This is a genomic window from Ectothiorhodospira sp. 9100 (assembly GCF_022227565.1).
GTDB lineage: Bacteria > Pseudomonadota > Gammaproteobacteria > Ectothiorhodospirales > Ectothiorhodospiraceae > Ectothiorhodospira > Ectothiorhodospira marina.
This window is the reverse complement of the sequence record NZ_JAJNAN010000010.1, coordinates 1-57,671: the sequence shown is the minus strand read 5'-3', so window position 1 is coordinate 57,671 and position 57,671 is coordinate 1. Positions and strand designations below refer to the sequence as shown.

The 57,671-nt window shown below is 61.7% G+C and carries 49 protein-coding genes and 3 pseudogenes (1 of these 52 running past the window's edge); 25 read left to right on the top strand and 27 right to left on the bottom strand.

All coding sequences use genetic code 11. From position 1 onward, the window contains the following. Positions 1-89, bottom strand: partial view of an alpha/beta hydrolase gene (locus LPW29_RS05125; protein WP_238627142.1) — the beginning only. The gene continues 1,564 nt to the left of window position 1, outside the view; only the first 89 of its 1,653 coding nucleotides appear in the window; its start codon is at positions 87-89; its stop codon lies off the left edge, out of view. A 37-nt stretch (positions 90-126) separates the two neighbouring features. Continuing rightward, positions 127-1,275 (bottom strand): FAD-dependent oxidoreductase, encoded by a 1,149-nt coding sequence (locus LPW29_RS05120; protein WP_238627141.1) that lies wholly within the window; start codon positions 1,273-1,275, stop codon positions 127-129. A gap of 177 nt (positions 1,276-1,452) precedes the next feature. On the opposite strand from LPW29_RS05120, the gene LPW29_RS05115 reads away from it, so the two are divergent. The 3 genes from LPW29_RS05115 to LPW29_RS05105 all read left to right on the top strand — a co-directional run bounded on the left by LPW29_RS05115 (position 1,453) and on the right by LPW29_RS05105 (position 4,102). Next, positions 1,453-2,526 (top strand): alkene reductase, encoded by a 1,074-nt coding sequence (locus tag LPW29_RS05115; protein WP_238627140.1) that lies wholly within the window; start codon positions 1,453-1,455, stop codon positions 2,524-2,526. A gap of 191 nt (positions 2,527-2,717) precedes the next feature. Then, positions 2,718-3,752 (top strand): alkaline phosphatase family protein, encoded by a 1,035-nt coding sequence (locus LPW29_RS05110; protein WP_238627139.1) that lies wholly within the window; start codon positions 2,718-2,720, stop codon positions 3,750-3,752. Positions 3,753-3,802: 50 nt separating this feature from the next. Then, on the top strand, positions 3,803-4,102 hold the full coding sequence (locus LPW29_RS05105) for a hypothetical protein (protein WP_238627138.1): 300 nt from the start codon (positions 3,803-3,805) through the stop codon (positions 4,100-4,102). A gap of 4 nt (positions 4,103-4,106) precedes the next feature. Here the strand turns inward: LPW29_RS05105 and LPW29_RS05100 are convergent, their stop codons facing one another. The 3 genes from LPW29_RS05100 to LPW29_RS05090 are packed head-to-tail and all read right to left on the bottom strand — an operon-like array spanning position 4,107 to position 6,406. Continuing rightward, a complete protein-coding gene (locus tag LPW29_RS05100) occupies positions 4,107-5,387 on the bottom strand; it encodes an ATP-binding protein (RefSeq protein WP_238627137.1) in 1,281 nt (426 codons plus the stop codon). After that, on the bottom strand, positions 5,384-6,070 hold the full coding sequence (locus LPW29_RS05095) for a response regulator transcription factor (protein WP_090251752.1): 687 nt from the start codon (positions 6,068-6,070) through the stop codon (positions 5,384-5,386). Before LPW29_RS05095 ends, LPW29_RS05100 begins: the two co-directional genes overlap by 4 nt. 3 nt (positions 6,071-6,073) lie before the next feature. After that, the gene (locus LPW29_RS05090; RefSeq protein ID WP_090251748.1) at positions 6,074-6,406 is read right to left on the bottom strand and encodes a PepSY domain-containing protein; all 333 of its coding nucleotides are present in this window, start codon (positions 6,404-6,406) and stop codon (positions 6,074-6,076) included. Between the two features lie 245 nt (positions 6,407-6,651). On the opposite strand from LPW29_RS05090, the gene LPW29_RS05085 reads away from it, so the two are divergent. The 5 genes from LPW29_RS05085 (at position 6,652) to LPW29_RS05065 (ending at position 9,356) form a co-directional block, all read left to right on the top strand. Next, complete coding sequence (locus LPW29_RS05085) at positions 6,652-7,047, top strand: thioredoxin family protein (RefSeq protein ID WP_090251746.1); 396 nt, start codon at positions 6,652-6,654, stop codon at positions 7,045-7,047. Positions 7,048-7,055: 8 nt separating this feature from the next. Then, positions 7,056-7,370 carry a DUF2288 domain-containing protein gene (locus tag LPW29_RS05080; RefSeq protein ID WP_090251743.1) on the top strand — a complete coding sequence of 105 codons (315 nt, stop codon included), beginning with the start codon at positions 7,056-7,058 and terminating at the stop codon, positions 7,368-7,370. Between the two features lie 94 nt (positions 7,371-7,464). Next, a complete protein-coding gene (locus LPW29_RS05075; protein ID WP_090251741.1) occupies positions 7,465-7,854 on the top strand; it encodes a DUF3775 domain-containing protein in 390 nt (129 codons plus the stop codon). 12 nt (positions 7,855-7,866) lie between these two features. Continuing rightward, entirely contained in the window at positions 7,867-8,370 is a 504-nt protein-coding gene (locus LPW29_RS05070) for a DinB family protein (protein ID WP_238627136.1), read from the top strand. Between the two features lie 20 nt (positions 8,371-8,390). After that, positions 8,391-9,356: a succinylglutamate desuccinylase/aspartoacylase domain-containing protein gene (locus LPW29_RS05065; protein ID WP_238627135.1), complete on the top strand. Its 966-nt coding sequence runs from the start codon at positions 8,391-8,393 to the stop codon at positions 9,354-9,356. Between the two features lie 9 nt (positions 9,357-9,365). Here the strand turns inward: LPW29_RS05065 and LPW29_RS05060 are convergent, their stop codons facing one another. Both LPW29_RS05060 and LPW29_RS05055 read right to left on the bottom strand, forming a co-directional pair. After that, positions 9,366-9,848 carry a F0F1 ATP synthase subunit epsilon gene (locus LPW29_RS05060; RefSeq protein ID WP_238627134.1) on the bottom strand — a complete coding sequence of 161 codons (483 nt, stop codon included), beginning with the start codon at positions 9,846-9,848 and terminating at the stop codon, positions 9,366-9,368. Next, the gene (locus LPW29_RS05055) at positions 9,845-10,579 is read right to left on the bottom strand and encodes a cytidylate kinase-like family protein (protein WP_238627133.1); all 735 of its coding nucleotides are present in this window, start codon (positions 10,577-10,579) and stop codon (positions 9,845-9,847) included. The genes LPW29_RS05060 and LPW29_RS05055 overlap by 4 nt, the downstream gene beginning before the upstream one ends. Positions 10,580-10,624: 45 nt before the next feature. Between LPW29_RS05055 and LPW29_RS05050 the strand changes: the two genes are divergently transcribed. Together LPW29_RS05050 and LPW29_RS05045 are read left to right on the top strand one after the other, a co-directional pair. After that, a complete protein-coding gene (locus tag LPW29_RS05050; RefSeq protein WP_338018677.1) occupies positions 10,625-12,124 on the top strand; it encodes a putative nucleotidyltransferase substrate binding domain-containing protein in 1,500 nt (499 codons plus the stop codon). Between the two features lie 32 nt (positions 12,125-12,156). Further along, positions 12,157-13,143: a DUF1028 domain-containing protein gene (locus LPW29_RS05045; protein ID WP_238627131.1), complete on the top strand. Its 987-nt coding sequence runs from the start codon at positions 12,157-12,159 to the stop codon at positions 13,141-13,143. Positions 13,144-13,263: 120 nt separating this feature from the next. On the opposite strand, the gene LPW29_RS05040 is transcribed toward LPW29_RS05045, so the two are convergent. From LPW29_RS05040 to hrpB, 13 genes and pseudogenes are all read right to left on the bottom strand, one after another. Next, on the bottom strand, positions 13,264-13,728 hold the full coding sequence (locus LPW29_RS05040) for a phasin family protein (RefSeq protein WP_238627130.1): 465 nt from the start codon (positions 13,726-13,728) through the stop codon (positions 13,264-13,266). 358 nt (positions 13,729-14,086) lie between these two features. Beyond that, positions 14,087-16,126: a type VI secretion system Vgr family protein gene (locus LPW29_RS05035; protein ID WP_238627129.1), complete on the bottom strand. Its 2,040-nt coding sequence runs from the start codon at positions 16,124-16,126 to the stop codon at positions 14,087-14,089. Continuing rightward, positions 16,089-17,006 (bottom strand): type VI secretion system baseplate subunit TssG, encoded by a 918-nt coding sequence (locus tag LPW29_RS05030; protein ID WP_255705571.1) that lies wholly within the window; start codon positions 17,004-17,006, stop codon positions 16,089-16,091. The genes LPW29_RS05035 and LPW29_RS05030 overlap by 38 nt, the downstream gene beginning before the upstream one ends. A 77-nt stretch (positions 17,007-17,083) precedes the next feature. After that, positions 17,084-18,871 (bottom strand): annotated as a pseudogene (gene tssF, locus LPW29_RS05025) (type VI secretion system baseplate subunit TssF). An 80-nt stretch (positions 18,872-18,951) separates the two neighbouring features. Then, entirely contained in the window at positions 18,952-19,437 is a 486-nt protein-coding gene (locus LPW29_RS05020) for an Hcp family type VI secretion system effector (RefSeq protein WP_090251716.1), read from the bottom strand. 78 nt (positions 19,438-19,515) lie between these two features. Next, positions 19,516-21,105, bottom strand: coding sequence for a type VI secretion system contractile sheath large subunit (tssC, locus tag LPW29_RS05015; RefSeq protein ID WP_238627127.1), 1,590 nt, complete (start codon positions 21,103-21,105; stop codon positions 19,516-19,518). After that, entirely contained in the window at positions 21,089-21,613 is a 525-nt protein-coding gene (gene tssB / locus LPW29_RS05010; RefSeq protein ID WP_238627126.1) for a type VI secretion system contractile sheath small subunit, read from the bottom strand. Before tssB ends, tssC begins: the two co-directional genes overlap by 17 nt. 11 nt (positions 21,614-21,624) lie before the next feature. Continuing rightward, a complete protein-coding gene (locus LPW29_RS05005; protein ID WP_238627125.1) occupies positions 21,625-23,232 on the bottom strand; it encodes a TssA family type VI secretion system protein in 1,608 nt (535 codons plus the stop codon). Further along, complete coding sequence (locus LPW29_RS05000; RefSeq protein ID WP_238627124.1) at positions 23,229-26,648, bottom strand: ImcF-related family protein; 3,420 nt, start codon at positions 26,646-26,648, stop codon at positions 23,229-23,231. The genes LPW29_RS05005 and LPW29_RS05000 overlap by 4 nt, the downstream gene beginning before the upstream one ends. 65 nt (positions 26,649-26,713) lie before the next feature. Beyond that, a complete protein-coding gene (gene icmH, locus LPW29_RS04995) occupies positions 26,714-27,436 on the bottom strand; it encodes a type IVB secretion system protein IcmH/DotU (protein ID WP_238627123.1) in 723 nt (240 codons plus the stop codon). Beyond that, positions 27,433-28,767 carry a type VI secretion system baseplate subunit TssK gene (gene tssK, locus LPW29_RS04990; protein ID WP_238627122.1) on the bottom strand — a complete coding sequence of 445 codons (1,335 nt, stop codon included), beginning with the start codon at positions 28,765-28,767 and terminating at the stop codon, positions 27,433-27,435. Before tssK ends, icmH begins: the two co-directional genes overlap by 4 nt. Before the next feature lie 31 nt (positions 28,768-28,798). Next, a complete protein-coding gene (gene tssJ / locus LPW29_RS04985) occupies positions 28,799-29,320 on the bottom strand; it encodes a type VI secretion system lipoprotein TssJ (RefSeq protein ID WP_090251700.1) in 522 nt (173 codons plus the stop codon). Between the two features lie 413 nt (positions 29,321-29,733). Next, entirely contained in the window at positions 29,734-32,247 is a 2,514-nt protein-coding gene (gene hrpB, locus LPW29_RS04980) for an ATP-dependent helicase HrpB (RefSeq protein ID WP_238627121.1), read from the bottom strand. A 120-nt stretch (positions 32,248-32,367) separates the two neighbouring features. On the opposite strand from hrpB, the gene LPW29_RS04975 reads away from it, so the two are divergent. Continuing rightward, positions 32,368-33,510 carry an XRE family transcriptional regulator gene (locus LPW29_RS04975; RefSeq protein ID WP_238627120.1) on the top strand — a complete coding sequence of 381 codons (1,143 nt, stop codon included), beginning with the start codon at positions 32,368-32,370 and terminating at the stop codon, positions 33,508-33,510. Beyond that, positions 33,510-33,998 (top strand): DUF4411 family protein, encoded by a 489-nt coding sequence (locus LPW29_RS04970; protein WP_238627119.1) that lies wholly within the window; start codon positions 33,510-33,512, stop codon positions 33,996-33,998. Before LPW29_RS04975 ends, LPW29_RS04970 begins: the two co-directional genes overlap by 1 nt. A gap of 307 nt (positions 33,999-34,305) precedes the next feature. Here LPW29_RS04970 and mnmE read toward each other — a convergent pair whose 3' ends face one another. The 5 genes and pseudogenes from mnmE to rpmH all read right to left on the bottom strand — a co-directional run bounded on the left by mnmE (position 34,306) and on the right by rpmH (position 38,374). Continuing rightward, positions 34,306-35,649 (bottom strand): tRNA uridine-5-carboxymethylaminomethyl(34) synthesis GTPase MnmE, encoded by a 1,344-nt coding sequence (gene mnmE, locus LPW29_RS04965; RefSeq protein ID WP_238627118.1) that lies wholly within the window; start codon positions 35,647-35,649, stop codon positions 34,306-34,308. Between the two features lie 297 nt (positions 35,650-35,946). Then, positions 35,947-37,617, bottom strand: a pseudogene (gene yidC, locus LPW29_RS04960) (membrane protein insertase YidC); the annotation flags it as partial. Then, complete coding sequence (yidD, locus tag LPW29_RS04955) at positions 37,610-37,861, bottom strand: membrane protein insertion efficiency factor YidD (RefSeq protein ID WP_090255005.1); 252 nt, start codon at positions 37,859-37,861, stop codon at positions 37,610-37,612. The gene yidD and the pseudogene yidC, both read right to left, overlap by 8 nt. Continuing rightward, positions 37,837-38,301: a ribonuclease P protein component gene (gene rnpA / locus LPW29_RS04950; RefSeq protein WP_238627117.1), complete on the bottom strand. Its 465-nt coding sequence runs from the start codon at positions 38,299-38,301 to the stop codon at positions 37,837-37,839. Before rnpA ends, yidD begins: the two co-directional genes overlap by 25 nt. Next, positions 38,240-38,374 (bottom strand): 50S ribosomal protein L34, encoded by a 135-nt coding sequence (gene rpmH / locus LPW29_RS04945; protein WP_082829751.1) that lies wholly within the window; start codon positions 38,372-38,374, stop codon positions 38,240-38,242. The genes rnpA and rpmH overlap by 62 nt, the downstream gene beginning before the upstream one ends. A gap of 198 nt (positions 38,375-38,572) precedes the next feature. Between rpmH and dnaA the strand changes: the two genes are divergently transcribed. The 13 genes from dnaA to LPW29_RS04880 all read left to right on the top strand — a co-directional run bounded on the left by dnaA (position 38,573) and on the right by LPW29_RS04880 (position 56,536). Further along, positions 38,573-39,991 (top strand): chromosomal replication initiator protein DnaA, encoded by a 1,419-nt coding sequence (dnaA, locus tag LPW29_RS04940; RefSeq protein ID WP_238627116.1) that lies wholly within the window; start codon positions 38,573-38,575, stop codon positions 39,989-39,991. A gap of 277 nt (positions 39,992-40,268) precedes the next feature. Further along, the gene (gene dnaN, locus LPW29_RS04935; protein ID WP_238627115.1) at positions 40,269-41,369 is read left to right on the top strand and encodes a DNA polymerase III subunit beta; all 1,101 of its coding nucleotides are present in this window, start codon (positions 40,269-40,271) and stop codon (positions 41,367-41,369) included. 2 nt (positions 41,370-41,371) lie between these two features. Further along, the gene (recF, locus tag LPW29_RS04930) at positions 41,372-42,451 is read left to right on the top strand and encodes a DNA replication/repair protein RecF (RefSeq protein WP_090255000.1); all 1,080 of its coding nucleotides are present in this window, start codon (positions 41,372-41,374) and stop codon (positions 42,449-42,451) included. 118 nt (positions 42,452-42,569) lie between these two features. Further along, on the top strand, positions 42,570-44,993 hold the full coding sequence (gene gyrB / locus LPW29_RS04925) for a DNA topoisomerase (ATP-hydrolyzing) subunit B (protein ID WP_238627114.1): 2,424 nt from the start codon (positions 42,570-42,572) through the stop codon (positions 44,991-44,993). Positions 44,994-45,122: 129 nt separating this feature from the next. Continuing rightward, on the top strand, positions 45,123-45,695 hold the full coding sequence (locus LPW29_RS04920; RefSeq protein WP_238627113.1) for a LemA family protein: 573 nt from the start codon (positions 45,123-45,125) through the stop codon (positions 45,693-45,695). Between the two features lie 18 nt (positions 45,696-45,713). Further along, complete coding sequence (locus tag LPW29_RS04915) at positions 45,714-46,610, top strand: E3 ubiquitin ligase family protein (RefSeq protein ID WP_238627112.1); 897 nt, start codon at positions 45,714-45,716, stop codon at positions 46,608-46,610. A gap of 158 nt (positions 46,611-46,768) precedes the next feature. Continuing rightward, positions 46,769-48,811 (top strand): oligopeptidase A, encoded by a 2,043-nt coding sequence (gene prlC, locus LPW29_RS04910; protein ID WP_238627111.1) that lies wholly within the window; start codon positions 46,769-46,771, stop codon positions 48,809-48,811. Next, positions 48,808-49,575, top strand: coding sequence for an exodeoxyribonuclease III (gene xth / locus LPW29_RS04905; RefSeq protein WP_238627110.1), 768 nt, complete (start codon positions 48,808-48,810; stop codon positions 49,573-49,575). Before prlC ends, xth begins: the two co-directional genes overlap by 4 nt. A gap of 11 nt (positions 49,576-49,586) precedes the next feature. Next, positions 49,587-51,050: a 4-hydroxy-3-polyprenylbenzoate decarboxylase gene (gene ubiD / locus LPW29_RS04900; protein WP_090254989.1), complete on the top strand. Its 1,464-nt coding sequence runs from the start codon at positions 49,587-49,589 to the stop codon at positions 51,048-51,050. A gap of 156 nt (positions 51,051-51,206) precedes the next feature. Continuing rightward, entirely contained in the window at positions 51,207-52,838 is a 1,632-nt protein-coding gene (locus LPW29_RS04895) for a methyl-accepting chemotaxis protein (protein ID WP_238627109.1), read from the top strand. 34 nt (positions 52,839-52,872) lie between these two features. Next, positions 52,873-54,363 carry a sensor histidine kinase gene (locus LPW29_RS04890; RefSeq protein WP_238627108.1) on the top strand — a complete coding sequence of 497 codons (1,491 nt, stop codon included), beginning with the start codon at positions 52,873-52,875 and terminating at the stop codon, positions 54,361-54,363. Then, on the top strand, positions 54,344-55,777 hold the full coding sequence (locus LPW29_RS04885) for a sigma-54-dependent transcriptional regulator (protein ID WP_238627107.1): 1,434 nt from the start codon (positions 54,344-54,346) through the stop codon (positions 55,775-55,777). Before LPW29_RS04890 ends, LPW29_RS04885 begins: the two co-directional genes overlap by 20 nt. A gap of 348 nt (positions 55,778-56,125) precedes the next feature. After that, positions 56,126-56,536 (top strand): DUF4168 domain-containing protein, encoded by a 411-nt coding sequence (locus tag LPW29_RS04880; protein ID WP_238627106.1) that lies wholly within the window; start codon positions 56,126-56,128, stop codon positions 56,534-56,536. Between the two features lie 57 nt (positions 56,537-56,593). On the opposite strand, the gene LPW29_RS04875 is transcribed toward LPW29_RS04880, so the two are convergent. Together LPW29_RS04875 and LPW29_RS04870 are read right to left on the bottom strand one after the other, a co-directional pair. Beyond that, positions 56,594-57,154: a carbonate dehydratase gene (locus LPW29_RS04875; protein WP_090254979.1), complete on the bottom strand. Its 561-nt coding sequence runs from the start codon at positions 57,152-57,154 to the stop codon at positions 56,594-56,596. Positions 57,155-57,234: 80 nt separating this feature from the next. Further along, positions 57,235-57,671, bottom strand: a pseudogene (locus tag LPW29_RS04870) (SDR family NAD(P)-dependent oxidoreductase); the annotation flags it as partial.

Here is a 57,671-nt window from a genome sequence, read left to right as displayed (position 1 = left end):
GAGAAGGCAAAGAACAGCGTCCCCACCAACAGACCGACAACAGAGAACTGGCGCCACCACAGGGCCAGTCGATTGGTATACACAGCCATAAAAGCCAAACCCAAAAAAAATCGTGCACCGAGGAGTCTACAGGATCGTGGGAAGCTGCCGGCTCAGTGCCTGATGATCGCGAGTGGCCTCCTGACCGGTGAGGGCAAAACCCAACAGCCTGCCCTGATCGTCATGGAACAGGGCCTTGACCCCTTCCCCGACCTCGTCCACCGACCACCGTCCCTTGGCGCTTGGAGAGACCGGCGAGACCATCACCGGGTGGCTCGGGGTCTTCACCCGCACCGGCATCGCCGGATAGGACACCGCGGTGGGCTCACCCGCCAGGGTACGACCCAGAGCGGGCGCCGCCCGCAGGATGGGCATCACGTAGGGCAGTACCTGCCCCTCCACCTCGGCACAATCGCCCAGGGCATGGACCCCGTCCACTGATGTCGTCAGGTAACGATCCACCACGATACCCCGGTTCACCTCCAGGCCCGCCGCTTCGGCCAGAGCCGTGCGCGGGCGCAACCCGATGGCGGAGAGAACAACACCAGCCCGCACCTGGCCGCCATTCTTCAGGTGTAGACAATAGCCCTCGCCCTCGCGATCGATCCGGGTGACCACCGTTTCCAGGTGAAAATGAATGCCAGAAGATTCCAGTCCCCGTTGTAACGCACGACCCGCGGCTTCCGGTACCAATCGGCCCAGGGGATAGGCATCCGGACCGATTACCTCCACAGAACGCCCGCTGCCGGCCATATCATCGGCAAACTCACAGCCGATCAAGCCTGGACCGATCAACGCAACCCGGTCAATGCCCTGGAGCGCCTCCCGGAAACGGGCGTAATCTGCCAGGGAATTCACGGTCATGATGTCGCTGGCCCCATCGCCTTCATAGGTGAACTCGATCGGACTGGCCCCAATGGCCAATACCAGACGATCAAAAGCCAGAGATTCACCCGATTCAAGGCACACCTGGCGGGCCCCGGTATCCAGGGACGCGACCGTGGCCCGGGTGCGGATCCGCGCATCCAGTTCCCGCCCCATGGCCTCCGCCGACTGCTGTACCAAGGCGTCGGCGGTCTTGCCCTGGCTCAGGGCATTGGAGAGCATCGGCTTGGTGTAGTAAGCACCATCATCCAGCGTGACAAGGGTCAGCGGCGTGGATGCATCATGCTTGCGAAGTTCCCGTGCCACGGTGTAACCGGCCAGACCGGTACCCAGAATGAGAATGCCTGCCATGGTGATCCCTTGCGTGGGTGGGTGGAGGCTCATGATAGCCCCTTCCCCCCATCTCGAGCACGTGGGTCGTGGACTTGCCGTTCCGGGCGGAGTGCATGCCACGCCGACGAATCCTGCTAGACTTCCGATCTGGATTTCATCCCCGAGTGATCAACCCCATCCTGGCAGGAAGGCATCATGCCCAAGAAAGACATCGATCTGTTTTCCCGACTGTATGCTGGCGCCCTGGATCTGAAAAACCGCATCGTCATGGCCCCCATGACCCGCTCACGGGCGGAAGATGACGGTATGCCAACGGAATTGATGGCGGAGTACTATGCCCAGCGCGCGGGAGCGGGCCTGATCATCAGTGAGGGCACCTGGCCTTGCCCCATGGGCAAGGGCTATATCCGCACGCCCGGTATCTACACCGAAGAACAGGTGGACGCCTGGGGCAGGGTCACCGAGGCAGTCCACGCTGCCGGCGGCTCCATCGTGATGCAATTGATGCATGCCGGACGCATCTCCGATCCCTCGTTCCTGCCCGATGGCGCCACACCGGTATCCGCCTCGGCGGTACGCCCCAAGGGCCAGTCCTACACCGCAGAAGGTCTCAAGCCGCACATCACGCCCCGGGCGCTGGAAGTGGACGAGATCGAGGAAATCGTCGAGGACTATCGCATTGCCACCGCCATGGCCTTTCAGGCGGGATTTGATGGGGTGGAATTGCATGCAGCCTCCGGTTATTTACCGGAACAATTCCTGTGTTCAAGCACCAATCAGCGTACCGACGATTATGGTGGCAGCGTCGAGAACCGGGCCCGCTTCATCCTGGAGTTGCTGGACGCCATGACCTCCGTGCGCAGCGGCGACTACATCGGCATCAAGATCGCACCGGAGATGGGTTTCAATGATCTTCATGATGACAACCCTCAGGAAACCTATGGTTATCTGGTGGATCAACTGGGAGATTTCCGGCTGGCCTACCTGCACGTGGCCCTGTTCGGCACCGAGGTGGACTACCACAGCCTGCTCAAACCGCGGTTCCGCGGCGATGCCTACCTGGTCGGCGGCGGCCTCACCCGGGAGAGCGGCGAGGCCCTGATCCAGTCGGGGCTTGCGGATGCCGCCGTCTATGGCACACCCTTCATTGCCAACCCCGATCTGCCTGAGCGGTTCCGGCGCAACGCACCGCTGGCTGAAGCGGACAAGGACACATTCTATGCGCCCGGCCCCAAGGGTTACGTGGACTATCCGAAGAGGGATGAGTAAACCAGGACAATGGGCGTGACGCCCCCGCCCGGGGGCGTTAACATCCGCTGATGTCCTCCGCTCATCGCGACCTTCCCTCACCGCCCGACTATCAGGGTGGCAGTCTTGCCAACCTGATGAGTTCCCTCATCATCGGGCTGGGTGGAACGCCCTCACCCTTACCCCCGCTCCGCCTCCTCCCCCCCCATGAAGTGTCAGCCCACCGGCACGTGGTCCTGGTGGTGGTGGATGGCCTGGGCGATGAGTTCCTCAAGAGCCAGCCGGCGCCCTTTCTGAATGCGCATCGCCAGGGGGCCATTCATTCCGTGTTTCCCACCACCACCGCCACCGGCGTGACCACGGTGCTGACCGGCGATGCGCCGGCCCAGCATGGATTGAGCGGCTGGTATGTGCATTTCCGGGAACTGGGTGCCGTACTGGCAGTGCTGCCGGGCATTCCCCGTCATGGGGGTGTCGGCTATGACCGGGTGACCTTCGACCTCAAGGGAATCCTCAAACACCAGGCCATCTTCGATCGCATCCCCGGGGCCAGCGCCATGGCAGCACCGGAAAAGATCGCGCGAACGCCCTACAACAGGCTCCACCTGGGCAAGGCCGGCCTGCTGCCCTTCAAGCGCCTTGAAGACATGGTGGAGCGGGTGAACAAGGCGATCCGCGGCCGCACCGGGGCCCGTTATGTGTATGCCTACTGGTCGGAACTGGACGCCCTGGGCCACCAATACGGCCCGGACTCATCCCGGACACGGGATCACCTGGCACGGGTGGACCAGGCCCTGTCCACACTGGCGGAACGCCTGGCGGGCACCGATACCCTGCTGGTGGTCACCGCTGACCATGGCATGGTGGACGTCCGCCAGCGCCTGGACCTCAGCGTCCACCCCCAGATCAGCCGTTGTCTGGCCCTGCCCCTGTGCGGCGAGCCTCGGGTGGCGTGGGCCTATGTGCGCCAGGGTTATCACGATATCTTCCGACAACGCGTCGAGGCAGAACTGGGCCATGCCTGCACCCTGCTGCCCAGCCGCCAGTTGCTGGAACAAGGCTGGTTCGGCCCTGGGGAACCCCACCCGGAGCTGGAGGCCCGCATTGGCGACTATGCGCTGCTGATGCATCCTGGCTGGATCATCCACGACCGCATTCCGGGGCAGAACCCTCATGACATGGTGGGCGTGCACGGCGGGCTTGATCCCCGGGAAATACACATTCCCCTGGCCCGAACAGCGTGTTGAAACGAGCGTGTTATCATGAGGCGCTCACCCATATGGAACAGGACACCGCCATGAAAGACGCCCACACCCTGTTCGACAGCGCCGCCAGCCAGACAGTGGAACTGGCCAACACCCTCACCGACAAGGACCCCCAGGCCGACCTGTGGGAGATTGCCGACGGCATGCTGGCCGGCGCAGTGCATTACTGGCTGTACACCCGCCAGCCCTGCGGCGACCCCCGCTGCGAGGAATGCGCGGCCATCAGTACCGCCGAAGAGCGCCTGGCCCAGTTGCTCAAGGATCTGGAACAGTACGCCCGGGAAAGCGACTACTTCCACTCCCCCACCGATCTCAATGTGGGTCGCGCCTGAACCGTCAGCCAGGCAGACAGACCACCAGCGCTGCCCCACCCAGCGCCGAATCCTCCACCAATAGGTCACCCCCATAGGCCGTGACAATCTCGCTGACCACCGCAAGACCAATGCCCTGCCCGGGCACCCCTTCATCCAGCCGCCCCCCTCGCGCCAGGATGGCCGGCACCCGATCGGCGGGGATGCCCGGGCCATCATCCTCCACGCGGATCTCGAGCATTCGCCCCCGGTGGCCAGCCACGGCCCTCACCTGGTGGCGAGAGAACTTCCAGGCATTGTCCAGGAGGTTGCCCAACACCTCCATGAGATCCCCCTCATTACCCCGAAAGTGACTGCCGGGCTGCACCTGCATGGAATACTCCACCTCCTTGCCCCGATAGACCTTGTTCAAGGTGTCCGCCAGACGCCGCATGACCGGGGCCACATCCAGCGGCGCCGCCAGGGCGCTGCGCCCTGAAGTGGCAGCCCGCTGCAGTTGATAGGCAACAATCCGATCCATCCGCTCCAGTTGTTCCAGCGCCTGCCGGCTGTCGGTATCGGCCCGCTGCTCCAGGCTGCCACGCAATACCGCCAGCGGCGTCTTGAGACTGTGGGCCAGGTCAGCCAGACCATCCCGGTAACGGGCCAACTGGGCACGTTCCTGCTGAATAAGCGTGTTGAGGTTGTCGGTGAGGGGCTGGAGTTCCACCGGATAGCGGCCGGTGATCTGGCCCTGATCGCCCTGCTCCATGGCCCGTAGCTCGCGGGCCACCCGGCGCAACGGGATCAACCCTAGATACAGGGCCAGAGACTGGGCCGCCAGCAGCAGCACCGCCAGGACCGCCATCCACCCCCACAGGCTGCGGCGGTATTCACTCAACTGGGCATCAAGACCGGTGCGGTCCTCCACCAGTGTGAAGGTGAGCGGCACCAGCCCCTCCGCGGTCTCCCAGTCCACGGTCATGCGGGCCGTGAACGGGCGCGAATCCCGGCTCTCCACCGGTAACCCCAGGGCCGAGGGCGAGCGCCACAGGATATGCCCCCGGGCATCGGTGATGCGGGCATGAAGACCGGATTCCGGCAGGGTAAGACGCGCCTCCGGGAGGCGCTCGGGGACACTGATATCGCCATTGGCGTTCACCTCCACCGCCCCCATGAGCAGGAAGAGCTGTGCCTGCAGGCGCTCCTCCACCGCGTGGGTGGCGCTGTCACGGAAGGCGCGCTCCAGGGCCAGGGCGGTAAGCCCGGCAAAAACCGCCACAACGAGGGCAGCAATCAGGCCCACGCGCAGTGTGAGGGAATTCATGCGCGGTCGACAGGCGAAAGGGTCAGGCGATAACCCCGACCCCGCAGGGTCTCGATGGGGGTATGGCGGCCATCCGGATCCAGCTTGCGTCGCAGGCGACCAATGAGCACCTCCAGCACATTGCTGTCCCGGTCCTCGTCATGGGGATAGAGATAATCGGTGAGGGCCTGCTTGGACAGCACCTGCCCGGAGTGTCGAGCCAGATGCTCCAGTAGACGGTATTCAAAGGTGGTGAGGATCACGGCATCGCCCTCCATGGAGACCTGCTGGGCATGGGTATCCAGCACCAGCGGCCCCAGGGTGAGACAGCCGTCGGTGCTGCCCACAGCCCGGCGGGCCAGGGCCTTGAGACGGGCCACCAGTTCCTCCATGTGGAAGGGCTTCACCAGGTAATCATCGGCGCCCGCCTCGAGCCCCTGTACCTTTTCCTGCCACTGACCGCGGGCGGTAAGGATGAGAATGGGCAGCCGTCTCCCCTGAGCCCGGGCGCGGCGGATGACCTCCAGACCTGGCAACTCCGGCAGTCCCAGGTCCACCACGGCCACATCGGCCGGATATTCCATTAACTGGTAGAGACCGTCCCGGCCGTCGCTGCTAGTGTCCACCATCCAGCCCTCACCCTCAAGACGCTGGCGAAGCTGTGCCAGCAAGGAGGGTTCATCCTCGATGACCACCACACGCATGGCCTACTGCCATTCTCCCGTCGCCACATCCACCAGGATGTGCCGCACCCGCTGCTCCTCGATCAGCACCCGGATGCGATGCACCCGCCGCCCCTCATGCTCCTGGGTCTCGGCGGACAGCACCCGCCCCCCCGTCTGCTCTTGGACTTGGGCCACCGCCTCGTCCAGGCTGATGGTATCGTTCTGCGCCACCATCAGGGTATCGCTGTCGTTGCAGCCCGCACCGGCAGAGGCCGTGCTGGCCTGCACTCCCCCCCAGGCCACCAGGCACACACAGAGCATGCCGAAAACCGGAGTGACCTTGCCAGGCAGCGAATGGGGGATGCGGTGGATCATGACCCTGAGTTTACCAGTACCCGGACGAAAGGGGCATCAACCGGTCTCGGCCGGGTCAGTGATGATGTGGGTAGTGCAGTAACGATGGCATGGCGAAGTTCTCCCATGACGAAAGGTCTGTGGCACCATATTCCTCAAGCTTGATCGGCCACCGGTCCACGGGTTTCCATGGCCCTTTATAAGCCCGCCGTGCTGAACACCGGCTGAACCCGGTGACCCTCAACACCCCAATCAGGACCCTTCCCATGGATTCCACTGCCTGGATCATCATCACCCTCATCGTGCTGTTCGTATTGGGACAGTTCGCCTTCCTGTACCGCTCCAAGGGCATGCAGGGACGTATTGCACCCGACATGAGCGACCTGCTCAGCGAAGCCCAAAAGGCGCAACCCCGGCTGATATTCTATTTCCACAGCCCCCGCTGTGGCATGTGCAGGCAGGTCGCGCCGATTCTGAAGCCCTTGATGGAAGAGCACTTCAATATCATCGAGGTCGATGTGAGCAAGCGCCCCGATGTGGCCCGACGCTTCAAGGTGATGGGCACCCCCACCCTGATGCGGGTTCAGGAGGGCCGGATCGAAAAGGTGCTGATGGGGGCCAAGGACGAGAAAACCATTCGAGACTTTGTGGAGGCCCAGTGAGCCAACCCATGCAACCCGAAACCCCGCAAACCCGCACCCCGCAGGAAATCCGCAAACTGCTGGAACCCGAGAAGGGTCCCATCACCTGGCCGGAGCTACAGCCGCATTTTGCCCGCGGCGTGGTGCTGCATGTCGCCAAGGAACTGCCCCTGCTGGATGCCGCCGTTCACCTGGTACAGGATGACAAGCATCGTGTGGAGGACCTGCTCACCCGGGGGCTGCTGGCGCGCGCTGAGGTGGACCACGCCAAGGACTGGGAAGCACGCAAACCTCGCTTCGAAGCAGTGGTGGTCGCTCCCTGGGTGTTGGTGCGGGAGATGTGACGCGCACCGTGGGGGCCGCAGCCGAGGTCCCCCATGCGACAGCCTACGTGATCCGTTATCATCCTCGGTTAACACGTCATCAGGGGAAACACCCATGTTGCAGATCAGCCCGAACCTGGTGTGCTGGTTCATCAGTCATGCCAGGGAGTTTCACGCCCAGGAAGACGTGATGCTGCCCGAGGAACCGGATCATCAGACCGATGCCTGGATCGATGAGGCCCTGGAAGAACACGCCGACAACGCTGTGTATCTGGACCTCAAGAACGCGGTGGAGGAATTGGAGCCCGAGCTTCAGGCCAATATGGTGGCCCTCATGTGGCTGGGTCGTGGCGACTATAGTGACGATGAGTGGGATCTGGCCCTGGAAGAGGCCAAGTCCAACTGGACCCCACGCACTGCTGACTACCTGCTGGCCACACCCATGGGTGCCGACTACCTGGCCGAGGGCCTGGCCATGCTGGGCCACACCTGCGAAGACGACTGATCCGGAAGCCCGATGGACGTTCTCTATTCCCTGCGACTTCAGGCCCGTTACAGCCGCTGGGCCCACGCCCAACTGCTGGGACACTGCGACACCCTGCAGGATGATGTGCGCAAGACCGAGTGGTTTGGCACCCAGGGATCGATACACGGTATCTTCAATCAGATGCTGCTTCAGGATCGTATCTGGCTGGGGCGCATGCTGAGCAAACCCTACGTTTACCGTTCCTCGGATCAGGTGCTGTACACCGAGTACGGCCTGTTGCGTGCCGAGCGCATGCGCACGGACAGCGAGATCATGAATTTCGTCCAGAGTCTGGCCTACCCCAACCTGGACAAGCAGATCACCTTCACCCTGGATCACACATCCCGGGAGTGCACACTGGCGCTGGGGGAGTGTCTACTCAACCTGCTGCATCGCCAATCCACCCAGCGGGGACAGATTGTGGCCCTGCTGGAACAGTCGGACGTGGACCTGGTGCTCCTGGACATGATGGCCATGCCGGGCATCGCCGATTGATCCCCCCGAGACCCGATCCCATGACACAGCCCACCTCCCTGAAATCCATCACCTACCATGGTCTGGCAGCCGGCCCCCGTCTCATCGTTCTGGGTGCCGTGCACGGTAACGAGACCTGTGGCACCCAGGCCATCCACCGGATCATGCAGGAACTGGATGCCGGGGAGCGGGATCTGGCCCGGGGCACCCTCACCTGCGTGCCCATTACCAACCCCCTGGCCTGGCAACTGGAACAGCGCAACGGCGAACGCAATCTGAACCGTAATTTTCGCCTCACCGACACGCCCGAGGACTTCGAGGACCGCATTGCCAATCGCCTGGGGCCCTTGCTCCAGGCCCATGATGTGCTGCTGGACCTGCACTCATTCCATACCGGTGGCGAGCCCTTCGTGATGCTGGGCCCGCGCAACAATGACTCCGAGCTGGAACGATTCCGGCAGGCTGAGGCAGAACAGGCCCTGGCCTGCTGCCTGGGAGCACGCCGCATGGTGGAAGGCTGGCTGGATACCTACGCCCAGGGTGTGGCCAGGCGTCTGCGCAATCCCAACGCCAGCCTGCGGGCCCAGATGCTCAGCACTGACCCCAGCTATGGCATCGGCACCACCGAATTCATGCGAGCCCACGGGGGTTATGCCGTCACCCTGGAATGCGGACAGCACGATGACCCCAACGCACCGGAGGTGGCCTACCAGGCCATGATCAATACCCTGGCTCACCTGCAGCTGCTGGACCTGCCCGCCCCCACGCCCCGTCAGGATGTGGAAGTTCTGCGGCTGGTGGAAGTCATTGACCGGGATCACCCGGAAGACCGCTTCACAAGGGCCTGGGGAAGTTTTGATCCCATCCGTGCCGGCGAGGCGATCGGTCACCGGCACACAGGCGAGGCGATCCTTGCACCCAGTGATGGTTTCATCGTCTTCCCCAACCCCAATGCCCTGCCGGGCAATGAGTGGTTCTACCGGGCACAGATCAGTGACCGCTTCTGATTGAGGGGGTCATTCCGTCCCCCTCGCCGAACGCCCGTTTTTTCTGTTTTTCTGCCGCAGCCGGTCCAGTACCTTAAGCTGCGCCACAGCGCGCAGGAACTCTGCCTGGGCAGCGTCCCGGTCGGTGAACAGTACGCTCTCGCGCATGATCTCCTCGGCGTCGCGCTTGGCCTCCAGCGCGGCCTGCTCATCGATCTCATTGCTGCGCAGGGCCGTATCCGCCAGCACGATCACCCGGTGCGGCTGAATCTCCAGCATCCCACCGGAGATGTATAGCAGGTCTTCCTCGGCGTGCCCTGAGGGCAGGTACCGCACCACGCCGGGAACGATGTGCGTGAGCAGCGCCGAGTGGCCCGGGAAAATCCCCAGTTCCCCATTGGTGCCCGTCAGGCAGACCTTGTGTACAGGACCACTGAAAAATGAAGACTCGGCACTGACGATCTCCAGATCCATGGTGGCCGTTAACGGAAGGGAATGCTCTCTCACTGTCACACGTGTCTCCTGCCCTTACTCTTGCTCATATCGGCACCGCGTATCGGCTGCGCCGGGATCTGGATGCCCGCGTCCATCATGGCCTCGAGAATCAAATCCGTCACCTTGTCCCAGTCATGGAGCTTGTCGGTATTGATCACCAGATCAAACTGATGAAAATCATTGATGCGCCGTTGCACCATATTCCAAAGGAATTGTTCACGCTGATGGTTGATGGTCTCCACCTTTTCCCGGGCCTCGGCTTCGGGCAGGTCCTCGGCCAGGGCCACGCGCACGGCGCAATGTCTGGGAGAGCCGGCAATGCGCACCCGGAAGGCACCGCGATCCCGCAGGAAGATATGTGCACCCCGACCGACGATGACTCCGCCCTTGGGGCTGATGGCCAGCAGGACATCCACTAGGGCCCGCCGGTAGTTGGTAAGAAAATAGGCATCTCCGGAGAGCACGGAATACACCCAGGTGCTCTTCCAAGCGGACACCTTCTCGTCCAGTTCCCGCAGCAGATTGCGGTCCTGCTCAGCGTGCTTGGCCACGCGGTCCAGTAGTTCCTCATCAAGGAAATCCACCCGCAACCGCTCGGCCAAAAGACGCGCCACCTGCTCTCCCCCCGCACCATAATCCCGGGAGACAGCCACCAGGGGCGGTGCGTTTGCATCACGATCCCGACGGGGATTGGTGTCCCTCGACTGGGTACGAATGTAACGCTGTATCAGTTCGTTGACGTCGCGCATGTACCACCTTCGGCCTTGTCCGGGGTTTCATGGTACAACGTTCGCATGCTGACAACGAATACCCCCCAGCCCCAGCCGGCTGCAAAAGGATCCGATACCCCTATGCAAGATGAGGTTCCCTACTTCCGTCCCGTTCATCAAATCTGCCAGCGACAGGTGGTGACCTGCCAGCCGGGCGAAAACCTCGTTGATGTGGTAAAAACAATGAGGGATAAGAATATATCCAGCGTGGTGGTCTGCGATGAGGGGGGCGCCCCCATCGGCATCGTCACCGACCGGGATCTGCGTAACAAGGTGGTTCCCTCGGACAGGGCACCCGGGTCGTTTCTGGTTCAGGACGTGATGAACAGCCCGCTGACCACCATTGGCGAACATGATGTGCTATATGAGGCGCTCTACCGCATGTCCAGCCAGGGTATCCACCGGCTGGTGGTGGTGGACTCGGAGGGGGCCCTCAACGGCATCATCACCGACACGGATATTCTGCGCATGCAAAGCCATTCCCCACATCAACTGGTCAGGGACATCGAACGGACGCACAGTATCGAAGACCTCAGCGTCCTGCACACCCGCATCCAGGATCTGGTGGTACATTTGAGCGGAACCACCACGCCGGTGCGCGACATGGTCAAGCTGATCGCCAATCTCAATGATCAGATCCTGTTGCGTCTGGTGAATCTGGTCAGGAAGGAGCAATTCCCCCAGCTTTCCGGAGGTTTCGCCTTCGTGGTCATGGGCAGCGAGGGGCGTTGCGAACAGACCCTGTCCACCGATCAGGACAATGCCATCCTCTATTCCGATGATCTGGACGAGGAGCAGGTCCGTGAGATCGAGGCCTTCTCCCAGACCCTCATTGATCAGCTCATCAGCATCGGCGTGCCCCCGTGCCCCGGTGGCATCATGGCCAAGAACCCGGCCTGGCGGCACAGCCATTCCGAATGGCTCAAGGAACTGGACCGCTGGCTGCTCACGCCAAGTCCGCAGAACATCCCCAATGCCAGCATGTTTACCGATATCCGCACCCTGCACGGGGATTCATCCCTGGAGAAGCAACTCAAGCAGCATATCTACAAGCGACTGGCCGAGAGCAAATTGTTCCTCATGCGCATGGCCGAGAACATGCTGCGCTTTCAGCCCCCACTGGGTTGGCGCGGCAAGATCAAGACCGGTGCCCAGGGTGCCGGGCGGGGTCAGGTGGATCTCAAAAAAGGGGGAATTTTCGCCCTCACCGACGGCATCAAGGCCCTCGCCCTGGAGGCCGGTGCACTGGATGGCGGTACCCACCAGCGACTCCAGATGCTGGTACGCAAAGGGGTGCTGGCCAAGGATCAGGCCGGCGACCTTGAGGAGAGCTTCGACTTTCTGGTGCTCATGCGCCTGCGCGGTCAGGTGCGGGACATCGAGAAGGGACGCACACCTGGCAATACCGTGATGCTCGACGAGCTCAGTCAGATGGAACAAGGCAAATTGCGCATTGCCTTCGAGGATGTGACCAAGTTTCAGCGTTTCATCAGCAGCCACTTCAACCTGGGACTGCTGCGCTAGCCCCTTCAGGAACCTGTCACAAGGGATCGACCATGCCGTGCGCCAGCCATCCGCCGCCACCGGGCCCACCGGTGGCCACTTACTCGATTGTCGCGCGGGATCCAGAGTCGGGGCGGATGGGCGTGGCGGTACAATCACACCATTTTGCTGTGGGCAGCGTGGCCCCCTTTGCCCGGGCTGGCGTGGGAGCGGGGACCATCCAGTCATTCGCACGCCTGATCTATGGCAGCGAGGGCCTGCGCCTGATGCGAGACGGTTCCAGCGCGGGGGATGCCCTGCGCCGCCTGCTAGCCCGGGATCACCACATGGATTACCGACAGGCCGCCATGGTGGATATCGAGGGCAACGCCGCCGCCCACACGGGCCAGTTGTGCATTGACCAAGCGGGTCACCGTCTTGGCGATGGGTATGTCTGCCTGGGCAATATGCTGCTCAGGGAAGACGCCTGGGAGGCCATGGGAAACGCCTTCGAGACGGCATGCGGAGAGTTGCACCACCGGATGCTGGCCGCCCTAGAGGCTGCACAGAATCATGGCGGCGATCTGCGTGGCCGGCGTTCAGCAGCGATGATCGTGGTCAATGCCAAGGCCACCGGCGATCCAGCGCAGGATACCCTGCTGGATCTGCGGGTGGAGGACCATGGCAGCCCCATCAAGGAGTTGCGACGTCTGATCACCCTCTGGGAGGCCTATGATCACAATACCCAGGGGGGACATCACCTTCGGCATGGCGAATACGATCAGGCCATCGAGTCCTTCAAGCGTGCCGAGGACCTGGCCCCAGAAGAGGGGGAACTGGTGTTCTGGCGCGGGGTGGCCATGATCAATGCAGGTTATCTGGAGGAGGCCTGCCCCCTGTTCCGGTCCCTGTTCAAGGCCTCGGATCACTGGGCGTTGCTACTGATACGGGTGGCACGTAACCGCTTTCTGCCTCACGAACCGGAGATGTTGCGAACACTGATCCCCGCAGAGTTCCGGGAAGAGCCGGAGGTGGCCGAAGCGCTTGAGCCCAACGATTAAGCCATTCACACCATGAGCTTTGGCCTGGGGCTCGAAGGCCCTCGCGGCCGAGGGCACGAACACCTTTATCCCAATGGGAAAAGGGCGCGTGCCTCCCGGTCTGACCAGACTACGACCGCTTTACTTCTTCTTTTCAGAGATTTCCTTCAGCTCCTTCAGGCTCTCACGGAAACGTTCATCCAGCTTCTCCATGGAAGACTCCTGAGCGGCGCGCATGCTCTCGCTGATCTCTCGCATATTGGCACTCATGCGCTCGTACATGGCGCCGATCAGTTCCACCTGATGACCGGGCAGATCGCCAGCCTCGGCCTTGGATAGCTTCTCGGTGTTCTTGCTGACCTCCTCCATGGCCTCCTTGACCAGTTCCGACTGACGCTTCATCAGCGCCTCGGTGCTCTCGAACAGGGTTCGATTGGCGGCCACCATGGCCTCCACATTCTTGCGCTGGGCCTCCATCAGCGCCTTGGTGTCCATCTGCGGCATCTGATACTGCTTCAGCATCTGGTTCATCTGTTCCATGTAACGGTTCGGATCGAACAGTTTCATCATATCCGACATATCGAAGGGGTTTTTCTGTTCTGCCATGTGTCCTGACTCCTTATCGGGGATGGGTGAGGCGCTGCAAGCGCCTTGGTGAACTCATCCTCTGAGGGTAGTCGAAAACCGCCGCTCATACACCCTCTCCCTGCTGCGGGCTTGGGGGTAAGGTTGTGGATAAAACCTGCAGTCACGGTGGATAAAACAGGGTTGCCAAGTTATCCACATTTCACTCACACGCTGTCCTTGAATTACCCCAACGGTACCGCACAGGATTAAATATTTATAAATAATTGATAATAAAGAAATTTAAAAGGTTTATCCCACATCAACCGCTCCCCTTATTATTATTATTGGAAGTTATTTAAAGAATTTGTAATAAAGCGCCAAAAAAAATCTGGCTGACTCACCCCCCGTTCTGCACGATTCCGTCCCCCTGTACCCTGATGGTGTCGGCCTCGATGCGTACCTCACGCCCCTGGATGGTCAACTCCCCCTGGGACGTGAGACGGATACCGGCATTGGCATGACCGATATGAATATCCCCTGACCGACTTTGCAGTGTGATCCGTCCGCTCGCTGACATGCCCAGACGCCCCCTCGCCACATGGCACTCCAGATCCCCCTGTCGGACCTGCACCCGCATGCCATGACCCGCCTGCAGATCCATGGCACCCTGGCTTTGTTGCCGCAGATCTCCCTGCTCCGCCTGCAGATGAAGATTCCCACCCGCCTGAACCCGCAGGTCCTCTCCAGAAGTCAGATGCACGGACCCTTCACGCGTGTCCAGGGAAGCCGAACCCTGCACCATCACCCGCTGATCCTTGCCCACTTCCACGATCTGATCACCACCACTGTGAAGGGATAAGGACTGCCCCGCTTGCCAGAGCATGCGACCATCGTCCGCGTGCAGGGCCAGGTGAGGATCCTCCGGTGTGGCATCCATGAGCAGACGCAACCCGTGGTCCCGGGTGCTCAGGCTCATGCGAGGGCCCCGAGGCTGATCATCCATGAGCAATTCGCTGCCCCCATGGGTTCGCAACAGGTTCTGGTAACGGTTGTGGGCAGTGACGGGGCTGGGGTGCTCCGCATTGGGCAGGGCGCCCAGGATAACGGGGCGGTGTGGATCGTTGTTCTCGAAGGCCACCAGCACCTCGGTGCCCGCATGCAGGGGAAAGTGGAAGCCGAAGTTGTCGCCCGCATGGGGTGTCAGCAGGCGCACCGGATGGCTGGCCTGTCCGGGAGCATGCGCGCGAGTGTCGAAATCAAAGCGGATTCGGTAACGCCCCTGGGCATCCAGATGCACCGGTTCGCCCTCGGGCCCGTCAATGCGGGCAACGAAACGGGCGCCACTGCGGTGGGTTAACACCGGTGGGCGATAGGCCTGTGTCGACGGAATGAGTTCCAACTGGACACGAAACGCGGGCACCGAGGCATGGTTGCCACCCGGCAGGCTTGAGGCCTGCTCACCGCTGAGTTCCATGGCAGTGATGGTATATGCCTGATTGAATGGGGAGTAAGGGTGACCGGTGAGGTGAATGCGCTGCCCTGGACTCAGGCCTCGGTGCCCCGTCCAGGCCGAGAAGCTGAATCGTTGGGTGTCCAGGGCCTCGGCGCGCAGGCGGGCCAGATGCTCTCCCTGGCCAGGGGTGCGAAAACCGGCGCCCCAGTGATCCTCAACACCCGCCGAGAGCGGTGAGCCAGTGTGTTGGGCCTTGAGCGAAACTTCAGGGTGGTCGGGGCAGTGGTCTCTCAGCTGCACCTGTCCGGGCACCAAGCGGGCACGGGGCTCCAGCCGGTAGATGATATCCACAGGGGCATGCTGGCCACTGAGAGGATGAAACGGCAATCGCTCTACGGGCGCCTCAGGCAGGTCACGGACATCATCGTGGATCACCAGGGTTGCCCCCTGCCTGGATTGCTCAAAGCGGTAGAACAGGCCGTGAAAGGCCATCAGGCGCGTGATGAAGGCCAGGTCGTCCTCTTCCACCTGGACGATCAGGTCTTCCACTGGATCATCACCGCGACAGGCCACTCGCCATTGGGCCGGTGTCCAGCCGTGCCCTCGCAGCACCTCTTCGACCACGGCCAACACTCCCATGCCGGGAAAAACACGGTTTTGACGGTTTCGGGCCAGGGGCGCCAGGGGGGATTCCAGGCGGATGCGCTGGATCACTCCCTGGTCAGTTGACCCCGGGGCCTGATCCAGCCCTGTGATCAGGCCATGGATGCAAGGCGCGGATCTCCCTCGATCCAGGCTCAGACAGGCCGCCTGCCCCAGGATCTCGGCGGCCATCCAAGGGTGTTCGCTCAAGCAGCGGATATCCAGGCAATAGGCGCGACACAGGGCAAGATCCCTGCTATTGAAATCCAGCACCGTGAGGGGTCCGTTATGCCGCCCCTGGAGGTCAAGATGCAGACGCGGCGGATGTGTCATGGTTTTCATGGGTATGGATTCCCTGAGCTGGGGTCATGAAGGTGCTATCCGGCCAGCTGTGAGTGATCGGCGAAACGGGCCGCTTGCGTATCCACAGGGTATCCATGCCCAGAATGGGTCCGCGTCGACCCAATCGAGGCAATGGTCGGGATATGTGTTCCAGAGTGAGCACGAAACGGTGATCGCCACCCACCCCCCTGTGGATATCAGTGGCCAGGGCCTGACCGGGATGTTGGCCGGGTGACAGGGAACGAGCCTGATCCATCGGCAGTGGCCCGATGATGATGTTGACGGGTCCGCTGCGGTCCGGTACCCGTTCGCTTAGATGGGTGTCCAGTCCCAACTGATTTCCCGGTGAGCTTCCCAGGCATGTGGGAGGCGAGAGAGGGACCCATTGAGGCTGGAACTGGGCGATCCGCACGCGGGTGGGCATATCGGGGCACCATCGTCCCAGCCACCGACTGATCCGCGCCACCAGGGCATCCACGCTGGGTTCGGCGGTGATCCCCCCCATGAGGGGGGCGACCGTCCCTTGTGGAAAACCCTGGCCACTCAGGGCCGCCAGGTAAGTCCGTAGGGGATGATGGTCGCACCCATCAGTCAGGGTCGGACGGGCTCGCTGCCATGCCCGGTAATGCAGGTGGGCCTGTCGGTTTCCGGGTATGTCCAGGAATCCCCTCAGCATCCGGGCCTCCAGGCCATCCCCTTGAGCAGCCTCGCGCAGGGCTACGGGTAGATGGCCCTCCACCCCGTACAGGCCTGGGAAGGTTGCGCGCAGGTGTACCCGGTTCTGGGTGTCCGGGAGGCGCTTCACCCCGGCGGAGGGAAATGACATTCCGGGGTCCGGTGAGAGAGTGAGTGTGTCTTCTTGGTGAAGATGACAGCGCATGCGCTCCCATAGGCCATCTCCCTCGAGGTTTTCGGTCGGGCACCGTAGGGAGATCCTGCCGAATCGCCGTGGAGCGTTCATGGCGTATCCCCCAAGGCTGCCATGGTATTGGCAACAACGTTCGGTATCCGAACGCTTCCCGGTGTTAGTCGCCCAGCCGGGCGATGCTCCAGATGCAGGCGAATGAAGCTGTTGAGCCCTGCGTAATGGTTGAGGAAGCGCTCCAGCACCATGGCGAACAACACACGATCCGCCTCGCTGGGAAAATGATCCTCGTCCACCTGCAAGCGGGCATCCAGGCCGTGGAGTACAGCTCCGCGCACCATGCGGTTGCAGGGTGTGACCCTGAGTTCGCCCAGACCCTGGAGTCTGCTCTGGTTTGACGGGTCGCCACTTCGATCGATGACTTGCAACACTCGCTGCAGAGCGGTGGCCGACATCAGCCCCTGCCGACGCAGGCATGCCAGTGACACCAGATCCCATCGCCATCCCGTCCGATCTGTGGGTGGATAATGCGGCGTGGGGCGGATGAGGTGGCTGATCTTGACGGTGTCCGGAATATCCTTGACGCCATGGGCTGGGGTGCCGGGTCTCAGGTGACGGTGTGGAAGGTCTCCGTTATGGACCAACAGATGGCATGACAGGGTTTACCGGGATAGCGCCTGGGCCGGATCCAGTTCCAGCCAGGTCTGCCAGGTGCGATCGGGGCCGGGTCTTGGTATTGCCTGATAAAGCGGGTGTCCGCGATCCATCTCATGGGTCAGCGCCGGGCGATACACTCGTCGTTGGGCGTTGGTGCTGTCGATCCCAATGATCTGTTGCACCCGATGGGTGTGGATGGATTGTCGCGCTCGAGCATCGGCCAACACCGGATAGCGTGAGCGCCCGGGCTCCCTGGGGATGGGTTCTGCGGTGTGTTCGAACAGATTGATTGCCGGAATGCAGTGCAGACGCAGGCTGTGACCGGTCAGAGGGATGGATGCAGGCAGATGCACATCCAATTGCAGGTGCAGGGTGAACCTGTGGACGCCCCGGGGAAGGGGGTCCTGGGCACCGGGATATAAACGGATGAAGCGGAAGGCCTCCGGAAAATGCAGGTAGTCCTGGAGCAGGTGAAGCCCCGCTTGGGATGCATCGACCCATGGCACCATGGGGGCCTGCCAGGGTCGGAGACCGTCATCGACGACCCTTGAGTCCCCGAGGGAGCGTTCCCACTGCCCTTCTACCGAGAGGATCAGGTCACGGGTATGGTGACGGATGGCATGGACCAGGTCCGCGCCGCCACGCGGGTCGGCTGCATAGAGATCCAGATGGTCAGGCAGGATCGTGGGAGCACCTCGCGGGTCAAGCACTTCAAGATGCAGAGACAGGCGTGTACCAGCAGGGGTGTCCTGAGCCTCGACATTCGTCAGCTCCAGTGGGTGAAGGGGCAGTTCAGTGACGGTGCGAAAGCGGCACCGGGTGGACTCATGGCCTACCGGATCACTCTCCACCAGCGCCCCGGCTGGCACTGTCTGTGCCGTGCCGCCCCGCAGTCGATGCTGGAAAGCAAGCACGGTGCAGGACGGATAGGCACTCATGGCGCCGGGCCATAGCTGTTCCAGCAGAGCCCCGGCAATCTCCGGGAGATCGTCATCCAGGCGGCGGCTGATATCGGCATGGACGTGGGCGACACCCTGCAGGAGAGTTTCCATGACGGGTTCGGGGTTTTCCGGTGTATCCAGCCCCAGCTGCCGGCCCGGCTCGGGGAAATCCTCTGCGAAGTGTCGGGCGGCACGATCCAGATGCAGGCGTTCGCGCAGCCATGCCTCGTCCTGAGCTTGGGGGAAGGTCTCGGGTCGGTGAAGATATTGCAGGATATCCATGGGGCCTCTCTTCCTTGATGAACGGCTGGCACCCCCACCCCTCTCCCACCAGGAGAGAGGGGTTGTGGAGCAAGGTTTCACTAACGCCCTTCGACCCAGGAATCCTGGAACTCGATGTTGCCGTCCACGTAGGTCCAGGTGATGCGCCCGTAGCGCAGGGAGACCTCCTCCAGGTGGGGATAGCGTTCCTTGTCCAGGTCCTTCACGTTGTGCATCGTGGGTTTCACCGAGGTGACCTTCACGTCCTCCAGGCGATGACGGAAGTATTCCCGTTCACTGCCGCTGTCATCGATACGGAACCAGCTGATCACCACTTCCGAGAGGGTCTGGCCATTGCTGCAGGCCTTGTAGAGATAGGGCGAGACCTTGTCGAAGGTCTTCACGAAGCGCAGGGGCTCGTGCTTGCGAGTACCGGTGAGACTGCCGGTGTCGGAATCCGTGGGGATGCGGATCTGGTGCTCCAGCTGCAGCACCTCCACGGAGTTGCGCCGGCCGGTGATCTGCACCGGCCCCTCCACAGGGGCGCCCTGGTCATCACGGATACTCAGGTAGGCGGGTACGGCCATGTCATGCTCTCCTTGCAATGAAGGGTTGGGACTTCAGCAGTTTGCCCCGTGTCGGGGGCAGGTTCCGGGGCGGGCTGTTTACCCGGCGTCCTTGGGCATCTGTGCCACCAGGGACAACCGCACATCCACGCCCTCGATCTGAAAATGGGGCATCACGAAAAGATTCACGGCATACAGGCCCGGATTCTCCGGGATCTCCTCCACGCTCACCCGCCCGTCACGCAGGGGGTGACTGGCCACCAGGGCCGGGTCCGGATCCTTCATGCGGGTGACCAGGGTCTGCAGCCACTGGTTGAGTTCATCCTCCAGCACCTGTCGCGACTTGCTGGCGCCGATGTTTTCCCGCTGCAGGATCTTCAGGTAATGGGCGATGCGGGACACCAGCATCACATAGGGCAGACGGGCATTGACCAGGCTATTGGCGGTGGCCTCCGGGGATGGATACTCCCCAGGTCGCTGGGTGGAGTTGGCCGAGAAGAAGCAGGCGAAATCCCGGTTCTTGTAGTAACTCAGGGGGATGAAGCCCATGCGGGCATATTCCAGTTCCCGGCTCTCGGAGATCAGGAACTCCGTGGGCATGCGGGTCTGCAGGCCCTGACCCAGGTCGTACTGGTGCAGGGGCAATCCGGGTACCTTGCCGCCAGATTCGGGCCCGCGGATGTTCACCGCCCAGCCATGATCGCGGAAGCTCTCGGCCATATTGGCGGCAAAAGCAAAGGCGGCGTTACCCCAGAGATACTTGTCCGGCTCCGGCCCCAGGGTATTCTCCTGGTAGCAGAAGCTGCGTACCGGGTGATCCTGACCGTAGGGCAATCTCAGCAGGAACCGGGGCAGGGTCAGGCCCACGTAGCGGGCATCTTCGCTGTCGCGGAAGGCATTCCAGCGGATGAAGGCGGCCTGGTCCATGTGGGCACCCAGATCCTGAATGCGGGGCAGTTCGCTGATCTGCTGCTTGCCGAAGAATCGGGGGCCCACCGAACCAATGAAGGGGCAATGGCAGGCGGCACTGACCCGGGCGATCTCCCCCAGCAGGCCGATGTCCTGGGCGGTGTTGTCTAAACAATAGTCAGAGATCAGGGCGCTGACTGGCTCTCCGCCAGGCGTGTCATATTCCTGGACATAGATCTGACGATAGAGACCGCTCTGGGTGGTATCGGCGGCATCCTCGAAATCCTCCTGAAGCTCCGCCTTGCTCACGTCCAGCAGTTCCAGCTTCACATGGGCCCGAGGGTCGGCCCGTTCGGTGAGAAACTGCAGGCTGCGCCAGGCGGCCTCCAGCCGCTGAAAGTCCGGGTGGTGCAGGATGTCATCCAGCTGTTCACCAATCAGGGTATCGATGCGGGCAATGAAATCATCCACCAGGATCTTGTCGATGCGAGGAACGCTCTCTCCCGCAGCGGGCGGGTCGAGAAAATCCAGCAGGACCCCCAGGGCGGCGGTGAGGCGGTCCCCCTGAGGGATCTGAGCCAGTTCTGCGGCGTCAATGAAACGATCCAGATCCAGCCCCTGTTCCAGGGGTGTGACGGCGGCCAGGTGGCACAGGCGCACGTAGGGCGCGATCTTGCTCGGGGTGTCCACGGTCTGTGTGACGGTCATCTGCATCTCCTTGCAGTCTTCCCGGATGATGGGCTTGCGTGTGTGGTCAGGCTGATCAGTGCTCGGTTGCATCGGGTGATGAAGCCTCGGCGGGCGGCATCAGGCGCTTGAGCTGGCCCTGAAGGACCTTGAGTTCTTCATCATCCCGAACGATCCGGTCCAGTTCGCGGCGCAGTTCGGTATTGTCCAGCAGGCTGGATTTCATTTCCTTGAGCAGGTTGCGCATGGCCATCAGCCGGGCCAGCGACGGAATCCTTGCGGCCACCGCCTCCGGGGAAAAGTCCTTGAGATGCTCGAAGGTGAGATCCACTGGAATCTCCCGGTCCTGGGATGAAGTCCTGTCCGGTACGCTGAAACGCAGCGAGGGCGCCATGTCCTTGAGTACCGCCTGCAGGTTGCCGCTGTGAACCCCGATGCGGGGACGATCCGCCACGCGGCCCTGGGCGCGGCCATGGCTGAAATCGCCCATCACCAGCATCTTGAAGGGCAGGTCCACCTTCCTGCGGGCGCCGCCCTGATTGACCTCCAGGGCGATATTCACTCGTGCACGGGGCACTTCATTCTGAAAACTGCGGGTCATGGCAAGGGTCCTCATCCTTGTGGCTGTCGGTTGTCATGGGGGCCCGCCGCGGTCCGTGACCGCCCCTCGGGCAGGGAAAAAGACGCCATGGCCGCCTGGGGATCCAGGCGGGCCAGTTCCTGTTCACATTCGCCGATCAATGTCTCCTGGGGCACCCCCCGGGCACTGAGCATGAGGGCCACCTGGTGCAGGCGGGTGATCAGTATCGTGCCCATGGCCGGATCCCAGTCCATGATCCTGACCACCTCCAGGTGCGCCCGGGCGGCCTGCAGGATGGGCAAAGCCACATCCGGTCGCCGGGCCCGAAGACACAGCTCAGCCCGAGCGATCGCGGCTGTCAGGCGCTGTCGTTCGGTGTTCATGGGCCAGCGCTCCAGGACTTGCCAGGCCTCGGGCAATGGCAGGGCGCTGAGGGTATCTGGATCCGGTTCCGCGGCCACATGATCGGTCGACGGGGGGGCGTCAGCCGATTGACTGGCCGGGAGGGATTCGCTGGTGAGCCCACCTTGCAGCCATGCAAGGGTGGCGGCATCCGCAAAGGGTCTGCCATCGTCGAAGCTCAGTGCTTCCAGGCCGGGCAGGCGCTGGATCAGGACACGGGCATGGGCCTGGATGTCCAGGGCCAGATCGGCGGCCTGATGCTGTTCTGCTGCATTGGCCAGACGGTGTTGCAGATCCAGGGCCAGATGGAATCCCGGTTCGAAAAACAAGGCTGCGCCGCTTGCCAGCACGCAGGCCCAGTCGCCTCGGGCCTGTGCCTCATCCAGGGTAGCCCAGCCACCTGCCCGGGGCGGTGGGATACGGGTCATGCCCCGATCGTGGGGGGGCAGGGTCAGACCCGCCCAGCGAGCGGCGCGGGCAAAGGCCCAGGCCTCGATGAGACGCCCCTGTTTCTGCAGGGCATCGTGCAGGTTGCGGGCACTGGATACCAGGGTTTCCGTGGATAGATCCAGCACTCGCGCAGGATCGCGAGGCTCGGGCGGCGGCGACGGATCCAGGCCACCCTCCTCCGGGTTCACCGATGAGTTGCCCTTTGTGCCGGTGTCTGCAACCGAGTCAATTCGGCGTGCTTGAAGCCATTGGCGCAGGATGTGCCATCGGGGTGGCATGTCCGGATCGTCCCAGGGCCCCATCTCCAGTCGGGTCTCGATGTGTTCGAGGTCGTCCTCGATCTGCTTCACCTGGTCCGGGGTCAGGGTGGCATCCAGCTGATTCAGGAGAAGTCGGACGCGTTCACTGTTAAGCCAGTCCAGGGCGGCGCGACGCTGAGCCGGCTTGCAGGGGTGAATGGGACCATCGCCGGACGCCAACAACTGTCGGTAAAGGCTCGTGCCGGTCATCAGCCCAGGAATCTGATCACGGGTGACCAGTGCCAGCCAGAGATACCCTGCCACCCGCAGATCCTTGGCCTGAGTGCCCAGGAACCTGCCGGCATCCTGGATCACCTGGTCAAAATCCGTTCCCTGAAGGCGGCCCATGGCCTGTTTAATGGCCAGCAGGGTGGGATGATGACGTGGATCCTCGATGCCTGAATCCTTGTCAAGCGGCGCGGTCGCCCATCGGTTAAGGGATGCCAGGTCGGCAACCGGTGCCAATAGTTCGGTAGATGCAGTCTTCATCCGCGGCCTCCCCCAAATGGCGATGCGGGCAAATGAAAGCCGGTGAAGAGTTGCTGACGCAGGAAATTCTGCTGACGGTCAGGGCGGATGCGAAAACGGATCTCCCGAGGCTCGCCCTGGCCTTGATCAGGTAATTTCCAGCGGGTGGTGTACACATGCCCCTCCTGATCATCGGCCTCTACCTGGGCCATATGCAGTAGCCGGAACAGGCCCCAGACGCCCTGCTCCCGGTATTCCCCGGTGGCGCCACCCTGATGATCCCTGGCACGAACACGGGCACCCGGCGTGCTGGCATCGCCGGGCCAGGTGAAGCGCCGCCACTCCTGGGGTTCGTTGCGGTAGCGGTACACCTGCCCATTGGTCTGGAGCACCACTTCGCTCAGGCCGGGGCTGGGCAAGGGGTAGAGATGGAAGCTCAATTCGGCGGTTCCCTGCCCCTGTGCAAACAGGGCTCGGGTGATCTCATCCGCCCGTTCCATGCTTTGGATGAAACCGCGTGAAAAGGCAGGCCCCACGCCGATCCAGGTTCTGGAACGCCATGAGCCCCGGGTATGCTCGATGAAAGGACTCAAATCCTCATGGACAACCCCCCATAGCACGCCCTGTTCGGGATGAAAGAAATCCACCACGTCCATCAGGGCAGCGTCCTGACCCTGGGGATCGAAGGGGAAACGCCCGCTCAGACGTTCCTGCCAAGGGACCATGACTTGCACCTGCCACTGGCGTTCCAGATCCGTGACCGCCGTCTGCATCAAGGCACGCCAACCCTCCTGCACAATCGATCTGAGCAGGTTTTCAAATAGCGGACGGTCAGCGGCAGGCAGATCTGCCAGCAAAGCAGTGGTGGATACCCAGGCTGCTTGAAGGGGGGTGCGACCACCCTGCCCCCGCAAGAGCCCGGCTGCGGCCACGCGGGCCTCTCGGGCAGGGTCCACACTGGCCGCCAGGGACTCCAGACCCGAGGCGACGGCCCGCAGGCTCTCCAGGTGACCGTTCAAAAGTTCACTGACAGGGTGATCTTCATCCGCAGAAAACAGCGCCATCAGGGATGCCGGGTGGCGTTCACCGCCGACCAGGATCACAGACGAATCCATGGACACCTCAGTCTCCTGGGAAAATCCTTCCAGTGTCTTGCCCAAGGTGCTCAGAGGCGTGGATGGTTCATCCAGATGGAGATGATCGTGGGCCCAACGGGCCAGGCGCGTCAGTGTGCCGCTCTCGGCGCTGAGTTGCCTGATGCCCTCCGCTGCCACCGGCAGGCTGCGAAACTGCCGGAGGCGCAGGCTGGCCAGGAAGTCGCGCCAGGCTTGGTGATAATCGTCCAGATAGCGTTGGCGCAGATCATGGGTCAGGGCCTTGGCGATTTCCGTGTCCACGGGGCGCTGCACTGAGTCAGCCGTGACTTCCTGGGTCACCCAGTCGCCACGCAAGGCCTGTTCCACCAGCTCATCGATGGTGGGGAGTGCAAACCGTTGCCAGGCCTCGGCGGTATAAAGTTCCGGCAGGGGGTGATCAGCGGTGATCAGTCGTGCGCCCTCGGGACCCAGGATGTCGTCAAGGGAAAAGGTGCCCAATTGCCGCGCGGCCCGGGATTGCAGTCGGGCATACATGGCCCGAGGCGAGGCCTCTGTCTGAAGTTGGCCACGCACCTGGGCTACCAGGTCTGCGTGGACGTTTGAAACGGGTGTCAGGTCATGGCTGAGCCAGCGCTGCCAGAGTGCTTCGAGGGTCCGCGCGTCCGGTTGATCCGGATGGCCACGGGCCGGCGGGAGATCCCTGACCAGGGTGGCCAATCCCTGGGAGAGGATGTGCGCATCCCGATGGGCCGGCTGATGGATCATCAGGTACAGCCTGAGATCTTCATAGTGGGCGGGGCGTTCGAGTTCCCGTTGCATTGGATCCAGGGAGGCCCACTGCTGGGCACGTTCCCGGATCCGCGCCTCCAGCGCAGTGACGGCATCAGGCAGGATCACCGCGTTCATCACCTGGGCGAGGCCCTTATCCAGGGCCATGGCCTGGTTTCCGGGCCACCAGGGAAGGGGATGAAAGGGCAACGGTGCATGCCCATGGGGCGATTCCAGGTATTGGCTGTGAGCATGCAGGGCCACAAGGCTGGCAAGAATGGCAGGATCCCGGTCCCGAGCCGCGTCGTTCAGGTCCTGGATCAGGCTGACACTGGACTGCATGAGATCCGCCTGAGTGCGCTTGGCCGAGTGCGGGAGGGCCAGGGAAGCCATCAGCAAGAGCGCACTGAGGATGAGCATGAGGTTCTGCAGTACCACTCCGCGAAGGGCCCGGCGGTGTGTTGCACGGGGCGGCACCGGGTCATCGAGAATGCGCTCCAGGGGTAGACCCGTCCTGTCCTTGTCTCCCGGGCTTTCGGTCCGCGAGGTACCACTCAGATGCACCGCCACGATGGGCGGGATTTCCTGGCCAGGATCGGGACGGCACAGGCGTGTCAGTACATCCCGCAGACACCCGGCAGCCCGCTCCATGCGATGGGAAAAGGCGAGGATTTCGCCCGCTCGACTCGCATCCCGACCCAGATCCAATGCCTTCAGTCGATTCCGGTCCAGATCCTCAAGAAGGCCTTCCAAGGCCTCATCCAGCTGTGGCAACGTGTCCTGCCGAGGCTCCAGCGCAAAACCCCAGATCCCGTCATCTTCGTCTGCCAGGATGGGCGCCAGCCATGTAAACCCGGGCATCTGGTCCATGTGCGTGAGCACCACATGCACCGGTGGCAACTGACCCAGGGTGCCGCAAAGTTCCTGGAGTTGGCGGCGCAGGGTGCCTACCCGTGCGTCTCGCTGTGGGGGTTCCAACGCCAGCAGTGCTGGCAGGCTCAGGGTCATGATCACGCCCCGGAGGGGGTAGCGGGATCGTTGCCGCCGCAAATGGCCCAGCAAACGTCGCCAAAGAGCCTGACGATCGGCTGCCTCCATGATGTGTCCTCGTGTTTCCACCCATACAGCGCTCTGCAGCAGGCGGATATTCACCGCCGCCTGAGGGGGTATCTGCTGGGAGGCGGGCGGATTCTGCCCGGTTATCGATCCCTCACCCATACTGTGGGCATGGGCGGTCAGGAGTCGGGTCTTGCCACTGCCGAGCGGTCCCATGAGTAGATACCATGGTGCGGCTTGTCGGGGGCGAAGACTGAATCGACCGCGGGGTGTGGAATCCAGGCGTTTCCCGATCGACTTGAGCGCCGCGTCCAGATCCCGGGATTCTTCATCACCGTGATCCGGGGTATTTGGGGTGTCGCTGACCAGCCCACTGTCACGGTGGATACGGGCACGCCACCACACCAGTAAACCCAGGCCCGAGATGATGGCCATGACCCATGGCAACCATATGGGCACCCGGTTCAGCGCCAGGCGAATGTCTGGCCAGAACAGGATCACCAACCCAAGGGCCATGACAAGTCCTGTCGCTGGTCCGGCAAGGCGCATTAAAGGATTTCGCAAGCGGGCGAACAGATGAATCATGGTTGCACCCATTCATCAGGCTGAACCAATGGGATCCGTGAGAGGTTCTCTGTGTGGCTTTCCAGCCTGACGCCCAGGTCTTGGGCCAGGGTGTGCAATTGCCAGCCATGGAAGAACATGACCACCGGAATCAGGGCCAGCAGGGTCAGGCTGATGCCGCGAACCGAAGGCTGAACAGGCCATGCGCGTTTCCTTGACCGCGCATCGACCGATGATGCAGCGGCCGAGGGTTGCGCCTCCGATTCCCGCAGTTGTCGCACCTGCTCGCGTAGATCGCTCTTCAGGGACTCAAGACGTTCCGGCCCACGCACACGATAGACGCCCTCCAGGCCAAGATGCAGACAGCACAGATAGAGTTCCAGCAAATCAAGATGATCGCCGGGGTGTTGGCGAAGTGCTGCCAGATGCTCGAAGAATCCCTCGCCGCCGCGGTACTCACCGAACAGGAAGACCTGCAGAGGTTCGCTGGTCCAATGCTCCGCCAGGATGTCGGTGCGTGACATGATGCGCTCATCCACCAGCACGGCCAGGGCATAACGGGCGTCTTGCACACCCTTGCCCGGAAGCCCTCGCGCCTGGGCTCTCAGGGTGAATTGCTGCAGATCCTCAAGGATCCTATGGCGCCAGGGGGGGCCATCCGGTGGGTTCTCATCGGCCCCGTCCAGGTGTGCAAGGGTTTCCAGCAGTGGGCCCGCGCAATCGAGGTAGAGATTGCTCATGGCGCCTCCCGGTCTCCCACCATGAGTTCCAGGTGCAAGTGGCGCAGCCCAGCGGGCAGGAAGATGCCCAGGCTGTCGCTTTCCAGGAGTGCCTGCCAGGATTCTCCATGCGGTTCCAGACGAAAGCACTCTCGACCCCGCGGTACAGGAAGATCCGCCGGGGGGTTGGGCAGATGGCAAAGGGAGACCCCCGGCAGGGCGGTGCGGATCAGCAGATCCAGTTGATCGGCGCTGGCGACCTTGGCCTGGCGGGGGAAATCACTGATCCAGTCAGTATCGTCCGTCTCGGCACGGGCAATGATGTACAACAGTTGCGACGCGGTGAAGCTGCGCGACAGACCCCGTGCCTGGAAGCGCCCCTCGGAAAGCTGCTCCAGGGCAGGGGGCCGCGTGTGCAAGGCATGGTAATGATTGATCACTTCCCCCAGGCACGCATCAAGCGCCCGAAAACCTGGACCTGGATCCTCGTGTTGATAGGTGGGGATGCGCCAATTCAGTGTGTCGTCGGGCACAATTGGCTGGAGTTCCGCGCAGGTCTCGGCGAGGGCCAGGTGAAGCCGTTCGGGATGGATGGATTCCATGGCCCGCAGGTGATCCAGATGGATTAAAAGTCGCTGCAGACAGGCGCTGAGGGCATGAATGAGATAGCGATCAGCAGGCCTGCATACCGCCCTCTCCTCGGCCAACTCCCGCAACTGGAACCGAATGCGCTCTGCCAGCTGCCCAATGAAACGCTGTAGCGCGGGAGAGGCCTCAAGGCTGAGCAGGGGGGGGATGAAATCGTCGTCGATCTGGAAGCCACCCCCCGTGCGCGGTTTGAGTCGGGCCACAGGGAGGCGGACCAAATCGGGGTCGGCGGGGGTCTCGGTGCCCAGCACCAGGTTCAGCTGTCCGAGGGCTACTTCCTGCCGACGCTGGGTGTCGTGCTCGTCGCCCAATTCCTTATAGTCCACCCGCCAGGCACCACGGCGATGCCCGGCGGACTCATACCCCGTCATGCCCAGGGCCTGGCGTGCACGTGTGAGCAGGAGGTGAACGATGACCGGCTCCTTGGCGCGATCGGGGAGTTCGCAGGCCAGGGGGTCATCATCAAAGGGATCCACCGTGACCAGACGGCCATCCGGAAGAATGGCCTCCAGTTCCAGGACGCGGCACGTGCCCATGCCGGGGGCATCGGGATCCAAACGCAGTCGATGTACCCCCCAGCCCCGTGGGTGGGTGATGCGGAAACGCTCGATCAAGGCCTGTTCGTGATAACGATCCCAGGCTTGAAAATGCTGCTGACCGAGGAGGATGCCCTCGCTCCAGATGACCTTGCGGATGGCTGCCATGTCCCTGCCCTTCCCTGGCGGGTGTGAGGAGTTATTCCTGAATGTTCAGCTGATTGCCGCGCAGGCTCACGGTCAGACGCTGATCCATGCGTTTGCCGACGTAGCCGTTGGGCAGGGGTTTGATATCCCGCCAGGCGGGGTCCGAGGGTTCCCGGAAGATGGCCACGGCGCCCAGGTAGACCGCGTCCGGGTGGCGCTGCAACTCCAGATCCGCCTGCTGGGCCGGGTTCAGGATCAATTCCTTTCGGGTCAGGGCTGTGTGACCCAGGGTCTGGAGGTCGTGAAGCCACAGGTCTCTGAAATCAGCATCCTCGAAGGCCTTGAGGTCGCTGAGTTGATAGACCCTGACCACCACGGGCAGGGGCTGCCCTTCGTCACTGAGATTGAGATTGGCGGTGGAATGCAGATCAACCCGCAGTTGCGGGCTGCTACAGCCGCCGAGCAGGATGAGGAGGCACAGCCAGGGCCACAGGGGCGGACGGTAACGGGGGGATTGCGGGAATCGGGGTTGACGGCATGGGGCGTCATGGCACCCGCTGACAGGCTGATTCATGTGGCCACTCCTTGGCTGGGCTGAAGACCCTTGTGTTCAAGCAATCCCTGGCACCCCCGCAGGGATGCGCTGACCTGAATTAATCCACATTTCAAAACCAAAGTCAACGCCGCAGGCCAGCAGCGCGTGAACATTTCCGGGACTTGCCATGGCACAGTCCCATGCGGCCGGGATTTCCCCAGGATCATTGATCCTGCCGTTGGCGAGGTCGTGACCCGGATATCTTGCCCATGGATGATAAATCCTGACTCATTTATTTGGTTAAAAAGGTCATAGAAACAGCCAGTTGCATGGATTGATCAAAATTTGATCAATCCATGCAAGGGGGGCGATCACATGGGCTCTCGCGAGAGTTTCCGACATTTTACCCACACAGTTATCCACAGGTTCTGTGGATCATGGGAAGCGCTGAATCAGCGCCGTCGGGGCGGCGCGGTGAGGGGGTCCTCGGGCCAGGCGTGCTTGGGGTAGCGTCCCTTCAGATCCTTTTTCACCTCGGGATAGGTGCGTTCCCAGAATCCGGCCAGATCCTGAGTGATCTGCACCGGGCGCTGCGCCGGTGACAACACATGCACCATGACGGGCACCCGCCCCTGGGCCAGGCATGGGGTTTCGGTGAGGCCAAACAATAACTGCAGACGCGCAGCCAGCACCGGCACCTCCCCTTGGCTGTAATCCAGTCGCACGCGGGCCCCGCCCGGGAGGGGCCAGTGAGTGGGGGCCAGGTGCTCCAGGTCCCGGGGCAAGGGCCATTCCAGACGGGACATCAGGATGGCATGCAGATCCAGGCGGGTCAGATGCGACAGGCGGGTCATCCCGGTCACCCAGGGACCCAGCCAGTGATCCAACGCCTGGAGCAATGTCTCCCGGGAGAGATCCGGCCAGGGATCGCCCAGGTTGCGATGCAGGAAGCTGACACGCTCGCACAGGGATTCGGCCTGAGGCGTCCAGGGCAGGCTGTTCAGGCCGGCCTGGCGAATCCCCTGGAGCAGCGCGGCGCGGATAGCCTCCGGATCGGGATGATCCACGGCCGCCACGCTCATGGGCAGGCTGCCCAGCATTCGGGCCCTTTGTGCCGAGACCGCGCCGGCCCTGGCATCCCAGATGATCTGCTCGCTGAGCGTGAAACGCTCTGCCATATGCTGCTCCAGATCTTCCCGGGCGAGACGGGCCGCCAGAAAGACACGGGCCTCCCGTTCCCCGGCATCCAGGCTGGGGACCACGATCCACTCCTGTCCCCCCAGGGATTCCTGGCCCGGCAGGGCAGCGCCCCTGCCACCGCTCAGGCGGTATCGGCTTTGAGCGCCGTCGCGGCGAAGTCCGATACGATCCGGATAGGCCATGGCCAACAGCAGACCCACGGGCTCCAGGGGCTCCGGGCCGGACAAGGGGAGGATCTTCGCGCTGGCCAGGCGGGCGGCCAGGCGTCGTGATTGCTCCCGCACCCGGTGGCGCACCCCCTTGTTGACACGATGTCCGGGAATCTCGTGGCCCTCCAGGGCTTCAAGACGCAGATGAATATCCACCTGCGCCGGGCCATCCAGTCCCATGAGCAGGTCTGGTTCTTCCAGCAGGGCGGCCAACTGGCAGGCCACGGTCGTCAAACCCAGGCGTTGGCCGGAGAGCAGCAGATGAGCCAGACGGGGGTGCACGCCCAGGGTCGCCATGCGGCGGCCCTGTTCGGTGGGTCGATGTGCCTCATCCAGGGCACCCAGGGCCTGCAGCAGCGAGCGGGCCTGGGACAATGCCCCGATAGGGGGCGCATCCAGCCAGGCCAGTTCCTGGGGATCGGCGCCCCAGCACGCCAGTTCCAGAGCCAGGGGCGCCAGATCCGCCTCCAGGATCTCCGGGACACGCTGGGTCGGCATGGCCTGTTCTTCGCTTTGGGTCCAAAGCCGCAGGCTGACCCCGGGTTCCAGGCGCCCTGCCCGTCCGGTACGCTGGGTGGCAGAGGCGCGGCTGATGCGCTGGGTCTCCAGACGGGTCATGCCGGAGGCCGGATTGAAGCGGGGTTTCCGGGCCAGGCCGCTGTCCACCACCACACGCACGCCCTCGATGGTCAGGCTGGTCTCGGCCACATCGGTGGTCAGAACCACCTTGCGCTCCCCAGGCAACGCGGGGGCCACGGCCTGCTGCTGAGCCTCCACCGGGAGGCGGCCGTACAGGGGCAGGATCCTCACCCCGGCGGGCAGATCCCTGCCCTCCAGTCCCTGGGCCACGCGCTGGATCTCCCGCTGACCGGGCAGGAAGGCCAGCACACTGCCCTGCTCTTCCTGTAACACCCGGTGCAGGGTGTTCACCATCAGGGGCTCCATGTCCGGGCGGGATGAGCGGCTGGGCGGAAGGTGCCGGATATCCACAGGATAGCTGCGCCCTTCGCTGGTGATGACGGGGGCATCTCCCATGATGCGTGCCACGGGTTCGGCGTCCAGGGTGGCCGACATCACCAGCAGACGCAGATCCTCACGCAGCAGCTCCCGGGCCTGCAGGCACAGGGCCAGCCCCAGATCGGAGATCAGGCTGCGCTCGTGGAATTCATCGAAGATCAGCCCATCCACGCCCTCCAGGCCGGGATCCTGCTGCAGGCGCCTTGTGAGAATCCCCTCTGTGATCACCTGGACCTGGGTATCGGGCCCCATCTTGCGTTCCAGGCGGGTCTGGTAACCCACGGTCCGCCCCACCGGCTCACCCAGTTGCGATGCCATGAAGACGGCGGCACCCCGAGCGGCAAGTCGGCGCGGCTGGAGCATGAGGATGCGCCCCCGGCACCAGGGCGCAGTCAGCAGGGCCAGGGGCACGCGGGTGGTCTTGCCGGCCCCCGGCGGGGCCTGAAGCACGGCGACGCCGGCCGCGTCCAGGGCCTGGAGCAGCGACGGCAGGGCCGAGTCAACGGGTTGAGCCGCTCCGGGCAGGGTCAGAGCCGCCACTATTTTCGATGCAGAATGTGAAATTTTCTTTTTTATCAAGTAGGTAATGACTTTCCGGTTGGCTCCTATACCGTCCAAGCTTACACTACGTCCCAGTAAATTTTGTTCCGAGCAGCAGTCATGGCCACCACCTACGCCAGAATCAATCCAGATATCCTTACCTGGGCCCGGGAGCGGGCACAGCTTAGTGTGTCTGCTCTGGCATCCAAACTGGGGGTTCCGGACGATAAGCTTGGCGCTTGGGAGCGAGCGGAGAAACCGCCAACCTTCAAGCAGGCTCAAGCCTTTGCCGCTAAGACTCACATTCCGTTTGGCTATCTCTATCTGAAGCAGCCGCCGGAAGAGACGTTACCCTTACCAGATCTTCGGACGGTCGGCGGGCGTCACCCTGACCAGCCTTCTTCCGAGCTTATCGAAATGGCTCAGATCGTTCTGCGACGGCAGGAATGGTACGCGGAGTATCTCCGAGACCAAGGCGTGGAGCGCAACCCATACGTTGGTCGGTTCACTGCTCGTTCCAATATCCTAGATGTGGTCCAGGACATGCGACAGGTACTCGGTATACCAGCTCATCCCGAGCGGGGTGACTGGGAAGATTACTGGCGCCTACTCATCCGCAAGATCGAAGAGGCGGGTGTCCTGGTCATGCGGCAGGGATTCATCCGTCATCACTCTCGCCCGCTATCTGTTCAAGAATTTCGCGGCTTTGCCATTTCCGATCCTCTGGCACCGGTGATTTTCATCAACCAAGCCGACGCCCCTGCTGCGCGCTTGTTTACGTTAATCCATGAACTGGCGCATATCTGGATTGGTAAGAGTGGGGTTTCTGACGCAAGTCCCGATACTCACCAAAGGGGAGAGATTTTCTGTAACGCTGTAGCAGCGGAGTTTTTGGTTCCGGAGGCGGAATTTGATGCCCACTGGCAAGACACAGAAGATTGGAAAGAAAACCTGCCGGTTCTGGAAGCCCATTTCCGCGTCAGTACATGGGTAATCGCAAGGCGGGCACTTACACTCGGGAAAATCTCTCGGGATAAGTACCGGAATTATGTCGACGATCTTCAGGAACGTTACCGGAACCGTGAAAGAACTCAAGGTGGCCCTACGTTCTACAGAACTCAAAGAGGGCAGATCAGCGAAACGTTCTCTAGGGCTCTAGTCAGCGAAGCGCTCAGTGGACGCGTCCTTCTTCGGGATGCGGGTAGCTTACTGAATATGAAGCCTCACAAAATAACCAACTACGCCAAAGAATTAGGGATCTGATGTATTTGCTGGACGCCAACACCTATATTCAGGCGAAGAATTTGCACTACCAGATGTCGTTCTGTCCGGCGTACTGGGCGTGGCTCGACCAACAGTACGCGATTTCAGCGCTGGCGAGCATCCGCACCGTCTATGATGAATTGTCTGATGGAGATGACGAGCTTTCAGATTGGGTGAAGGACAGGAAGGACCAGTTCATCCCGGTTTCAGATGACGATATTCAGCAAAAGTTTGCAGAAATAGCTCAGCATGTAGCCGAGTTGGACGGAAAAAAGCAAGAATTTGTAGCGGAGTTCCTCAGCAAAGCAGACCCGTGGCTTATAGCAACTGCGGCTGCTATCGACGGTACAGTCGTTACTCACGAAATACCTGTTCCCCAAAACAGTACCAAGGTCAAAATTCCAAATATCTGCGACGTCTTCGGTGTACCCTACATCACCACATTCCAACTTTTGAACCAGTTAGAAGCTCAATTTGTCCTAGGGTAGCAAAGTGCCAGACACCCTGAACTCTGCCTCCGGCTCTCCAGTTTGACCTATCATCAGATTCCGGCCTCAAGGCCTCATTCCTGACCAGAGAATTCTCCAGATTCTCCCCTGGGACCGCTTCCCCGTTTTGGAATCAATAGCAGCCATTGCCTTCAGCTATAAAGCGCTTGATCAGCTGTCCTGAAGTGATTTCCACTTGCCTTCATGGTCTGGTTCTCGAACGTCAATAATGATTTTCATGAGTGTCCCCCGAAAGTACCCCCGAGGATCTTGGTTCGGGGGACTCTCGGGATAAATCATCACGACTTCACTTCCCGATGCAGAAAGAGGAAAAGATCTGCCCCAGCAGGTCATCGGAGGTCACCTTGCCGGTGATTTCCCCCAGCGTGTCCTGGGCCAGGCGCAGTTCTTCGGCCATCAACTCGGGAGCCTGCGTGGTGTGGAAGTGCTGGCGTGCTTCGTGAACATGTTGGCGGGTGCGGTGCAAGGCATCCAGGTGGCGACGACGAGCGGTGAACAGGCTCTCCGGATCGCCATCGTAATGCAGATGCTGCTTGAGCAGTTCCCTTAACGTGCTGATGCCCTCCCCGGTTCGCGCGGAGAGATACAAGCTGTCGCTGCAGTCGGCCGGCACATGATCCAGGCGGTCCAGCTTGTTGTAGACCGTGATCACCCTCAGGTGATCTGGTAGACGCTGACGGATATCCGCCTCGGCCTCTCCCTCCCCCAGGGTGGCATCCACCACCAGCAGCACCAGGTCGGCCTTCTCGATCTCGGCCCAGGCCCGTCGGATACCCTCCTGTTCAACCGGATCGCTGGATTCACGCAGTCCGGCCGTATCCACCAGGTGCAGGGGGAGTCCATCGAGGCTGACATGCTCCTTGAGCACGTCACGGGTGGTGCCCGGGATGGCAGTGACAATCGCCGCCTCACGGTCCACCAGGCGGTTAAGAAGGCTGGACTTTCCCGCATTGGGACGGCCAGCGATCACCAGGTGAGCACCTTCACGGAGCAGGTTTCCCTGACGCGCCCCTTCCTGAAGGGTGTCCAGACGCGTGCTCAGCGCCTCCAGACGTCGATGGATACCCTCGTCCTCGAGCAGGTCCAGTTCCTCGTCGGGGAAATCCATGGCCGCCTCCACATACACTCTCAACTCGGTCAAGGCAGTGAGCAGGTCCTCCACGCAACGGGAGAACCCGCCTTCCAGGGAACGGCGGGCACTGCGGGCGGCAGCGGCGGAGCCGGCATCGATGAGATCGACCACGGCTTCGGCCTGGGTCAGGTCCAGGCGGTCATTGAGAAAGGCACGCTCGGTAAACTCGCCTGGCCGGGCCAGTCGACAACCCCGGTCGACGCAGGCCGCCAGGATCAGATCCATGATGACCGGACCCCCATGGCCTTGCAGTTCCAGCACATCCTCCCCCGTGTACGAATGGGGTCCTGCAAAGAAGAGTGCCAGACCGGTGTCGATGGCCTGTCCCGAGGCATCCAGAAAGTCTGACAGCAGGGCCCGACGCGGTGCTGGAACGCGCCCCAGGCAACCTTGGGCCACGTCCCGGGCCAGAGGACCGGAGATGCGCACGATACCCACCCCACCGCGTCCCGGCGGGGTGGCGATGGCCGCGATGGTATCGGCGTCGACCGCGATCACCGTGGATTACTTACGGGACTTACCACCCCGCGGGCGCTTCCGGCGCGAACCCTTGGCCGCGCCCCCCTTATTCTGTGCAGACTTGCTGGCAGGGGTTTTGGACGGCGTCGACTGTGGTTCGTCGGATGTCTGATTGGCCTGGGCGGACTCAGGTTCCGAGGTCGAATCCATACGGGTATCGGCAGAGGCTTCAGTCTCGGCCGGGCCTTGGCCGGGTTCATCAGCGGTTGCGCTGTCCGCATCGTCAGCGTTGTCGTCGGCATCCTGCTTGCGACGGGAGGCTTTGGGCGGACTGCCGCCGGGCTTGGCAGCCTCTGCCGCAATCTTGCGGGTGATGTAGTACTGCTGACCAATGGACAGGAGGTTGTTCGTCAGCCAGTACAGCACCAGGCCTGCCGGGAAGAAGGCAAAGAACACGGTAAAGATGATGGGCAGGGCCATCATGATCTTCTGCTGTACCGGATCCATGGGTGCCGGGTTCAGCTTGTACTGGGCGAGCATGCTGGCGCCCATGAGCAGGGGCAACACAAAGTAAGGATCCCGCACCGACAGATCCTGAATCCATAGGATCCACGGGGCCTGTCGTAGTTCGACACTCTCCAGGAGCACCCAGTACAGGGCGATGAAGACCGGGATCTGCACCAGGATCGGCAGACAGCCGCCAAGGGGATTGATCTTCTCCTTCTTGTACAACTCCATCAGCGCCTGATTCATGCGCTGCTTGTCATCCCCGAAACGCTCCTTGAGCGCCATCATCTTGGGCTGCACCGCACGCATCTTGGCCATGGAGCGATAGCTGGTGGCCGAGAGCTTGTAGAAGGCCAGCTTGATCATCAGGGTCAGGATGAGGATGGCCCAACCCCAGTTGCCTACAAAGTCATGAATGACGCGAAGCAACCAGAAAAGAGGTTTGGACAGGACCGTGAAAATGCCGTAGTCGGCGGTGAGTTCCAGGCCTTCGCGGATGTCCGACAAGGGACCCTGGAGCTTGGGGCCAATCCAGATCCGGGCATTCAATTCATCCTGAGCACCGGCCTCGATGGTCACGGGCTCGGAGCGCAGGCCGATGATGTACTCGGGCTGACCGCCTGAGGTCACCTCGCGGGCGTAAAGCAGATTCTCCTCGTCATCAAGGGGTACCCAGGTACTGAGGAAGTAATGCTCAATGACCGCAATCCAGCCTTCGGTGATATTGCGTTCGTTCACTTTTTCAGTGAGGTCTTCGAAGGCTTCCTTCTCGTAGCGCTCATCGTAGTAGGCGGCACCGGTGAAGGTGTAGAGGAACCAGGACTCGCGATCGGGTGTGGGGCCGTGGCGGAGTTGGCGATACTGCCGACCGGTCCAGGCCTGGTCACTGGCATTCTCCACCTGATGACTGACATCCACCAGGAAGTCGCCACGACGGAAGGTATAGGTCTTGGTGACCCGGATCCCTTCTTCGTTCTCCCAGGTGAGTGGTACGCGGAGCTCATCCTGACCGTCTTCAAGCTGATATTCGGTCTTTTCCGCCTGGAAGATGGCGTGATGGGACGGTGCCCGATCCGAGTGATCCACATTGGGCACACGGTCGTGAATCAGACCCGACTGAGCCACGTAGTCGCGGGCGCCCTCGTCCAGCAGTCGAACCGGATTATCCGGTTCCTGAAGGCTCACGGGATAGCTCGGTAGCTCCGCGCGGACCAGATCGCCACCCCGGGTGTCGATGAGGACATCCAGGGTATCGGTGGTCACCCGAACCTGCTGACGCTCGATGCCATCGACGTCACCGGCCTCCATGGGGGCATCTCGAGCTTCCGAATCGGGAGCCGCCGGCATGTCATCACGGGACTCGCCGGCTTCCTGATGCGTGGCATCGGAACGCTCGGGAGAAAATTCGGGCTGGGGACCGAAGTCCACGCGCCAGGCCTGCCAGATGAGGAACAGCAGGAAAACGAGGGTCAGATAGAGTATTGGACGGAGGTTATCCATGATTTCGCGGGGGTCGATGATGGCCGTGAGCGGGGTCCGGAACGGGATCATACCCGCCCTCGCACCAAGGGTGGCAGCGGCCGAGCCGCTTGATCGTCAGCCAGGAGCCATACAGGGCACCATGGCGTTCGATGGCTTCAATCCCATAGCAGGAACAGGTGGGCAGAAAACGGCAGTGTTGCCCGACGAACGGACTGAGCGTGTACCGGTAGACCTGGATCAGGAAGACGAGGATCTTTCGCATTGGATACTCATCCGTTGCCAGAGTCGGTCCAGGGCTTCACGCAGTTGTTCGTTGCTGTAGCGTTCGGCCCGGGGTTTGCAAAGGACCACGATATCGATGGCCCCCAGGGAATCCCGATGATGTCGAAACGATTCCCGGATCAGGCGTTTGATCCGGTTGCGTTGCGTGGCGAGCCGCACGTTGCGTTTCGCCACGGCCATGCCCAGTCGCGCGTTGTGCGGCGCGTCCGTGGGATGATGGCGCCAAAGTCCGGTAAAAGGCGCTTCAGAGATCCGACGTGCGCCCGCGAAAACCTGTTGGTAATCGCTGGCGCGGGTCAGCCTGGCGGCGCGGGGGAATCCCCTGTCTGCGGGCCTGCCGGCTGGCCGGGCCAAGTGATCAGGGGCAGAGACGGGCGCGACCCTTGGCGCGGCGCGCAGCCAGCACTTTGCGGCCGCCACGGGTCGCCATGCGGGCACGGAAACCGTGGGTGCGCTTGCGATGCAGATTACTGGGCTGGAATGTTCTTTTCATGATGGCGGACCCGATAGATTCTAATGAGTGAGTGGACGGAACACCCCATCCAAGGCGCGTAAAAGTACCCGCGATTACTGTGGGTGTCAATGTTCGCGGGGCATACGGCTTGACCAGGATGTGGAAAAAGGTGTGGATAACTCTTCGGCTGCCGGAGTAGACTGGCGCGTTTATCCACCCAGCCCTGGAGAATTACCCTTGGTCGGCAGCTCCCTTTGGCAGCAATGCGTCACGCGCCTGGAGGGCGAACTCTCCGAACAACAGCTCAACACCTGGATACGTCCGCTGCATGCAGTGGAGGAACCGGAAGTCCTGCGGTTGCTCGCGCCCAATCGATTCGTGCTGGACTGGGTGAAAGACCACTTTTTCGAACGCATCGATCAGGTGGTGAACGACACCTCCGGTGAGCACTCGGTGCGGGTGCATCTGGAAGTGGGCAGCAGCCAGCGCCCTGCTCCGGCCAAGGCGCCTGCCCGAACCTCGAACGCCCCTGGCGGCGCCGGTCAGGGCCATAGCCCGCATGGGGCCCGTAATACAGCCATGCGGCAACCGCAGCAGGAAGCAGCGCCGCAACCGGCAGCCAGTTCCCCTCAGTTCACGAATAATCTGAATCCTAATTTCACCTTCGAGAATTTCGTCGAAGGCAAATCCAACCAATTGGCCCGGGCGGCGAGTCTTCAGGTGGCCGGCAACGTGGGCATGGCTTACAACCCGTTGTTCCTGTACGGAAGCACAGGACTTGGCAAAACCCACCTCATGCACGCCATCGGTAATGCCATTCTGGCGCATCGCCCCGGAGCCAAGGTGGTGTATCTCCACTCGGAGCGTTTCGTGGCCGACATGATCAAGGCCCTGCAACACAACTCCATTGACGAGTTCAAGCGCTACTACCGCTCGGTGGACGCCCTGCTGATCGACGATATCCAATTCTTCGCGGGCAAGGAACGCTCGCAGGAGGAGTTCTTCCACACCTTCAATGCCCTGCTGGAGAGCCAGCAACAGGTGATCCTGACCTGCGATCGGTATCCCAAGGAAGTGGATGGTCTGGAAGACCGCCTCAAATCCCGCTTCGGCTGGGGGCTGACCGTGGCCATCGAACCGGCGGAACTGGAGACACGGGTGGCTATCCTCAATCGCAAGGCCGAGGAGGCTGGGGTGGAATTGCCCAGTGAGGTGGCCTTCTTCGTGGCCAAACGGATCCGCTCCAACATCCGTGAGCTGGAGGGCGCGTTGCGCCGGGTGCTGGCCAATGCGCATTTCACCGGCAGCGCCATCACCCTGGAGTTTGCCAAGGAAGCCCTCCACGACCTGCTCGCCCTGCAGGACAAGCTGGTCACCATCGACAACATCCAGAAGACGGTGGCCGAGTACTTCAAGATCCGCGTATCGGATCTGCATTCCAATCGGCGTAGCCGATCCATCACCCGCCCCAGACAGGTGGCCATGGCGCTCTCCAAGGAACTCACCAATCACAGCCTGCCAGAGATCGGCAAGGCCTTTGGGGGGCGTGACCACACCACGGTGCTGCACGCCTGTAGAAAGGTTCAGGAGCTGCGGGAATCAGACGCCCGTATTAATGAAGACTTCGTCAACCTGCTGAGAACGCTGACCAGTTGATCTGGCCAGCCGGACCGGAGACAGATGATCCGGTGTGGGCGGTGGGCAGGACTGTTGATAACCTGTGGGGCGGCATGGGGCAAAATCGGCTTCCTGAGTTATCCACATTCCCTCAACAGTTTGTGCGTGGCTTATCCGGTTGGCTGCGCACAGTCCCGAGGCCGTGCAAGTTCATGAAAAATATGGGTAACCAGAACGTTATCCAGACCAATACCGGTTGCTAATTATTATTACTAAAGTAAGTCTTTAAAAAGATCATTATTAAAGGGTCTCCCTGATGAAATTCAGCATAGAGCGCGAACGCCTGCTCAAACCCCTACAGCAAGTCGTCGGCGCCGTGGAAAAACGGCAGACCATGCCGATACTGAGCAACGTGCTTATCCGGGCGGAGACCTCCCGACTGGAACTGGTAGCCACCGACCTGGAAGTGGAATGGGTGGCCGACATGGAGCACTCGGTGGCCAGCCCGGGTGTGGTGACCGTGCCCGCACGAAAGCTGCTCGATATCTGCAAGGCATTGCCGGAGGGAGCAACCGTCGGGTTGCATCACGAGGGAGACCGGTTGCTGGTGAGTTCCGGACGCTCCCGCTTCACCTTGAGCACCCTGCCCGCCGATGACTATCCCTCCCTGGAAGAGATGCGTGCCAACCTCTCTCTGGAGGTCACGCAACGGGAATTATTGGATCTCATCGAACGCACCTCCTTCGCCATGGCGGTGCAGGATGTCCGGTACTATCTCAATGGACTGATGTTTGAGGTGGAACCCGGAACGGTTCGCACGGTGGCTACCGACGGGCATCGGTTGTCCCTGTGCGCCATTGAGTCGATCGTGGAGACTCAGGAGGGTCTGCAGTTGATCCTGCCGCGCAAGGGGGTGATGGAATTGAGTCGCTTGCTTGAGCGGGTGGATGACACGGTTCGCCTTGAGTTGGGGGCCAGCCATCTGCGAGCGGTATTTTCCGGGTTGCAGTTCACCTCCAAGCTGATTGATGGGCGCTTCCCGGATTACAAACGGGTGGTACCCGAAGATGATGGGCATGTGCTCAAGGTCGACCGGGAACTCCTCAAACAGGCATTGGGGCGCACTGCCATCCTCTCCAATGACAAAGTGCGTGGGGTGCGCATGGAATTGGGGGAGAACCTTCTCAAGCTGCAGTCACATAATCCGGAGCAAGAGGAGGCCGAAGAGGAACTGGAAGTGGAGTATGCGGGGCCCGCCATGGAAATTGGCTTCAATAGCACCTACCTGCTGGATGTGGTGACTCACCTGGAAGGCGAGATCATGGAGATCAAGTTCCGCATGTCCGGGGCCTCCATCGTCATCCGTGACCAGGTGATGCCCCGCGCCATTTACGTGGTCATGCCCATCCGTCTTTGAGGATGAGTCTCTCCCGGCTCGAAATCTTCAACCTACGCATCTTTGCAAGGGCCCGGCTCGATCCCGTGCCGGGCCTGAATCTCATCATTGGCCCCAATGCCTCCGGTAAGACAAGTCTGTTGGAGGGCATTCACGTGCTCGCCACAGGACGATCGTTTCGGACGACGCGCATTGAACACGTGGTCCATCGGGGTAGCCGGGAACTGATGGTCACCGGTCAGGTGACCTACCCTCACTCGGAAAAGATCCGTATGGGAATCCGCAAGGGGGCCTCGGGAACGCGTGGGCGACTGGCCGGGCGCACGGTTCGCTCCCAGTCGGAGTTGGCGCGGGTATTGCCGTTGCAGGTGATCCATCCGGACAGTCACGAGCTTCTGTCCGGCCCCCCCGCGGAGCGACGATCCTTTCTGGATTGGGGGCTGTTCCACGAAAAACCGGAATACATGAAAATTCTGCAGGGTTACCGTCGGGCCTTGAATCAGCGTAACGAGGCACTGAGACGAGATCTTCCGAACAGCGTTTTGAGGGGCTGGGAGCGGGAACTGGCGGAACGCGGAGAATCTCTGGATAACTATCGCCGTGGATACCTGGAACGCCTTTGGCCGGTGTTTGTGGGACTGCGGTGGCAGTTGCCCGACGTGGAGGGGATGACTTGGGAGTATCGCCGTGGTTGGAAAGAGGGAGTGAATTTGGGTGAGGCGCTGGCGTCTGCCCGGGATCGGGAGCGTTCGCTGGGATATACCCTGATGGGGCCACACCGGGCGGAACTGGTCCTGAGACGGGATGGGGTCTCGTTGGCCATGCAGGCATCCCGAGGTCAACAAAAGACGGCGGTGCTGTTATTGAGGTTGTCACAGGTGGCAGTCCATCGGCAGGTCACCGGGCGATCCGCGGTGGTGATGGTGGATGATCTGCCTTCAGAGCTTGATGCAGAGCGGCGGGAGGCTGCTCTGGACTTTCTGAGTGGGCTGGAATGTCAGGTGTTTGTCAGCGCCATCGAGGCAAAGCAGGTGCAGGGACTGGGGAACTGGTCAAGTCAGCGAATGTTCCACGTGGAACATGGCTCGGTCAGGGAGGCCTGACCCGAAAACGGCGCGATGTTCCACGTGGAACATCGTGGCCATCCTACCCTCCAACCCGGGGTGAAGCCCATCGAAGTGTTATAATGCCTGCTTCATTTCAGTCCACCGCAGGCAAAGCATGACCGACCTCACGCCTCCCACCTACGACTCCTCCAACATCAAGGTCCTCAAGGGCCTGGACGCGGTCCGCAAGCGCCCGGGGATGTACATCGGTGACACGGATGACGGCACCGGTCTGCACCACATGGTCTTCGAGGTGGTGGATAATGCCATCGACGAGGCCTTGGCCGGGCACTGTCACCAAATCGTGGTCACCGTCCACAGTGATGGCTCGGTGAGCGTGAGTGACGATGGTCGCGGCATCCCTGTGGACATTCATCCAGAGGAAGGCCGATCCGCAGCCGAGGTCATCATGACCGTGCTCCATGCGGGCGGCAAGTTTGATGACAACTCATACAAGGTATCCGGGGGGCTGCACGGCGTGGGCGTGTCGGTAGTGAATGCCCTCTCCGAGGTTCTGGAAATGACCATCTACCGGGGTGGTCAGACTTTCCGACAGACCTACCACATGGGCGTCCCAGAAGCACCTCTCAAACCGGTGAGTGAGACTCAGAAAACAGGTACGCTGATCCGCTTCAAGCCCAGCCCCGAGGTCTTCGGTGATACCGAATTCCACTACGACATCCTCTCCCGTCGCCTGCGCGAGTTGTCATTCCTTAACTCGGGTGTGCGGATCGAGTTGGTGGATGAGCGAGATGAAGGCAAGCAGGACATCTTCGAATATCAGGGCGGGATCCGGGCCTTTGTCGAGCATTTGAACCGAAACAAGACCCCCTTGCACCCCAACGTGATCTACATGGACGCTGATCGTGACGGACTGGGTGTCGAGATCGCCCTGCAGTGGAATGACTCCTACCAGGAAAATATCTTCTGCTACACCAATAACATTCCTCAGCGCGATGGGGGGACCCATCTGGCGGGGTTCCGCTCTGCCCTTACCCGCACGCTGAATCAGTACATGGACACCGAGGGCCTGCTCAAGCGCCACAAGGTAAACCCCACGGGAGACGATGCCCGTGAGGGCCTCACTGCGGTCCTCTCCGTCAAGGTGCCCGACCCCAAGTTCTCCTCCCAGACGAAGGAGAAGCTGGTCTCATCGGAAGTGAAGGGTGTGGTGGAGTCGGTCATGGCCGACGCGGTGCACAACTTCCTCCTGGAGAGTCCTGCCGAGGCCAAGATCATCACCGGCAAGATCACCGATGCCGCCAGGGCGCGGGAAGCTGCCCGCAAGGCCCGGGACATGACCCGCCGCAAGGGCGCGCTGGATGTGGCTGGCTTGCCTGGCAAACTGGCTGACTGCCAGGAGAAGGACCCTGCCCTTTCCGAACTGTTCATCGTTGAGGGTGATTCCGCTGGCGGTTCTGCCAAGCAGGGTCGCGATCGTCGCACGCAGGCCATCCTGCCCCTCAAGGGGAAGATCCTCAATGTGGAGAAGGCCCGATTCGACAAGATGCTCTCCTCCGCCGAGGTGGGCACCCTGATCACCGCGCTGGGATGTGGAATTGGCAAGGATGAGTTCGATCCGGATAAGCTGCGCTACCATCGCATCATCATCATGACCGACGCCGATGTGGATGGCTCCCACATCCGTACACTGCTGCTCACCTTCTTCTACCGTCAGATGCCGGAACTGGTCGCGCGGGGGCATATCTACATCGCTCAGCCACCGCTTTACAAGATCAAAAGGGGCAAGCAGGAACTTTACGTCAAGGATGAACTGGAGATGACCAACCTGTTGCTGAATCAGGCCCTTGATGGCGCCAAACTGCTGGTGCACGAGAACGCCCCGCCGGTCAGCGGCGAGTCCCTGGAGGACCTGGCGCGACGTTACAACAGCGTCATGGCGGCAGTGCAGCGCCTCGGTCGACGTTATGACCGTCACCTGCTCGAGCGAATGGTGTTCTCTTCGCCCTTGTCCGATGAACAAAGAGCCCATCGCGACCAGCTTGAGGCCTGGTTCAATCATGTGATGGATGGCTTGCAATCGGATGCCGCTGGGGCCACCCAGTACCGGATGGAAATTCACGACGATGATCGGGGCGGCTACCAGGTGCACGTGGTGCGTCTGATGCATGGTGCCGAGATTCGGGATGTCTTTGGCGTCGACTTCTTCGAGTCGGCCGAATTTCGCCTGTTGCGCAGCCTGGCGGAACGCCTGGATGGTCTGCTGGATGAAGGGGCCAGCATCCAGCGAGGGGAACGGCGTCAACCCGTGAGCAGTTTCCGGCAGGTCATGGACTGGCTGATGGCCGAGGCTCGCCGGGGGCTGGCGGTACAGCGCTACAAGGGCTTGGGTGAGATGAATCCCGAACAACTTTGGGAGACCACCATGAACGCCGAGACCCGGCGCCTGCTGCAGGTTCAGGTCGAAGATGCCATCCGCGCCGACGAAGTCTTCACCACCTTGATGGGGGATCACGTGGAGCCGCGCCGGGAGTTCATCGAGGCCAACGCGCTCACCGCCTCCAATCTGGACATCTGATGGTCCCCTGCCCTCCCATGATCGAGGCGATCATGGGTGGAAAACAGCCGATCCGCAGGGCGACATCCCGCTGCGGCCTGGGGCACAATGGTCCCCAGGCGCTTCCACCATCCGACTGAGGTCAATGTCATGGATATCGGCGGTTATGTCATGTTGGGCATCTTCTTTCTGATCGCCCTGTATTCGGTGCTCATTTACAACAACCTCGTGAACCTCAAGCACGCGGTCTCCAAGTCCTGGTCCAACATCGAGGTGCTGCTCAAACAGCGCTACGACGAGTTGCCCAAGCTGGTGGAAGTCTGCCGCCAGTACATGACCTATGAAAAGGAGACCCTTGAGCGGGTCATGCGTGCCCGCTCAGCGGTGAATGCCGCACAGCAACAAGGTGACATGAAATCCCTGGGCGAGGCCGAAGATGGTCTGCGTATTGGTCTGGGCAACCTGTTTGCCGTGGCCGAGGCCTATCCGGACCTCAAGGCCGATGAAAGCTATCGCCATCTGCAGACCCGGATCAGCGGCCTGGAAAATGCCATCGCTGACCGACGCGAGTATTACAACGAGAGCGTGAACCGTAACAATGTGCGCATCGAGCAATTCCCGGACCTGGTGATTGCCCACCTGTTCCGCTTCGGTCCCTTTGATCTCCTGGAGTTCACCCGTCGCGAGACTCAGGACGTGGATGTGCGGGCCTTGTTCAACTGATCGCGGGCCTTCGCTCCAGTGCTGGATCCAGGCGAATTCTGGCTCCTGGCGACCTTGCTGGGTGCCACCCTGTGCCTCTCCCTGTTCGGGTTCATCCGTGGGGCCACCCGCAAGCGCCTGATCGCTGATACGCCCACCTCTCGCGTTCGTTCAGCCGCCCAGGGCTACGTGGAACTCATGGGTCAGGCCCGCCTCATGGAAGGCGCTCCCATCATTGCCCCACTGACCGGTACCCACTGCGCCTGGTATTCCTATCGGATCGATCGCCGCGACCGCAGCGGCTCCGGGCGCCAATCCCGTCAGCGCTGGACCTGTGTGGATCAGGGGACCAGCACCGATCTCTTCTATCTGGAGGATGAAACCGGTCAATGCGTGGTGGACCCGGAGGGGGCGCAGGTGGTCCACGTGCATCAGGACCGCTGGCATGGAGACTCACGTCGACCATTGGTGGGGCCCAAGGGCGGGGGGACCTTTCTGGGTGCCGGACGTTATCGCTATATCGAGAGTCGTTTGCATCTTGATGATGATCTCTACGCCATCGGTTATTTCCGCAGTCACGTCACCGGAGATGAAACCACGCTGAGCACCGAGGTCGCGCGGATCCTCAGGGAGTGGAAAAAGGATCCCGCCGCCCTCGCCCGCTTCGATGCCAACAAAGACGGAGAGATCTGTCTGGAAGAGTGGGAGGCCGCCCGGCAGGCTGCTACCGATACGGCCCTGATGCAGCGTGCCGAGCGCGCCATGGCACCCGCAACGCACCTCTTGAGTCGCGGCCCCGATCGTCGCCGGCCTTATATCCTGTCGGCCTTGCCCGAGGACCACCTGGTTACCCGGTACCGTTGGATGACCCGTTTTGGGGGACTTGGTTTCCTGCTATCCATTGGCGGCCTTGCCTGGCTGTTGCTCACGACCTGAGATGAGATCCCCGCCATCCGCCATCCGCCATCCGGCATGCGTATCGCGCATTGAAAAGGGTGATTTCAGGGGGCGACGGGGGATGACACGACGACTGCGCTCAGAAGCGAATTCGCGTGTTACATTAATACTCTGACCCTATCTTGATCCGAGCCTTCATGAATAATCCCCTTTTGCAGATGAGCGGGTTGCCCCCGTTTCCCGAGATCCTGCCGGAACACGTGGAGCCGGCTGTGGACCAGGTGCTGGCGGAAAATCGCGAGGCCATGAATGCCCTGCTGGATCAGTCGGAGCCATTCACCTGGGACAATTTCATTCATCCCCTCGCTCTGCTGGAAGACCGACTCAACCGAATCTGGTCACCGGTGCGCCACATGAATTCCGTGGTGAATTCCGAGTCTCTCCGTCAGGCCTATAATGCCTGTCTGCCCAAGCTCTCCGACTATGCTACCGAGATGGGGCAGAATGTCCGGCTGTTTCAGGCCTACCAGAGTATGGCCGAAGGTCCGGGGTTTGCTGACCTCTCTCCCACGCAGCAACGGGTGATCACCAACGCCCTGCGGGACTTCCACCTGAGCGGTGTGGACCTGCGAGATGAACAGAAGGATCGTTACAAGGAGATCGCGCAAGGGCTCTCTCAGTTGACCTCACGCTTCGAGGAGAATGTCCTCGATGCCACCCAGGCCTGGCAGCGCCATGTGCCCGAGGAAGCCTCACTGAAGGGCCTGCCCGAGTCGGCCATGGATATGTTGCGGCAGAACGCCCGGCAGCGCTCCCTGGAGGGGTGCCTGATCACGCTCGAGTTTCCCTCCTACTATGCCATCATGACCTTTGCCGACGACCGGGAGCTGCGTCGCGAGGTGTATGGTGCCTACGTCACACGGGCCTCGGACGAGGGCCCCCACGACCGGAAATTCGACAACTCCGAGGTGATGGAGCGCATTCTGGCCCTGCGGAACGAACAGGCCCGACTGTTGGGTTATGACAATTATGCCCAACTCTCCCTGGCCACCAAGATGGCCGAATCCCCGGAACAGGTGGTGGGATTCCTCACGGATCTGGCCGAACGGGCACGTCCCGCCGCCGTCCAGGAACTGGAGACCCTGAACGAGTTCGCCCGGGAGCATCTGGAGCTGGAAGACCTGCAGGCCTGGGACCTGGCCTATGCCTCGGAGAAACTGCGCCAGCATGCCTACAACCTCTCTCAGGAAGATCTCAAGCCCTACTTCCCGGTGGATCGTGTGTTGCAGGGGCTATTTGATCTGGTGGAGCGGTTGTATCAGGTGCGCATCCATCAGGAGACGGGTGTTCCCGTGTGGCACGAGGAAGTGCGTTTCTACGAGATCCAGGACCCGGACGGTACCCCGCGGGCGCGCTTCTATCTGGACCTGTACGCGCGCAGCCACAAGCGAGGCGGCGCCTGGATGGATGAGTGCCTGAATCGCCTGCGCGATGGTGATGATCTGCAGTTGCCGGTGGCCTACATGACCTGCAACTCTACGCCGCCCGTGGGTGGCAAGCCGGCGCTGTTCACCCATGATGAAGTGCTCACCCTCTTCCATGAATTTGGTCACGGGCTGCATCACATGCTCACGCGGGTGGATTGCCCGGATGTGGCCGGCATCAATGGTGTGGAATGGGATGCCGTGGAATTGCCCAGTCAGTTCATGGAGAACTGGTGCTGGGAACGGGAGGCCCTGGACATGTTCGCTGCCCATCACGAAACGGGCGAGCCCTTGCCTCAGGACCTGTTCGACAAGCTCCTGGCCACCCGGCACTTCCAGGCCGCCATGCAGATGGTTCGGCAACTGGAGTTTTCCCTGTTTGATATGCGCCTGCATGCGGAATACGATCCGGATCGGGGGGCACGCATTCAGGAGATCCTCGACCAGGTCCGTGATCAGGTGGCGGTCATGAAGCCACCCGCCTTCAATCGTTTTCAGCATGGGTTTTCGCATATCTTTGCCGGCGGGTACGCGGCGGGTTATTACAGCTACAAATGGGCCGAGGTGCTCTCTGCCGACGCCTTTGCCCGCTTTGAGGAAGAAGGTTTGTTCAGTCCCGGCGTGGGCCATGCCTTTCTCACCGAGATCCTCGAGCAAGGTGGATCCCGCCCTGCTCTGGAGCACTTCAAGGCTTTTCGGGGAAGGGAACCCGATATCGAGGCCCTGTTGCGTCATTCGGGGCTGGCCGCGGCATGAGGATCGCCACCTGGAATGTCAATTCCCTGAAGGTGCGTCTGCCCCATGTACTGGACTGGCTGGAGCAGCAGCGTCCCGACGTACTGGCCCTTCAGGAAACCAAGCTCATTGATGAGGCTTTCCCGGTGGAGGCGCTGTCGGAGGCGGGCTATCAGGCCGTGTTTGGGGGGCAGAAGACCTATAACGGCGTGGCCCTGCTCTCACGGAAGGCGGCCATGGACCCGGTGACCGATCCCCCCGGCGTGGAGAGCCCGGATCGGCGCATCCTGGCCGCCACCGTGGACGGCGTGCGTGTGATCAACCTCTACGTGGTCAATGGCTCCGAGGTGGGGTCCGAAAAGTATGTCTACAAGCTGGAATGGCTGCGTCGGGTCACCGAGTTTCTGCGTACCGAGCGGGATCGGCATGAGCATGTGGTGGTGCTGGGTGATTTCAACATTGCCCCCGAGGATCGCGACGTCTACGATCCTGAGGCCTGGCACGAGCGAATCCTGTGCTCCATACCTGAGCGGGAGGCGCTCAAGACCCTCATGGATCTGGGTTTCGTGGATGTCTTCAGGCGTTTTGATCAGCCGGATGCGAGTTATAGCTGGTGGGATTACCGGGCCGCCCGTTTCCGCCGCAATCAGGGGCTGCGAATCGATCTGATCCTGGCCACAACCGCCCTGGCCGGGCAGTGTACCGCCAGTACAATCGATGTGGCGCCACGAAGACTGGAGCGCCCCTCCGACCATGCGCCCGTCGTTGCCGACTTTCACCTGTAGACCGGACCATCATGAAATATCGTGACCTTCGCGAGTTCATCCAGGGCCTGGAGGCCATGGGCGAATTAAAGCGCATCCAGACGCCCGTCGACCCGCGCCTGGAGATGACAGAGATCTGCGATCGCACGCTCCGCGCCGAGGGCCCTGCCCTGCTCTTCGAGAACCCTACCGGACATCGCATGCCGGTGTTGGGCAATCTCTTTGGCACCCCCCGCCGGGTGGCTCTAGGCATGGGCGAGGATTCTGTGGAAGCCCTGCGCGAGGTGGGCAAGTTGCTGGCCTTCCTCAAGGAACCCGATCCGCCCAAGGGGATCAAGGAAGCCTGGAGTACCCTGCCTGTCTTCAAGAAGGTGCTGGACATGGCGCCCAAAAAGGTACGTCACGGGGTGTGTCAGAGCGTGGTCAAGAAGGGGGATGAAGTGGACCTTGGAGAACTCCCCGTGCAGGTCTGCTGGCCGGGGGATGCCGGTCCCTTGATCACCTGGGGTCTGGTGGTGACCCGCGGCCCCCACAAGGAACGTCAGAACATGGGGATTTATCGGCAGCAGGTGATCGGTCGCAACCGGGTGATCATGCGCTGGTTATCCCATCGCGGGGGCGCCCTGGATTTTCGGGAATGGCAAAAGGCCCACCCTGGCAAACCCTTCCCGGTCTCCGTGATCCTGGGTGCCGATCCTGCCACCATCCTGGGGGCCGTCACCCCGGTGCCCGATACCCTCTCGGAGCATGCCTTTGCGGGTTTACTGCGGGGTTCCCGCACGGAACTGACCACTTGTCTGGGCAATGATCTGCAGGTGCCGGCCACCGCCGAGATCATTCTGGAGGGCGTGATCCATCCGGATGACATGGCACCTGAGGGGCCATTTGGCGACCATACCGGGTATTACAATGAAGTGGACAGCTTTCCGGTGTTCACCGTGGAACGCATGACGCATCGCCCGGACCCCATCTATCACAGCACCTATACGGGTCGGCCACCGGACGAGCCGGCCATCCTGGGCGTGGCCCTCAATGAGGTGTTTGTGCCCATCCTGCGAAAGCAGTTTCCCGAGATCGTTGATTTCTATCTCCCGCCGGAGGGGTGTTCCTACCGTCTGGCGGTGGTGAGTATCCGTAAACAGTATGCGGGCCACGCCAAGCGGGTGATGCTGGGCGTGTGGTCCTTCCTGCGTCAGTTCATGTACACCAAGTTCGTGATCATCGTGGATGATGATGTGAATGCGCGGGACTGGAAGGACGTGATCTGGGCCATGACCACCCGTATGGATCCCGGTCGGGATACGGTCACTATCGATAATACCCCTATTGATTATCTTGATTTTGCCTCTCCTGTCTCCGGCCTCGGTTCCAAAATGGGTTTTGATGCCACCAACAAGTGGCCTGGAGAGACTCAACGGGAGTGGGGTACGCCCATCGTCATGAGTGACGAGGTGAAACGACGGGTTGATGAGATTTGGGACGAACTGGGCATCTAGCCGACCGGTGTGCTTTGCACATAGGGGTACTGGGGGTAAATTGAGGTGAATCAAACCCTACAGGCCTGACGGTATTGGCCGATACTGAACTCGCAGGGAGGCGCCCGGCAGGCGCCCCGTGTTTTCCTCATCACGGATCTCGCCATGACACAACGCATGCTCCTTATGACCGGCCTGGTGGTACTGTCCGGATTGCTGGCCCTCAGTCTCGTGTGGTTGCTGGGGCCCGGGCCGGGATCGGCCATCCTGGCTTCCGTGCTCGCCACCGGCGGTGCCGTGGCGGTGATGGACAGACTGCAAGTGGCACCCCGGGAACGGAACCTGGAGGCGCTGTACACGCGCTGCCGCTCCCGCACCCCTACCCCACTGGGTGATCATGATGATAGCCGGGTCAAGATCATCGCCCAGGCCCTGGATCAGCAAGGTAAGCTGGCGGGGCGATTGGCCGATACGGGATCGCGTATCGCCGTTTCCGCCGCGGAGGTGTCCCACGCCTCGGTCACCCTGAAGCAGCGGGTTCACTCCCAGGTCTCCACCGTCAATGGTATTGCTGATGCCTCCGGGCAGATCTCCGCCACGGTGCAGACCTCCGTGGAGAGTTCAGAACAGGCAGCCGAGAGCGCTCGTCTGACCAACGAGGCCAGTCACGACGGTCATGCCTGCGTGGAAGACGCCCTGAGTCATATGGAGGAGATGAAGGCCCGCATGGAGCAGGCCTCGCAACTCATGTCCCGTCTCGAGGGCCGGGCTGGCGAGATCCAGCGCATCACCCAGGTGATCAGTGGCATTGCCGAACAGACCAATCTGCTGGCCTTGAATGCGGCCATCGAGGCCGCCCGAGCCGGTGAACAGGGACGGGGGTTCGCGGTGGTGGCCGATGAGGTGCGCAGCCTGGCCAACCGTACCTCGCAGGCCACCGGCGAGATTGGCCAGATGGTGCAGGAGATCAATACCGAAACCCACCAGGCCGCCTCCACCATGCAGCAGTTGGTGGAGTCAGTCCAGGGCAGTGCCGATCGCACCGTGAAGGTGGATCAGCACCTCTCTGACATCCTCAATCACTCTGCCAATGCCGATAATTGCATCCAGACGGTGGTCAGTGGCGCCGAGCAGAACCATCAACATCTCGATGAGGTGACCCGGGCGATTCAGACCGTGAGCAGCCATCTACGGGAGACGGAGGATGATGTCAGTCATTTGTCCGCGCAGGCGGAACAATTGGCGGAACGGGCAGAACTGATTTATGAACTCCTGGGGGATGTGGGACTGGGAGGCCTGCATGATCAGGTGCGCCATGAGGCGGAACAGGCTGCTGCCGCTGTGGGCCGTGCCTTCGAAGCGGCGGTGGATGCCGGGCGCATTCGCCTGGAGGATCTCTTCGACCGCAACTACAAGCCGATACCGGATACCGACCCGGTAAAGCACAAGACACGCTTTGACGATTTCACCGATCAGGTGCTGCCAGCCATACAGGAGCCCATCCTGGAGCGCCATCGCTTTATCGCCTATGCCGGTGCTGTGGATGATCGGGGCTATTTCCCCACCCATAACCGGCGTTATGCCAAGGCCCTGACCGGCGATTATGAGAAGGATCTGGCCAATAACCGCACCAAGCGCATCTTCAAGGACCGCACCGGATCCCGCTGCGGTTCGCATCAAAAACCCTATTTGTTGCAGACTTACAAGCGGGACACCGGAGAGATCATGCATGATCTCTCCGTGCCCATCTTCGTCAAAGGACGTCACTGGGGTGGTTTTCGTATCGGGTATCATGATCAAAGCGGCTAATCGCGTCGCCTGAATCCACCACCCGGCCATTGCCATGAAACTTCCTGGGTATCCTTACAGCCTGCGGGCTGCCCTGCTCGCCTTTGTGCTCGCCCCCTTGCTGATCATCGTGCTTCTGGCGGGCTGGTCTGGCCTCAAGACCCTCGAGTCGCACATGGAAACGCGGATGCAGCACGATATCGAGCTGGTGGCACGCGCCATTCATCTGCCCCTGAGCGACGCCCTCTCCCGTGGCGAGCGGAGTAATATCCAGCAGGCCCTGGATTCCGCCTTTCGCATCGATCAGGTCTACGGTGCCTACGTTTATGATCACCAGGGAGAACTGGTGGCAGCCAGTGGCCCACGCAGCCCGTCCATGGATCGTCGGCGGGATGCCCGTCTTGCTACGGTAACGGGTACCCATGGCGCCTGTGACGATCGGAGTGGCCAGGAGATCTACTCCTTTTTCATGCCCCTGAGCGATGCCGGTGGCCGTATCAACGGACTGCTCCAGGTGACCCGCCATGGTGGTGATTTTCATGACGACCTGACGCAGGTGCGCTCCCGCGCCCTCACCGCCCTGGGGGTTCTCAGCCTGCTGTTCATTACGGTGGTGGTGTTCGGTCATCAACGAGCGGTGGGGCGTCATGTGAGCCGCCTGGTCAATGCCATGGCACGGGTGGGTCAGGGAGATCGTCAGTTACGGGTGACGGGTGCCGGGCCGCGGGAGTTGAGAGTGCTGGCTGAGGCCATGAATCGAATGCTGGATAACATGGATCGCTCCAATGCCGAGCTGGAGACCCAGCGCCGCCATCAGGCAGCCCTGGAGGAACGCCTGCGCCACTCTGAAAAGTTGGCCGCGATCGGCCAGCTGGCGGCGGGGGTGGCCCATGAGCTGGGTTCCCCACTGGGGGTGATCAACGGACAGGCCCAACGGGCCCTGCGTCGGGTGGAGGCGGACACGCCGCAGGCCCGGGCCCTGGCTGAGATTCGTCAGGAAGTGGGCCGGATGGACCGAATCGTGCGCCAGTTAATGGATTTTGGCCGTAGAAACCCCCCTCGCGTGCGCGATGAACCTGTGCGTCGACTGGTCAGTGCCGCGTTGAGCCAGGTGCAGGATGAGGCGCGGGCACGGGGCACTGTCCTGACTCTGCTCAATCCGGAGGATGGCCCGGTGATCCCCATGGATCGAGCGCGGCTGGAACAGGCCCTGACGAACCTCCTGCGCAACGCCATCCAGGCCACGCCCGGCGGACAGGTCCAGGTGAGCTGGACATCGGCGCAAGGGCGTCTGGCACTGGTGGTGGAAGATGATGGACCGGGCATCGACCCGGACCATCGCTCACGATTGTTTGAACCCTTCTTTACCACCAAGTCCGTGGGCAGCGGCACGGGTTTGGGATTGGCGGTGGCCCATGGTGCCGTCACGGAGCACCATGGCGAGATCCACGTGGGGGAAAGCCCCCTGGGTGGGGCACGGTTCGTGCTTCATCTACCCCTCAATGTCGTGGCAACCGAAGGCAATGATGACCCAGACCTCCAATAACAACCTTGAGCAGATCCTGGTCGTGGAGGACGATGCCTCCCATCGTGAGCTGGTGGTGGAAGAACTCAAGGATGCCGGCCTGAATGTGTTCGCCGTGGGCGATGCGGAGGCGGCGCGGGCGCATCTGGAAACCGGGCATATCTCGCTGGTCCTCAGTGACCTGCGCCTGCCCGGGAACGATGGCCAGGACTTGCTCATACAGTGCCGTCGCCTGCCCATGCCGCCGTCGTTCATCATGCTCACCGCGTTTGGCACCATTGCCCAGGCGGTGGAGGCCCTCAAGCAGGGAGCCGACGATTTTCTCACCAAGCCGGTGGATCTGGATCATCTGGTCATCTCCGTGCGCCGTGCCCTGCGCACCCGCCGATTACAGGCCGAAGTGGCCCGCTACCGCGAGCTGCTGGAGGCGGATGATTTCCATGGCCTGATCGGCAGCAGCCCGGCCATGCAGGCCCTGTACGAAAATGTGCGTCGACTGGCACGTGCCTCCGGACCGGTGCTGGTCACCGGGGAGTCGGGCACCGGCAAGGAACTGGTGGCCCGGGCCATTCACGCCGAGAGTGATCGCGCCGGTGGCCCCTTCGTGGCTATCAACTGCGCGGGCATACCCGGCGAACTCATGGAAAGCGAGCTCTTTGGCCATGCCGCCGGAGCCTTCAGCGGGGCGCAGCAGGCGCGTCGAGGCCTCTTCGCCGAGGCCCATGGAGGCACCCTGTTGCTGGACGAGATCGGCGAGATGCCCATGGCCATGCAGGCAAAGCTGCTGCGCCTGCTTCAGGATGGCCGCGTGCGCCCGGTGGGCAGTAATCAGGAAAAGGAAACCAATGTGCGCGTCGTGGCGGCCACCAACCGTGATCTTGGGCCCATGATTGCCGATAATTGTTTCCGCGAGGACCTGTTTTATCGCCTGGAAACCTTCCGCCTGCATGTGCCGCCGCTGCGGGAACGGGGTGATGACATCGAACGCCTCGCGGCGCGTTTCCTGGCCCGTTTTGGAGCGGCCATGGATCGTCCTGTGGAGGGCATCACCCCCGAGGCCATGCGCGCTCTGCGCAGCTACTCATTCCCCGGCAACGTGCGGGAATTGACCAACCTCATCGAGCGGGCGGTCACCTTCTGTCGTGGCACCGAGATCCAGTTGGCGGATCTCCCTGAACGGCTTGATGCTGCACGCACCGAATCAGGTGCCGGTGCCGCGGCCACCCAATTGTGGTCGGAGGAGGACACCCACATGCCTACCCTTCAGGAGATCGAGGATCGCTACATCCGTTGGGTGCTCGAACGCCTGGATGACAACAAGCGCCAGGCGGCCAAGGTGCTGGGGATCGGTCGCCGCACCCTTTACCGAAGGCTGGGAGATGGCGCCCAGGATGACGAGGCGGACATGGACGCTCAGGCATTTCCGCGCACGTAGCATGGTGGCGCATGTGCCATCCTGACTCACCCTCAGCGGGGGGCATGGCAGTGTCGTAAGAGAATTTCGTGAACGTGAAAGCACCCAGGTTCAGCTACGGAAGCTCCCTTCTCCCCCTTGGGGGAGAAGGGCTGGGGATGAGGGGGTGGGGGAGGCACTGTGCCAGCCCTCACCCCAACCCCTCTCCCCTGAGGGGAGAGGGGCTCGTATTGTATCTTTCATCATCGGGGGTGCCTCACCACCGTGATGTATGAGAGTTAGGGTAGAGGGCTACGGTCTCGGCATGGCTTTCCTGGCACGGAATCTGCTTATCCAAGACGTAACGCTAATTTCACCAGGAGAAACCGCATGAAACATCATCCCCTTCGCACCCTTTCCCTCACCGTGGCCATCGCCGGCCTCTTGGGCCTGGGTAGCCACGCCATGGCCCAGCAGCAGGGTGATTTCCAGGGCCAGCAGCAACAGCCCCCGGGCATGGACCAGCAGCAGGCTCCCCAAGTGGATCCCCAGACCCTGGACCGTTTCGTGGATGCCTTTGTGGCTGTGCAGCATATCCGCGATGACTTTGCGGAGCAGCTTCAGGATGTGACGGATGAAGCCGAGGCCCAGTCCCTGCAGCAGGAGGCCCAGGAGGAAATGATCAGCGCCGTGCAGGACGAGGGCATGAGCGTGGACGAGTACAATCAGGTCGCCATGTCCCTGCAGAACGACCCCGCCATGCTTCAGCAGGTCCAGGAGATGGCCGCCGAACGGATGTAATGGTCGGATCCTGACGCCCGTGCCTCCCGGTGCAGGCCGGGGGGCCGGCTTTCCTTCTCAGAGTTCGTTCTGTATGCGTTTGTAGCCCTGTACCAGGCCTACATTGGTCTGGGCCACATCCTCCGAGAAACTTGAAGCATCCGCTGTGACCGCCTCGATGCTCGCCAGGTCGGTTTCGGAATGGATATTGCTGGTGGACGGGATATAGAAGGATTCCGGCACCTGACAGTCTTCCACTACTGAGTTATGGCGGATGACCGATCCCCCTCCCACCGAGCAGTTGAACAGGACCGTGTTAAAGCCGATGAAGACCCGGTTCCCTACCTTGCAGGGGCCATGGATGATGGAACGATGGGCGATGGAGGTATTTTCCCCAATCTCGACCCGGGCACCGGACTTGGAGTGGATGACGACCCCGTCCTGAATATTGGAATTATCACCGATGATGATGGGTTCCAGTTCACCCTGAGCGTCCAGTTCATCGGCCCGGATGACGGCATAGGGACCAATGAACACATGCTCTCCAACCACCACCTTGCCACAAAGGATGGCTGTCGGGTCCACGAATGCAGACTCGGCCACTTGGGGCAGATGCCCCGTGGGGTTCTTGCGTATCAAGGCAGTGCCCTCATGTCAGTCTCAAAAAAGTGGCTCATGCTGCCACCGTCGCGGGCACAAGGCAATCGTGCTTGCGCGTGTCATCCGTGGGTGTTGCGACGGCTGATGCGGTAAGGAGTGACCTCGGCATCATCAAGTGTGTCATCGCCTTGTTCGACCTTGAGTGATGCCCGGATGCCGGCTTCCATCCGCGGATAATGCAGATCCACCCCAAGATCCACCAGACTGCGCCCCGCCACGACGACCCGGGACTCACGCAGGAAGGACATCATGCCCGGACTGAGCACCTCTTCCGCTTCCGCCATGCTCACGCAGGGGGGACGCGGGAGGTCTGCAGCATCTGCCACGGCATAGACAAAATCGGTCATGGAGCGGTGGTCGCTGTCCCCCACGTTGTAGGTTTGTCCTTCCGGACCATGATCCAGAGCGGCTGCGCACAGCGTGGCCAGGTCATCAGCGTGAATACGATTGCCCGGACCGGCGTCCTCGGGGCAGATGACCGGCTCTCCTGCCTGCG

Excerpts from the sequence above, each read along its gene's own strand:
- LPW29_RS05050 (WP_338018677.1), top strand. The coding sequence starts at position 10,625 with ATGCTGACAACGAATACCCCCCAGCCCCAGCCGGCTGCAAAAGGATCC.
- dnaN (WP_238627115.1), top strand. The coding sequence starts at position 40,269 with ATGAAATTCAGCATAGAGCGCGAACGCCTGCTCAAACCCCTACAGCAA.
- yidD (WP_090255005.1), bottom strand. The coding sequence starts at position 37,861 with ATGCGAAAGATCCTCGTCTTCCTGATCCAGGTCTACCGGTACACGCTC.
- LPW29_RS05000 (WP_238627124.1), bottom strand. The coding sequence starts at position 26,648 with ATGGCCCTTGGGTTGGTGATCCTGTTCTGGCCAGACATTCGCCTGGCG.
- LPW29_RS04975 (WP_238627120.1), top strand. The coding sequence starts at position 32,368 with ATGGCCACCACCTACGCCAGAATCAATCCAGATATCCTTACCTGGGCC.
- LPW29_RS05055 (WP_238627133.1), bottom strand. The coding sequence starts at position 10,579 with ATGCGCGACGTCAACGAACTGATACAGCGTTACATTCGTACCCAGTCG.
- LPW29_RS05100 (WP_238627137.1), bottom strand. The coding sequence starts at position 5,387 with ATGAATTCCCTCACACTGCGCGTGGGCCTGATTGCTGCCCTCGTTGTG.
- tssJ (WP_090251700.1), bottom strand. The coding sequence starts at position 29,320 with ATGAATCAGCCTGTCAGCGGGTGCCATGACGCCCCATGCCGTCAACCC.
- LPW29_RS05075 (WP_090251741.1), top strand. The coding sequence starts at position 7,465 with ATGTTGCAGATCAGCCCGAACCTGGTGTGCTGGTTCATCAGTCATGCC.
- ubiD (WP_090254989.1), top strand. The coding sequence starts at position 49,587 with ATGAAATATCGTGACCTTCGCGAGTTCATCCAGGGCCTGGAGGCCATG.
- LPW29_RS04920 (WP_238627113.1), top strand. The coding sequence starts at position 45,123 with ATGGATATCGGCGGTTATGTCATGTTGGGCATCTTCTTTCTGATCGCC.
- LPW29_RS05120 (WP_238627141.1), bottom strand. The coding sequence starts at position 1,275 with ATGGCAGGCATTCTCATTCTGGGTACCGGTCTGGCCGGTTACACCGTG.
- LPW29_RS05080 (WP_090251743.1), top strand. The coding sequence starts at position 7,056 with ATGCAACCCGAAACCCCGCAAACCCGCACCCCGCAGGAAATCCGCAAA.
- tssK (WP_238627122.1), bottom strand. The coding sequence starts at position 28,767 with ATGGCAGCCATCCGCAAGGTCATCTGGAGCGAGGGCATCCTCCTCGGT.
- LPW29_RS05090 (WP_090251748.1), bottom strand. The coding sequence starts at position 6,406 with ATGATCCACCGCATCCCCCATTCGCTGCCTGGCAAGGTCACTCCGGTT.
- xth (WP_238627110.1), top strand. The coding sequence starts at position 48,808 with ATGAGGATCGCCACCTGGAATGTCAATTCCCTGAAGGTGCGTCTGCCC.
- LPW29_RS05115 (WP_238627140.1), top strand. The coding sequence starts at position 1,453 with ATGCCCAAGAAAGACATCGATCTGTTTTCCCGACTGTATGCTGGCGCC.
- LPW29_RS04880 (WP_238627106.1), top strand. The coding sequence starts at position 56,126 with ATGAAACATCATCCCCTTCGCACCCTTTCCCTCACCGTGGCCATCGCC.
- LPW29_RS05035 (WP_238627129.1), bottom strand. The coding sequence starts at position 16,126 with ATGAAAACCATGACACATCCGCCGCGTCTGCATCTTGACCTCCAGGGG.
- LPW29_RS05070 (WP_238627136.1), top strand. The coding sequence starts at position 7,867 with ATGGACGTTCTCTATTCCCTGCGACTTCAGGCCCGTTACAGCCGCTGG.
- LPW29_RS05045 (WP_238627131.1), top strand. The coding sequence starts at position 12,157 with ATGCCGTGCGCCAGCCATCCGCCGCCACCGGGCCCACCGGTGGCCACT.
- recF (WP_090255000.1), top strand. The coding sequence starts at position 41,372 with ATGAGTCTCTCCCGGCTCGAAATCTTCAACCTACGCATCTTTGCAAGG.
- LPW29_RS05020 (WP_090251716.1), bottom strand. The coding sequence starts at position 19,437 with ATGGCCGTACCCGCCTACCTGAGTATCCGTGATGACCAGGGCGCCCCT.
- LPW29_RS04895 (WP_238627109.1), top strand. The coding sequence starts at position 51,207 with ATGCTCCTTATGACCGGCCTGGTGGTACTGTCCGGATTGCTGGCCCTC.
- LPW29_RS05030 (WP_255705571.1), bottom strand. The coding sequence starts at position 17,006 with ATGCGCTGTCATCTTCACCAAGAAGACACACTCACTCTCTCACCGGAC.
- LPW29_RS04890 (WP_238627108.1), top strand. The coding sequence starts at position 52,873 with ATGAAACTTCCTGGGTATCCTTACAGCCTGCGGGCTGCCCTGCTCGCC.
- LPW29_RS04885 (WP_238627107.1), top strand. The coding sequence starts at position 54,344 with ATGACCCAGACCTCCAATAACAACCTTGAGCAGATCCTGGTCGTGGAG.
- prlC (WP_238627111.1), top strand. The coding sequence starts at position 46,769 with ATGAATAATCCCCTTTTGCAGATGAGCGGGTTGCCCCCGTTTCCCGAG.
- LPW29_RS05085 (WP_090251746.1), top strand. The coding sequence starts at position 6,652 with ATGGATTCCACTGCCTGGATCATCATCACCCTCATCGTGCTGTTCGTA.
- LPW29_RS04970 (WP_238627119.1), top strand. The coding sequence starts at position 33,510 with ATGTATTTGCTGGACGCCAACACCTATATTCAGGCGAAGAATTTGCAC.
- LPW29_RS05005 (WP_238627125.1), bottom strand. The coding sequence starts at position 23,232 with ATGAAGACTGCATCTACCGAACTATTGGCACCGGTTGCCGACCTGGCA.
- rpmH (WP_082829751.1), bottom strand. The coding sequence starts at position 38,374 with ATGAAAAGAACATTCCAGCCCAGTAATCTGCATCGCAAGCGCACCCAC.
- LPW29_RS05105 (WP_238627138.1), top strand. The coding sequence starts at position 3,803 with ATGAAAGACGCCCACACCCTGTTCGACAGCGCCGCCAGCCAGACAGTG.
- LPW29_RS05095 (WP_090251752.1), bottom strand. The coding sequence starts at position 6,070 with ATGCGTGTGGTGGTCATCGAGGATGAACCCTCCTTGCTGGCACAGCTT.
- tssC (WP_238627127.1), bottom strand. The coding sequence starts at position 21,105 with ATGCAACCGAGCACTGATCAGCCTGACCACACACGCAAGCCCATCATC.
- gyrB (WP_238627114.1), top strand. The coding sequence starts at position 42,570 with ATGACCGACCTCACGCCTCCCACCTACGACTCCTCCAACATCAAGGTC.
- LPW29_RS05065 (WP_238627135.1), top strand. The coding sequence starts at position 8,391 with ATGACACAGCCCACCTCCCTGAAATCCATCACCTACCATGGTCTGGCA.
- tssB (WP_238627126.1), bottom strand. The coding sequence starts at position 21,613 with ATGACCCGCAGTTTTCAGAATGAAGTGCCCCGTGCACGAGTGAATATC.
- LPW29_RS05040 (WP_238627130.1), bottom strand. The coding sequence starts at position 13,728 with ATGGCAGAACAGAAAAACCCCTTCGATATGTCGGATATGATGAAACTG.
- icmH (WP_238627123.1), bottom strand. The coding sequence starts at position 27,436 with ATGAGCAATCTCTACCTCGATTGCGCGGGCCCACTGCTGGAAACCCTT.